General features: G+C 70.7%; 46 protein-coding genes, 2 pseudogenes and 2 riboswitches (1 of these 50 running past the window's edge). Of the genes and pseudogenes, 24 read left to right on the plus strand and 24 right to left on the minus strand.

From position 1 onward, the window contains the following. From ACIGXM_RS34340 to ACIGXM_RS34380, 9 genes are all read right to left on the minus strand, one after another. Positions 1 to 891 (minus strand): IS256 family transposase (locus tag ACIGXM_RS34340; protein WP_396567962.1); only part of this gene is annotated, 891 nt, incomplete at its 3' end. A 260-nt stretch (positions 892 to 1,151) separates the two neighbouring features. Continuing rightward, positions 1,152 to 1,901, minus strand: a complete 750-nt coding sequence (locus tag ACIGXM_RS34345; protein WP_396567964.1) for a hypothetical protein — start codon at positions 1,899 to 1,901, stop codon at positions 1,152 to 1,154. 82 nt (positions 1,902 to 1,983) lie between these two features. Beyond that, positions 1,984 to 3,186 carry a YcaO-like family protein gene (locus ACIGXM_RS34350; protein ID WP_396567966.1) on the minus strand — a complete coding sequence of 401 codons (1,203 nt, stop codon included), beginning with the start codon at positions 3,184 to 3,186 and terminating at the stop codon, positions 1,984 to 1,986. Between the two features lie 75 nt (positions 3,187 to 3,261). Beyond that, positions 3,262 to 4,509, minus strand: a complete 1,248-nt coding sequence (locus ACIGXM_RS34355) for an MFS transporter (RefSeq protein ID WP_396567968.1) — start codon at positions 4,507 to 4,509, stop codon at positions 3,262 to 3,264. Between the two features lie 2 nt (positions 4,510 to 4,511). Next, entirely contained in the window at positions 4,512 to 5,336 is an 825-nt protein-coding gene (locus tag ACIGXM_RS34360; protein ID WP_396567970.1) for a hypothetical protein, read from the minus strand. Then, entirely contained in the window at positions 5,321 to 5,992 is a 672-nt protein-coding gene (locus tag ACIGXM_RS34365; protein WP_396567972.1) for a TfuA-like protein, read from the minus strand. The genes ACIGXM_RS34360 and ACIGXM_RS34365 overlap by 16 nt, the downstream gene beginning before the upstream one ends. Further along, positions 5,989 to 7,203 (minus strand): YcaO-like family protein, encoded by a 1,215-nt coding sequence (locus ACIGXM_RS34370; protein WP_396567974.1) that lies wholly within the window; start codon positions 7,201 to 7,203, stop codon positions 5,989 to 5,991. The genes ACIGXM_RS34365 and ACIGXM_RS34370 overlap by 4 nt, the downstream gene beginning before the upstream one ends. A gap of 112 nt (positions 7,204 to 7,315) precedes the next feature. Beyond that, on the minus strand, positions 7,316 to 7,471 hold the full coding sequence (locus ACIGXM_RS34375; protein WP_396567976.1) for a hypothetical protein: 156 nt from the start codon (positions 7,469 to 7,471) through the stop codon (positions 7,316 to 7,318). Positions 7,472 to 9,203: 1,732 nt separating this feature from the next. Further along, positions 9,204 to 10,610 (minus strand): MDR family MFS transporter, encoded by a 1,407-nt coding sequence (locus ACIGXM_RS34380; RefSeq protein ID WP_396567978.1) that lies wholly within the window; start codon positions 10,608 to 10,610, stop codon positions 9,204 to 9,206. Positions 10,611 to 10,781: 171 nt separating this feature from the next. On the opposite strand from ACIGXM_RS34380, the gene ACIGXM_RS34385 reads away from it, so the two are divergent. Further along, complete coding sequence (locus tag ACIGXM_RS34385) at positions 10,782 to 11,390, plus strand: TetR/AcrR family transcriptional regulator (RefSeq protein WP_396567980.1); 609 nt, start codon at positions 10,782 to 10,784, stop codon at positions 11,388 to 11,390. 261 nt (positions 11,391 to 11,651) lie between these two features. Here ACIGXM_RS34385 and ACIGXM_RS34390 read toward each other — a convergent pair whose 3' ends face one another. The 3 genes from ACIGXM_RS34390 to ACIGXM_RS34400 form a co-directional block, all read right to left on the minus strand. Then, complete coding sequence (locus ACIGXM_RS34390) at positions 11,652 to 12,026, minus strand: hypothetical protein (RefSeq protein WP_396567982.1); 375 nt, start codon at positions 12,024 to 12,026, stop codon at positions 11,652 to 11,654. 222 nt (positions 12,027 to 12,248) lie between these two features. After that, positions 12,249 to 13,283, minus strand: a complete 1,035-nt coding sequence (locus ACIGXM_RS34395; RefSeq protein WP_396567984.1) for an NAD-dependent epimerase/dehydratase family protein — start codon at positions 13,281 to 13,283, stop codon at positions 12,249 to 12,251. 213 nt (positions 13,284 to 13,496) lie between these two features. After that, entirely contained in the window at positions 13,497 to 14,531 is a 1,035-nt protein-coding gene (locus ACIGXM_RS34400; RefSeq protein ID WP_396567986.1) for an MDR family NADP-dependent oxidoreductase, read from the minus strand. A gap of 132 nt (positions 14,532 to 14,663) precedes the next feature. Between ACIGXM_RS34400 and ACIGXM_RS34405 the strand changes: the two genes are divergently transcribed. Beyond that, positions 14,664 to 15,638: an Lrp/AsnC family transcriptional regulator gene (locus ACIGXM_RS34405; protein WP_396567988.1), complete on the plus strand. Its 975-nt coding sequence runs from the start codon at positions 14,664 to 14,666 to the stop codon at positions 15,636 to 15,638. A 136-nt stretch (positions 15,639 to 15,774) separates the two neighbouring features. Here ACIGXM_RS34405 and ACIGXM_RS34410 read toward each other — a convergent pair whose 3' ends face one another. Beyond that, entirely contained in the window at positions 15,775 to 19,704 is a 3,930-nt protein-coding gene (locus tag ACIGXM_RS34410; RefSeq protein WP_396567990.1) for a Pls/PosA family non-ribosomal peptide synthetase, read from the minus strand. A gap of 1,149 nt (positions 19,705 to 20,853) precedes the next feature. Next, positions 20,854 to 21,645: a G1 family glutamic endopeptidase gene (locus ACIGXM_RS34415; RefSeq protein ID WP_396567992.1), complete on the minus strand. Its 792-nt coding sequence runs from the start codon at positions 21,643 to 21,645 to the stop codon at positions 20,854 to 20,856. A 486-nt stretch (positions 21,646 to 22,131) separates the two neighbouring features. Next, a riboswitch (cobalamin riboswitch) is annotated at positions 22,132 to 22,266 on the plus strand. Between the two features lie 84 nt (positions 22,267 to 22,350). Between ACIGXM_RS34415 and ACIGXM_RS34420 the strand changes: the two genes are divergently transcribed. From ACIGXM_RS34420 to cobF, 6 genes are all read left to right on the plus strand, one after another. Next, positions 22,351 to 23,499, plus strand: a complete 1,149-nt coding sequence (locus ACIGXM_RS34420) for a FecCD family ABC transporter permease (protein WP_396567994.1) — start codon at positions 22,351 to 22,353, stop codon at positions 23,497 to 23,499. After that, positions 23,496 to 24,326: an ABC transporter ATP-binding protein gene (locus tag ACIGXM_RS34425; protein WP_396567996.1), complete on the plus strand. Its 831-nt coding sequence runs from the start codon at positions 23,496 to 23,498 to the stop codon at positions 24,324 to 24,326. Before ACIGXM_RS34420 ends, ACIGXM_RS34425 begins: the two co-directional genes overlap by 4 nt. Positions 24,327 to 24,424: 98 nt before the next feature. Then, positions 24,425 to 25,441 (plus strand): ABC transporter substrate-binding protein, encoded by a 1,017-nt coding sequence (locus ACIGXM_RS34430; RefSeq protein WP_396567998.1) that lies wholly within the window; start codon positions 24,425 to 24,427, stop codon positions 25,439 to 25,441. After that, positions 25,438 to 25,878, plus strand: a complete 441-nt coding sequence (locus ACIGXM_RS34435; protein WP_396568000.1) for a (2Fe-2S) ferredoxin domain-containing protein — start codon at positions 25,438 to 25,440, stop codon at positions 25,876 to 25,878. The genes ACIGXM_RS34430 and ACIGXM_RS34435 overlap by 4 nt, the downstream gene beginning before the upstream one ends. A 235-nt stretch (positions 25,879 to 26,113) precedes the next feature. Further along, positions 26,114 to 26,251, plus strand: a riboswitch (cobalamin riboswitch). Between the two features lie 85 nt (positions 26,252 to 26,336). Further along, positions 26,337 to 27,461 (plus strand): HoxN/HupN/NixA family nickel/cobalt transporter, encoded by a 1,125-nt coding sequence (locus ACIGXM_RS34440; protein ID WP_396568002.1) that lies wholly within the window; start codon positions 26,337 to 26,339, stop codon positions 27,459 to 27,461. Positions 27,462 to 27,588: 127 nt separating this feature from the next. After that, complete coding sequence (gene cobF, locus ACIGXM_RS34445; RefSeq protein ID WP_396568003.1) at positions 27,589 to 28,353, plus strand: precorrin-6A synthase (deacetylating); 765 nt, start codon at positions 27,589 to 27,591, stop codon at positions 28,351 to 28,353. 488 nt (positions 28,354 to 28,841) lie between these two features. Here cobF and ACIGXM_RS34450 read toward each other — a convergent pair whose 3' ends face one another. Continuing rightward, positions 28,842 to 29,198, minus strand: coding sequence for a hypothetical protein (locus tag ACIGXM_RS34450; RefSeq protein WP_396568005.1), 357 nt, complete (start codon positions 29,196 to 29,198; stop codon positions 28,842 to 28,844). 361 nt (positions 29,199 to 29,559) lie between these two features. Here ACIGXM_RS34450 and ACIGXM_RS34455 point away from each other — a divergent pair, with 361 nt between their 5' ends. Both ACIGXM_RS34455 and ACIGXM_RS34460 read left to right on the plus strand, forming a co-directional pair. Then, the gene (locus ACIGXM_RS34455) at positions 29,560 to 30,132 is read left to right on the plus strand and encodes an exonuclease domain-containing protein (protein ID WP_396568007.1); all 573 of its coding nucleotides are present in this window, start codon (positions 29,560 to 29,562) and stop codon (positions 30,130 to 30,132) included. 1,010 nt (positions 30,133 to 31,142) lie between these two features. Further along, the gene (locus tag ACIGXM_RS34460) at positions 31,143 to 32,384 is read left to right on the plus strand and encodes a beta-propeller fold lactonase family protein (protein WP_396568009.1); all 1,242 of its coding nucleotides are present in this window, start codon (positions 31,143 to 31,145) and stop codon (positions 32,382 to 32,384) included. Between the two features lie 368 nt (positions 32,385 to 32,752). Here the strand turns inward: ACIGXM_RS34460 and ACIGXM_RS34465 are convergent. The 9 genes and pseudogenes from ACIGXM_RS34465 to ACIGXM_RS34505 form a co-directional block, all read right to left on the minus strand. Next, a pseudogene (locus ACIGXM_RS34465) lies at positions 32,753 to 33,506 on the minus strand (SDR family oxidoreductase). A 236-nt stretch (positions 33,507 to 33,742) separates the two neighbouring features. Next, on the minus strand, positions 33,743 to 34,135 hold the full coding sequence (locus ACIGXM_RS34470; protein WP_396568011.1) for a hypothetical protein: 393 nt from the start codon (positions 34,133 to 34,135) through the stop codon (positions 33,743 to 33,745). Positions 34,136 to 34,328: 193 nt separating this feature from the next. Then, positions 34,329 to 34,895 (minus strand): PASTA domain-containing protein, encoded by a 567-nt coding sequence (locus ACIGXM_RS34475; RefSeq protein ID WP_396568013.1) that lies wholly within the window; start codon positions 34,893 to 34,895, stop codon positions 34,329 to 34,331. Further along, the gene (locus tag ACIGXM_RS34480) at positions 34,895 to 35,473 is read right to left on the minus strand and encodes a SigE family RNA polymerase sigma factor (RefSeq protein WP_396568015.1); all 579 of its coding nucleotides are present in this window, start codon (positions 35,471 to 35,473) and stop codon (positions 34,895 to 34,897) included. Before ACIGXM_RS34480 ends, ACIGXM_RS34475 begins: the two co-directional genes overlap by 1 nt. A gap of 466 nt (positions 35,474 to 35,939) precedes the next feature. Then, a complete protein-coding gene (locus ACIGXM_RS34485; protein ID WP_396568017.1) occupies positions 35,940 to 36,293 on the minus strand; it encodes a VOC family protein in 354 nt (117 codons plus the stop codon). 208 nt (positions 36,294 to 36,501) lie between these two features. Further along, the gene (locus tag ACIGXM_RS34490) at positions 36,502 to 38,241 is read right to left on the minus strand and encodes a D-alanyl-D-alanine carboxypeptidase (RefSeq protein ID WP_396568019.1); all 1,740 of its coding nucleotides are present in this window, start codon (positions 38,239 to 38,241) and stop codon (positions 36,502 to 36,504) included. A 335-nt stretch (positions 38,242 to 38,576) separates the two neighbouring features. Continuing rightward, positions 38,577 to 39,356 carry a hypothetical protein gene (locus ACIGXM_RS34495; RefSeq protein WP_396568021.1) on the minus strand — a complete coding sequence of 260 codons (780 nt, stop codon included), beginning with the start codon at positions 39,354 to 39,356 and terminating at the stop codon, positions 38,577 to 38,579. 61 nt (positions 39,357 to 39,417) lie between these two features. Further along, complete coding sequence (locus ACIGXM_RS34500) at positions 39,418 to 39,906, minus strand: SigE family RNA polymerase sigma factor (protein WP_396568023.1); 489 nt, start codon at positions 39,904 to 39,906, stop codon at positions 39,418 to 39,420. Between the two features lie 286 nt (positions 39,907 to 40,192). After that, a complete protein-coding gene (locus ACIGXM_RS34505) occupies positions 40,193 to 40,960 on the minus strand; it encodes a helix-turn-helix domain-containing protein (RefSeq protein WP_396568025.1) in 768 nt (255 codons plus the stop codon). 258 nt (positions 40,961 to 41,218) lie between these two features. Here ACIGXM_RS34505 and ACIGXM_RS34510 point away from each other — a divergent pair. The 14 genes and pseudogenes from ACIGXM_RS34510 to ACIGXM_RS34575 all read left to right on the plus strand — a co-directional run. Continuing rightward, a pseudogene (locus tag ACIGXM_RS34510) lies at positions 41,219 to 41,477 on the plus strand (hypothetical protein); the annotation flags it as partial. Positions 41,478 to 41,809: 332 nt separating this feature from the next. After that, positions 41,810 to 42,850, plus strand: a complete 1,041-nt coding sequence (locus ACIGXM_RS34515; RefSeq protein WP_396568027.1) for a response regulator transcription factor — start codon at positions 41,810 to 41,812, stop codon at positions 42,848 to 42,850. Positions 42,851 to 43,126: 276 nt separating this feature from the next. Beyond that, complete coding sequence (locus ACIGXM_RS34520; protein ID WP_396568029.1) at positions 43,127 to 43,654, plus strand: hypothetical protein; 528 nt, start codon at positions 43,127 to 43,129, stop codon at positions 43,652 to 43,654. Between the two features lie 298 nt (positions 43,655 to 43,952). Continuing rightward, positions 43,953 to 44,186 (plus strand): hypothetical protein, encoded by a 234-nt coding sequence (locus ACIGXM_RS34525; RefSeq protein WP_396568031.1) that lies wholly within the window; start codon positions 43,953 to 43,955, stop codon positions 44,184 to 44,186. A 93-nt stretch (positions 44,187 to 44,279) separates the two neighbouring features. Further along, entirely contained in the window at positions 44,280 to 44,564 is a 285-nt protein-coding gene (locus ACIGXM_RS34530) for a helix-turn-helix transcriptional regulator (protein WP_396568033.1), read from the plus strand. A gap of 297 nt (positions 44,565 to 44,861) precedes the next feature. Continuing rightward, positions 44,862 to 45,890 carry a 2,3-diaminopropionate biosynthesis protein SbnB gene (sbnB, locus tag ACIGXM_RS34535; RefSeq protein WP_396568035.1) on the plus strand — a complete coding sequence of 343 codons (1,029 nt, stop codon included), beginning with the start codon at positions 44,862 to 44,864 and terminating at the stop codon, positions 45,888 to 45,890. A 43-nt stretch (positions 45,891 to 45,933) separates the two neighbouring features. Next, on the plus strand, positions 45,934 to 46,935 hold the full coding sequence (gene sbnA, locus ACIGXM_RS34540; protein ID WP_396568037.1) for a 2,3-diaminopropionate biosynthesis protein SbnA: 1,002 nt from the start codon (positions 45,934 to 45,936) through the stop codon (positions 46,933 to 46,935). 81 nt (positions 46,936 to 47,016) lie between these two features. Beyond that, positions 47,017 to 48,840 carry a non-ribosomal peptide synthetase gene (locus ACIGXM_RS34545; RefSeq protein WP_396568039.1) on the plus strand — a complete coding sequence of 608 codons (1,824 nt, stop codon included), beginning with the start codon at positions 47,017 to 47,019 and terminating at the stop codon, positions 48,838 to 48,840. A 111-nt stretch (positions 48,841 to 48,951) separates the two neighbouring features. Beyond that, positions 48,952 to 52,839 (plus strand): condensation domain-containing protein, encoded by a 3,888-nt coding sequence (locus ACIGXM_RS34550; protein WP_396568041.1) that lies wholly within the window; start codon positions 48,952 to 48,954, stop codon positions 52,837 to 52,839. A gap of 109 nt (positions 52,840 to 52,948) precedes the next feature. Then, positions 52,949 to 53,923 (plus strand): ornithine carbamoyltransferase, encoded by a 975-nt coding sequence (locus tag ACIGXM_RS34555; RefSeq protein ID WP_396568043.1) that lies wholly within the window; start codon positions 52,949 to 52,951, stop codon positions 53,921 to 53,923. Positions 53,924 to 54,023: 100 nt separating this feature from the next. Then, positions 54,024 to 54,473, plus strand: a complete 450-nt coding sequence (panD, locus tag ACIGXM_RS34560) for an aspartate 1-decarboxylase (RefSeq protein WP_396568045.1) — start codon at positions 54,024 to 54,026, stop codon at positions 54,471 to 54,473. 166 nt (positions 54,474 to 54,639) lie between these two features. Continuing rightward, positions 54,640 to 55,887, plus strand: a complete 1,248-nt coding sequence (locus tag ACIGXM_RS34565) for an ATP-grasp domain-containing protein (RefSeq protein ID WP_396568047.1) — start codon at positions 54,640 to 54,642, stop codon at positions 55,885 to 55,887. Continuing rightward, positions 55,887 to 57,098 (plus strand): MFS transporter, encoded by a 1,212-nt coding sequence (locus ACIGXM_RS34570; protein ID WP_396568049.1) that lies wholly within the window; start codon positions 55,887 to 55,889, stop codon positions 57,096 to 57,098. Before ACIGXM_RS34565 ends, ACIGXM_RS34570 begins: the two co-directional genes overlap by 1 nt. Positions 57,099 to 57,269: 171 nt before the next feature. Then, positions 57,270 to 57,671: the start of an alpha/beta fold hydrolase gene (locus ACIGXM_RS34575; RefSeq protein WP_396568051.1), read on the plus strand. Its footprint extends 588 nt past the window's final position; 402 of the gene's 990 nt are visible here — the first part of the coding sequence; its start codon is at positions 57,270 to 57,272; the stop codon falls past the right edge of the window.

The raw sequence follows: 57,671 nt of genomic DNA on the forward strand, positions 1-57,671 counted from the left end.
CGGCAGTCGAGTTGGGACAGCATCTCTTCCGTGATCGCCATACCAGATCAACGATCCATTGCCCTCGAAGCAACAGGTTGATTCCTTACGGCTTCTGCGAACCCAGCACCTCTGATGACGGGCGGCGGGAAAGACCTCGGCCAGGGCCCTCCACAGGCCCATCGCGCCGTCACCGACCACCAGCTCCGGGTCGCGCATGCCCCGGCGGCGGCAGTCGCGCAGCAGGTCGGCCCACGACTCGGTGGACTCGCGCAGCCCCTCCGCGATGGCGATCAGCTCCTTGGCGCCGTCCAGCCGCACCCCGAGCAGGACCAGCACGCAGGAGTGCGCCTGGCCGAGTCGGACCTTGGGGTGGACGCCGTCGGCCCACACGTAGACGAAGTCCCGGTCCGCGAGGTCGCGCTGCTGGAAGGCGGCGTGGTCGTCCTGCCATTGTTTCGTCAGCCGGGTCACCGTCGCCGGCGACAGACCGGCCGTCGAGCCGAGGAACTGCTCCAGCGCGGGCACGAAGTCACCCGAGGAGAGTCCGTGCAGGTAGAGCAGCGGCAGGACCTCGGAGACCTTCGGTGACTTGCGGCACCACGGCGCCAGGATCTTCGAGGAGAACCGCTTACGCTCTCCGGTCTCCTCGTCCACCCGACGGTCGTTCACCCGAGGCGCGGTGACCTCGACCGGACCGGCCGCCGTGGTGACGATCCGGGACTGGTGGCGGCCGTTACGGACGACCGGGCGGCGCCCGCGCTCATCGCACTCGGCGGCCAGCTCGGCTATGTACTGGTTGACTTCGGCCTCCAGTGCGGCGGCGAGCATCCTGCGGGCGCCTTCGCGGACGATCTCGTCGATCAGGGAGCCCTCTCGCGTGGAGCCGTCCTCGTTGACTACGGTGAGCACGGGCGTCCCTTCCCAACCGACGCAGCAACATCGGCCTACTCGATGACCATCAAAGGATCAGGGAAGGTACGCCCTTCGCGTCCCTCCCGGAACCGATCCACAGGTCTTGAGTATTGCTCCCCATAACTGTGATTGCAGTACTAAGCGGCCTGACGGATATACGCCGCGCCGGAACGGTATGCTCAGCACTTCCCAGTGGTGGCATTCTGCAGCCCGGCATACCAATGTCAACATGACCGTGTTGCGATCCGGTGGCCACGCTACCGTTCAAGCGATGCACTGAAAGCACTGAGGAACTCTGTCACCGCAATACCCAAAGGCGACAGGAAAGGATTCCCGGTCGCGACACCGAGGCACCCGCCGAGGTAGTCAACCAGGTCTTCTCTGCGCGCCTCAGAGACGCCATCGTCAAATTTCATGAGGTCGTACATTCGAATGGCCGAAGCTGCAAAGTGGGCCGCCAGAATAACGCCGCGAAGGGATTTCCCCGAAGTTCCAGACGGGAGGACGAGGTCGCGTGGCGCGCCTTCCAACTGAAGATCCTGGATCTCGCCGAGCAGGTTCAGCCAGACGTGCGCGTGCTCATGGACCAGCGACTCCTCAAGGCGCCATCCTACGGCGAACGCACTGCGGCCCAAGTAGATGGTCTGCGGAAGCAGCGTGCTTGTCTGGCTCCTGATTCCCGGAACAGTTATTCCACGCAGGCGGATGGGAATCCCGAACAGGTCCTGCCAGTTAGCGATGCGGCCGGTCATCGCAACAATGCTGGACCCTACAAGCTCAGCCTCCCGGGCCGAGAGCGGGATCCAATCGTGCTCGGTGATGGCATGCCTTGCATGCCTTGCAAATATCCGGTTGGCATTCTCTGGCACAAGATAGTCGGCCAAGTTTGGGAATGCTTCCGGATCAGCCCGGCGGCGGACTTCGCACGTCAAGGCCAGGAGCATTGGCGGACGGAATTTATCGGAAACGAAGGGAAGGCCGCCAAGAGATTCTAGCAGGTCTGCCATTCCATGGTTTGACATAATTTTCTACTGCCTCCCGAAGAAGCTGATTCCATGGCGTGATAGACAGGCCGCGCCAGCATCCGATCTACCCAACTGCCGAGGCCATGTGCGAGGACAGCCGAGGGCCAATGCGCTTCAAGGTGGGCGTGAAATGTTCCAGCTTCGGGACAATCACACGCACCACTACCAGCGGGGACCCCGGAGGCGTCAGAATGACTCTGAGTATCTGGCTTACACCACGAGAGGCCAAGATGTCGACGAGTGTCGCCAAAGCACTATCGATACCCCGGGGGGTCTCGAATCCCGCCATCAAGCTGGAGAAAGGAACAGTCCTTTCCCGGCTGAGGATGAAGCTCTTCAGCCGTGCCACTGCCTGTTCCTCCGAGCCAGTACGCAGGCGGGAGAAGTAGTCATGTCGGTCAGTGAGGTCGTCACGCCCTCCGTGTATATGGGAGAGCCGAGACTGGGCCGCCTCGGCCAAGGCACGAACAGCGGCAATATCGCGGACGAGATGGACGCCGGCACCATGGGCTATAGCCACCGGGGAGTCTTCGCTAGGTTCCATGATAAATCCCGCGAAAAATGGCAGCCCGAACTCGTTGGGCGAGTACCGCAGGCATTCTGTCAGGCCGAAATTCGCTACTCGCGATCGGATCATATCGATCTCCGGTGGCATAACATCCATGTCCACCAAAACGGAATCGTCGCGTACGTAATTGAATGAGCGTATGTCTCGCTCGATGACTTCGCACAGCCCGTGAAGGACCGCCTCGTCAACCGAGTTCCCCGAGCAAAGCCCGTTCGTACTGGTCCCAAAGATCTGCTGGCCAGGATTTTCTCGATAAGGAGAGAAAACAAGCTCTGCCGGCACGAGGATCGCCTTACCGGTTTTTATATCCTCGGCTTCGACGCATGCCAGGGGACCGTCCGGATCCAGCGGAACGCCGACGGTGGGACAGAGGTCGACGAAGCGGAAGGAGGCGCTAGGCTGATCAGATACGTGTCTGGGAGAGTAGAGCTCCACGTCGATCTGCCGGTGGCGATACTCCGCGAAAGCGAATTCAATGGCCTCCATGTAGGCTCCCACGCGGGCCTCCATGGGGCGTGCTCCCTTGCCGGCGTTGACGCACAGCGACTGTGCGTCGGGGCGAATGCTGGCGAACACCGGAATCCCGAGACCGTCGAGCCACGTCGTATCGGTCACCCGAGTGATACCAAGGCTGGCTGCTAGCGGTCGCGCAAGGCTCAGTGTCTCGTCCAGGGAGCGCGTTCGGAGGCTCGAAGTCATGCGGTGCACGGAATCTACTGTCCTTCGTCAAGATTCGTGGCCCCGGCGACCGTCACGCGTTCGCGGGGCGGAGAACTAGTTCGCGGTCGCAGCTGGTGCTTCCGCTGTGAGGCGAGTCCCAGACTCCTGCTCTGAGCGATCAAGAACAAGTGGGGCCACGCAGAGGAAGAACGTGCCGATGGCGAGTGCGGCGCGTAGGCCGAAGGTCTCTGCCGCGATTCCACCGAGCAGTGGCGCCAGGACCTTTCCCGCACCAGTCAAACTCAGTACGGCAGTGTGAACTCGAGCTCGCATATTGGCTGGACAGATCTGCTGGCGCAGTGTTTGCTGTGTGGTGTTGTATATGGAGGCCGAGAACAGCAGGATAAACCAGCCGATGCATGCTGCGGCAAGGCCGACAAGCCCTCGTTGTGCGAACACCACGATCGCCATTCCCCAACCGCGGGACAGACCGAACCACCAGAGCCGTTGTCCGGTTCCCATATAGCGGCTGAGCCAGCCTATGCATGAAACCCCAACAAGTCCTCCTACACAGGCCAGGCCGTTGATCAGCCCCCATTGCTCGGCGGTAGCTCCGAGCTCCCGGATTAGGAATATTACCTCCAGCGGAGTTAGGAACATCAGAGACCACGACGTGAAAGCGTTGGATAGAGTCAGCCGACGTAGCTGTCGGTGCTTCAGCAAGAAGCTGATCCCAGCACTGATCTCGTTGCGGAAGTTACGCGCCTTGCGGCGTTCGGTTTCTGGCTCCGGAGTTTTCAGTAGGCAAACAGTTACGACGCTGGCCAAAAAGGATCCGACATCCAGCAGGATGGCACGCGCAGCGCCCAGCGCAGCCACCAGGACCCCGCCGAACATCGGCCCGCCGATATTCGCGATCCACGAGGTACTACCAAGTTGGCTGTTTGCTCGGAGTAGTTGATCAGACGATATCAGCGCCGGCAGATGAGCTTGCGAGGAGACGTTAAACAGCATGGTAAAAAGGCCGCAGAGGACAGCCACCACGTACAGCTGAACGAGAGTGAGCTGGCCGAGAGCCTGGGCCAGCGGGAGAGAGCCCAAAAGAACCATCCTCGCGAGGTCGGAGGCTACCATCACCGGGCGCTTCTTCATCGCGTCCAGCGCGGCGCCTGCCGGGATGGCGAGCAGTGCGCTGGCGACCGAGCTGCATGACGTGAGTAGGCCGGCTTGCAGCGGTGAGGCATGCAGGTAGATCACGCCGACCAATGGCAGAGCGAACTGAGTGACGGCGGATCCGGCGTCACTGATCGCCTTGCCGCTCCACAGGAGGGTAAAGTCTCGCGACACTGGCTCTTTCTTCATTGCTAGACGAACCCCTGTGGATCTTTAGTTTCGAGCGAGTGAGGTACTTTTTTGGAAAATTCTCCCAGCCGATCGCGGACGGCCTCACCCAAGGCAGTCAGATTTCGGCTGTCAGTAATCGTATTGAGGCAGCCAGCCAGGTAGCTGACCAGATAATTGAGCCGTTCACTGACCGGCTTACCTGCAAATTTCTGCTCGCTGTAGTAGACGACTGCGGAAGCCGCAAAGTGTGCGGCGTAAAGAACTCCCCGCGGGGTCTTACCTGTCGTCCCGGATGGCAGGGTCAGTTTTCCCTCTGGGCTGCCATGTTGCAGGTCGGACAGTTCGGCAAGAAAATTCAGCCACGTATGAGCCTGTTCATGGATCAGGGTCTCACGGAGGATACCGCCTGTGGCGAAGGCGGCTTCTCCGAGGAATATCGTCTGAGGAATAAGCAGATTACTGCTGCTCCTGAACTGCCCCTCGGAAACGAGACGGTAACGCACTGGGATTCCAAACAGCGCCCGCCATGCTGGAACCGTGTCGACGATGTCGTCCACGGCGCACCTGATTCGACTCAAGGCGTCGTCTGAGAGGTCGCTGGAGGCTACTATCGGGACCTCGACGCGACTCTGTCTGCGAAATATCTCAGCGGCATTCTCGGGATCCAGATAGTCCGCCAGCGCCGGGAATGCTTCCGGTTCTGCGCGCCGGCGCACTTCGGCGGCGAGCGTGAGCAGCAGGGGGGTTTGAACCGATGTATCGATGAACGGGATTCCGCCCACGATCGCCAATAGGCCAGGTTGCTCTGCACCTGCGGTTACACGATCTTCTATGCGTTCAGCCATGGCCGCTCTTCCATAAACCTCAGGAGATCGCTTGTCTTAACTCGGAACTGGTCGATCCGAGCCAGTGCAGCACGCGCTTCCTCGTCCGTGACTGACGTCAGGTCCACAAGGGCCATCCGCAAGCTATGGAGTGTCCGCTCAGCGTACCAACGCTTCTTTAGCCGCTCGGTGACGGCGGACAGCTCGGGGACGGTCAGTTGCCCTTGGGCGACGAGATCGTCGAGGAGAGCACGCATGTGCACCAGAGGTTCGGAAAACGGCTGGAACGGTGCTTCGCCCGAATGAATCAGGGTGACCTCGTCGTCATCGAAGTCTGGGTCAGTAGCATACCTTTCGAAAACTGTTCCGAATCCTCGCATGCCGAGGTGACTCATTTCGGCCGCTCGAATGGCCCCCATGGAAGAGAGTCCCCAGACTTGCCAGCCGCCGTCCAAGGCATCCCGGATTTCCACATGCCCGACTGACGGGTAACTGTGAAAAGTCCCGTCGACGATGACCATGATTCCAGGAGCAGGAGACGTGGAAACGACCTGGGCGACCCCGCCACGGGGAACCGGTGGTCGCAGTGAGACCTGATCACCGAATACCTGTTCCTGATCCAGGCCGTATCCGGTCGGCCCCAGGAAAACGATTGGCTTCAGAGCAGAGTTGATCACTGTACTTCCTCGAGCTGGGCTACGAAGCTGTTGAGTCGTGTTCCAATCCTCTTCAGTGACGGCTGGAAGTTTTCAAGTCCCGGCACGATCACTTTCACCACTTTCAGCGGCGACCGAGGAGGCGAAAGAACAACTCGAAGCACTTGGTGCAGACCGACACTGGCGAGGGCCTGAATCGTTCCTTCGAGTGCACTGTCGATGCTGTCGCAGGTATACTGCGCGTCAGCGATCCGGGAGTAGCGAACCGCATTTTCTGGGTTTCCCACCTGAGCCCGAATGCGTTGCGTTACTTCCGCTTCGACGTGACTTCCCCGCTTCTCAAAGTATTCGAATCGCTCAATGAGGTCGTCGCGTCCGCCGTGGATATAGGAAAGCCTTGATTGTGCAGCCTCCGCAATACCTCGGACAGCGGCGATATCGCGGATAGGATGCAGTCCAGCTCCGAGTGAGACGGCGATGGGGGCATCGTCGTGGGATTCCAGTATGAATCCCTCCAGATACGGGATGTCAAACGCATTGGGAGTCCAGCGGAGGGCGACCTGCAGGCGCGCGGTCTGGACTTTGCCAACAAGCTCTTGAATTTCCTCGGGAACCTCATCGAGAATAACGAGCCGCGACTGGTCTTTGAAATAGTTAAATGACCGAACATCTCGCTCGATAAGTTCGCACAGACCGTGCAGCGTCGCTTCAGCGATCGAGTTGCCCGAACTGAGACCGTTGGTGCTTGTGCCGAAAATTCGCTGAGCAGGATTCTCGGGAAATGGAGAAAAGGCCAGCTCCGCAGGCACCAACACCATTTGGCCAGTGGCCATATCTTCGGACTCCACACATGCCAGCGGACCGTTCGGTTCCACTTCTCGCCCCATGATCGGGCAAAGGTCCAGGAATCGGAACCGCGCAGCCTTCTGTTCAACAACCTCGGCCGGAGTCGCCATGACGAGGTCGATCGATCTGTTGCGGAACTCAGCCAAGGCGAATTCGATAGCCTCCATGAACGCCCCAACTTGCGCCTCCTTGGGGCGCACTCCCTTCCCGGCATTTACGCACAGGGATCGCCGGTTGGCGTCGGGGCGTATGCTGGAGTAAACAGGAATGCCGATACAGTCGAGCCAAGTAGTGTCAGTGACTCGGACTATGCCCAAAATCGCAGCCATTTCCCTGGCTTTTTCGAGAGTCTCGTCGAGAGAGACTGTCCTCAGACTCGAAGTCATTCGAAACATCGACAATGGCGTCTTTCTTCGCGCTACTATGGCGAGTTTGCAAGTATCTGCCGCGTGGCCTTTGGCCACGCGGCAGATGCGGACTACGAGTTCAGCTCACCAATCAAACCAGCGGACCGGTCTCGGTGGGGTGGTTCTCGTTGTCCGCCTCAGACAGGGCGTGGTAGCCGGCACGCATGATGCCCTCGTCCTCAAGCAGGTGCGCGAACTTGGCGACTGCGTCGGGGTCGAGCGTGAACTGAGCCCCCTGCTCTCCCATGTGAAGTCACTCCCTCCGTTAGCCGACAGCCGAGTTGCTATCGGCTTCATCACGCTACCCCCAGAATCACCCCGAGAAACAGCAATCAATTTATTCGCCATTGGGCAATAAGTATCCAAATAGGGCGATTGGCCTGCTTTGGGTGGCGTGTGGTGCTTGTCTATATCGGTTTGACTAGTACTGCAACCACAGTTATGGGGTGTGACCTCTGCGTTTGTGGTGACGGGTCCGTAGCGGACGTAGTACCCGATGCCGCGCTGCTCCAGCCAGACCCGCAGGTGCTTGACCTGCCCGTAGGCCTCGTCCGCGGTTACCCACGCGAACGGCACCCCGGCGTCGATCACACGCCGCAGCATCCACCGGAAGCGCTCGTTCTCGTCGCGAACGGCACCTCATCGGGCACGCCGGCCGCCCGGCAGGCCCGCGATCATCCGTCCAGGACGCCGGCAGGCACAGCTCCCGGTCGATCAAGACGCGGCCCGTCCCGGTCCGCCTCGCCCAGCAGGCGCTGCATCCCGATCGGCATGCCCCTCGCCCACGCGCTCCGCGAGCATCCACCCGTTCGTCCGCTCCAGCGGCACGATCAACCCTGCCATGTCAGGACACGCGCACGCGGCTCCGACCTGGAAAAACGCGCAGCGAACCGCACGTGCAGCCCGGACAGCATCTCCTGCCAGGCCTCGATCTGCCCCACCCCGAGATCCACAGACACGGCAACACACAACCACAGTCACCGGCAAAACTCACAACCACCCCACCAGTAACCGTGATTGCAGTACTAGCCGGCGACGGCGCCTGCCGTGACGGGACTTCGGTTCCGGGTGGTGACCTCGTCGTCCGTGGCGGCGGGTGCGGCCGCATCCGCCCGCAGGAGTGGCAGGCCGCGGGTTCCTCTCTGGCGGGACCGTTGAACGCTCCGGCTCGCCCCACCGGCCGAGGCCAGCGGCTCCACGGGCTGGCCCGCCGCCAGCCCGGCGGTCGAACGGAATCGGTTCAATGCCGCGTCGGTGACGCGGTGACCGTCAGCCGAGTGGGGGGCTCGTCCGTGGCGCCGGCGGGATGTCGAGCACGGTCGCGCAATCCGAGTCGCCGTTGAGCTCGTGGAGGAGGACCTGTCCGGGGGGACAGCTGGTCGGCTGCGGCCGGCTGGCACTGAACGTGGGCCGGGGCGCCGGGATCTGGGCGGCCTGCTGTGGCGTGGAGGGCTTCGGTGCCGCCGGCGCGGTGTACCGGCTCGGCGAGGGGGTGGACGGGTGGGACGTCGTCTCCGCCGAGGAGGCACGCGCGTGGGATGTCGTCGTCTCCGGCACGGGGCTCGGGGACGCGGAGGGCACGAGCGAGGGGCTGGCGGCAGGGCTGGCTGTGGGGCTGGACGAGGGGCTCGAACTGGGCAGGGAACTCGGGCTGGGACTGGGAGAAGCACTCGGGCTGGCCGATCGCGGCCCTGGCACGGCAGCGGCCGTGGTGTGCGTGCCGAACAGGGCCAACCCGCCGGCACCGGCCAGCGCAAGGCTGACCACGCCGGCCGCCGCGCCGAAGGCGACCTTCCGTCTGGTTGTCGCGTTCACGGGGTACTGCTCGTCGTCGCCGCCCTGCACCGATGGGCTCCCTCGCTCGATCTGCCATCTGACGGCGCGGATCCTAGCGGGTGCGGTGGTCGAGCCGCCGAGGCGGTTCCGGTCGGGCCGCCAGGACTCCCTTCCCTCCTGGCGGCCCGTCGGGATGGCGGGCGCTACGCCCGGACGGTGGTTCTGGCCTCGGTCGCCGCCTCACGCGGAGCGGGCTGCGGCCGGCGGGTGGGGAGGAGGAGGGAGACGGGCACGGCGGCGGCGGTGAACGCGAAGGCCCACCAGAAGGCGTCGCCGAAGGCCCCGGCGAGCGCGCCGGGCGTGTGTGCTCCGGCGGCGGTGCGCTGGAGGATCACGGCCAGGACGGCGGTGCCCATGGAGCCGCCGACCTGCTGGGTGACGCGGGTGATGATGCTGGCGTGGGGGATCTCCTCGCGGCCCAGGCCCACGTAGGCGGCACCGGTGAGCGGGATCATGGCGGCGCCCATGCCGGCGCCACGGAACAGCAGCGCGGCCAGCAGGACGACCTTGTCGGTGTCGGCGGTGACGAACGCGAGCGGCAGCGTGGCCGCGGTCACGATGGCGAATCCGGTGAACGCCACCCAGCGGGGACCGTAGCGGTCGGTGTACCTGCCGGCCAGCGTCCGGGACGCGAGGGTGCCGACGCCCTGGGGGATCATCAGGAGGCCGGCGCCGAGCGCGTCCTCGCCGCGGACCTGCTGGAAGTAGAGCGGCAGCAGCAGCATCGCGCCGTACAGCACCGCGCCGCTGAGGAAGCCCAGGACCGAGGCGGACGCCAGCGGGCGGTGGCGGAACAGGCGCAGGTTGACCACGGCCGCCCCGGCGCGGGGCAGTGCCCAGGCGACGAACGCGCCGGTCAGCACGAGGCCGGCGAGCAGGGGGACGAGGACCCTGGCGTCGGCGAAGCCGGCCCGGCCCTCGACCTGGGAGAGGCCGTAGATGACGGCGGCGACGCCGGGTGAGAGGAGCAGCATGCCGACCACGTCGAGGCGGGCGCGGTCGCCGGATACGGGCCGGTCGTCGGGCAGGTTGCGGTGGGCGAGCCAGCCGCCGACGGCGCAGAAGGGAACGTTGACCAGGAAGAGCCAGCGCCAGTCGCCGAAGTTGAGGATGATCCCGCCCAGCACCGGGCCGAGGATCGGGCCGAGCGCGGTGGGCAGGGTGATCGTCGCCATGACCTTGCCGAGGTTGCGGCCCTTGGCGGCCTGCATGATGAGGGTCACCATCAGCGGCATCATCACGCCGCCACCGATGCCCTGGACCGCCCGGAAGACGATCAGGCTGGTCGCGTCCCAGGAGACCGCGCAGAGCACCGAGCCGAGGAGGAACATGCCCAGGGCGGCGATCCACAGCCGCTTGCCGCCGATGACGGACTGCGCCCAGCCGGCGATCGGGATCGTCACGAACATCGCCAGCAGGTAGCCGGTGCTCACCCACTGGATCGTCGAGATCGTGGTGTGGAGGTCCCGGGCCAGGTCGTTGAGGGCGACGCTGACGATCGTGGTGTCGAACACGACCGCCATGGCGCCCACGATGATGGTGAAGGCCATGCGCCACACGGCAGGATCGACGCGGTCGGGATCCGCCGGTGCGGGCGGAGCGCCGGCCGTGGGAGAGGTACTCACGAACAGCCACCTAAGATGCGAGAGCGTTTCTTAACGGGCTGAGAGTAGACTCCGGGCATTAGGATGCGCAACTGTATCTAAAGTGAGGAGCGGGCGATGGCGGAGCGGCGCCGGGGCGCGGTGCTGGAGGAGGCCCTGCTGGACGCGGCCTGGGCGGAGCTGACGGAGCACGGTTACGCGAACTTCACGCTGGACGCCGTGGTCCAACGCGCGGGCACCAGCCGGCCGGTGCTCTACCGGCGCTGGCCCGATCGGCAGGAGCTCGTCCGGGCCGCCCTCGCCCACGTGCTGAACCGCGAACACCTCGACGCCCCGGACACCGGGAGCCTGCGCGGCGACCTCCTGGGCCTCATGCGCGAGATCAACGCCACCCGCGTCCAGCTCGTCACCGTCATGAGCGTCCACCTGGCCGGCTACTACCAGGAGACCGGCACCAGCCCCGCCGACCTGCGCGAACTCCTCACCGCCGGGCGACGGAAGAGCGCAGTCGACGCCCTGTACGAGCGGGCCCTGGCACGGGGCGAGATCGATCCGGAACGCCTCACCGACCGTGTCCGGGCCATCCCCCTCGACCTGCTGCGCCACGAGTTCCTCATGACCCTGGCACCGGTCCCCGACCCCGTCCTGGAGGAGATCGTCGACACGATCTTCCTCCCTCTCGTCCTCCCCCGTCACGGATGCCCGCCCGAGGCACCGAGGCCGTGACCCGCTCTCGGCCGGTCGGCGACACCGCGAGCGGGATGCCCTGAGCGTCGACGAGGACGTGGTGCCGCCGGTCAGCGCCCGGCGGCAGCGGCAACCGATCAACATGGTGGTCCACAGCGACACCCGCGGCGCCATCTGGAACACGGGCACCTGGCAGGCCGCCAACCAGTAGGCGCACAGCTCCTCGCGAGATCGACCGGATCGTGAACAGCACGGGGCGGCAGCTCCAGGCGCTGCCGCCCCGTCAGCTGCTCGACCTGGTCAGGTGTAGGCGCAGATCACGTAGACGCTGATGCCCACGCTGTCGTGACCGGGCTGGTGGCCGATGCCGACCCAGCCGTTGCCATCGTCGGTCGGGAAGTTGCCGTTCAGCACCGAGTCGTTGCCGCGGGCCTCGGCGCCGCCACCGATGGCCTTCTTGCCACCCGGGCAGTAGACGGTGCGGCGCTGGAAGTTGCCCACGTTGGCGTTGGGCAGCGTGACGATCTGGTAGCCGTCGACGGCCCGGGTGGCGGCCGGCCGGCTCTGCTGCGCGTCGCCGGTGTCCTCGGCGGCGGCCTGCATCGTCCACCCCACGCCGGCGGCCAGCGTCATCGCCATCGCACAGGCGCCCAGCACGAGCTTGTTGCGCGTCATCTGCGTCGTCTCCTCGGAGAGTGTGGCGAGCCTCGTGATCGAGCTCTCGCTTCGCCCCGAGCATCGGCAGCCGGCAGTGGACGAGTTGAGCTAAACCCCACTTTCGATGGAATACGAAGCATTGGCGCCGTAGACAGGCTTCGCCCTGCCGGCGGACGGACTTCGCTCCGTCGGCGGCCGAGCTCCCGGGTCCCCACTCACCGTCGTTACAGCTCACCGTCGTTACAGCTCACCGGCCAGGATCCGGCGCTCCTTCTCCGGGGCGATACCGATCACGTCGCCCTGCAGGCCCTGCCTGTAGGGCCGATCGAGCGGGCCGCGTTCCCGCAGCCAGGCCCAGGTGTCGCGCACCGTCTCGGCGATCGGACGGCAGCGCAGGCCGGCCCGCGCTGCCGCGCCGGCATCCGCCCGCCAGATGCCGGCCGGCTGCCCATCCTTGAACTCCGGGTACCAGAGCGGAAGTTCACTCCAAGGCTCGACCTTGGCGGCGAGCACCCGCTGGTCGTCCAGCCAGACCAGCTCGGCATCCGACCCGGTCGCCGCCACGCATGCCGACAGCAGCTCACCGTAGCTGCTCGACCCCGACAGTGAGGTGGTGACGAACCGGCCGCCCACGCCCCGTTCCCCCAGATCCAGCCCGAAGACCGCGAAGTCCCGGGCGTCGATCAGCTGGATCGGCAGGTCCGGGCGGCCGGGAGCCAGCGTCCGGCCGCCGCGCGCCATCCGCTCCAGCCACCAGGGCAACCGCCCGATGTTCTCGTGCGGGCCGATCAGCAGACCGCAGTTGAGGATGGTCGAACGCTCGGTCCCGAACTCCGCGAGCACCGCCCGCTCGCAGCCCGCCTTGAGCGCGGTGCTGAACGGCAGGTCGGGCGGCGAGTCGGCGGAGCACGGGTGCAGCGACGAGTTCTCGTCGACCGGCCGGTCGGGCCAGTCAACGAAGGCGTGGATCGAGGAGACGAAGACGTACCGGCCGGCGTGCTCACGCAACGCGCGGGCCGAGGCGGCGACGGTGTGCGGCTGCTGCCCGCTGGTGTCGATCACCACGTCCCAGCCGCGACCAGGACCGGGCGCCCGCTCGACCAGCGCGGCCAGGTCCGCCGCGCTCTCACGGTCACCGTGCACCGTGTCGGCGCCTGGCAGGTCGGGGCCGGAACGGCCGCGGTTGAAGACGGTCACCTCGTGGCCCCGCACCAGGGCCTCGGTGACGAAGGCGCGGCCGAGGAAGACCGACCCGCCGAGGATGAGGATTCGCATGCGCCGATCGTGCCCCGCGAACCGGCCCGCGGACCGAGCGTTCGCCCGCGGCAGATCCGCTGACGGCGGATCCGCTGTGCGCGAGCGGCCGGCGAGCCGTCGGGCGGCTGGAAGAGCGGCCCGAGGTTCCCCTCGGCCGTCACCTCGATCGACCTCACCGGCGGACGGATCGTCGCGTCCGTCCCGGTCCACGCGGTCGGCCACCGGCGTCCCCTACAGCTCGACGACGACGGTTCCCAGGTGGTGTCCTTCGATGACCTCGCGCAACGCGTTCGGTGCGTGGTCGATGCCGGGGACGCGCACATGGGGGAAGGTGATGTCGCCGGTGCGCAGCCAGTCGCCGAACCGCTGGTCCCACTCCGCGCGCGCCTCGGGGTTGTCATCGGCGCTGTAGCCGCGCAGGGTGATCTTCTTCCTCAGGAGCTGGAAGGAGTCCAGCTCCACCGGAGCCGTCCGGCCGGTACCGCGTTCCGCCAGCTGCCCCGACAGGGCTCCGACCAGGACGAACCGCGCCCCCTCACGGGCGGCCGTCACCGCCGCGCGCAGTTGGTCACCGCCGACGTTGTCCAGGAGGACGTCGATGCCCCCGGGTGCGGCCTCGGTCAGCTGCGCGGCCATCGGTTCGTCGGTGCCGCGCACCACGGCCGCGTCGTAGCCGAGTTCCCGGACCAGCCGTTCGGCCTTGGTCCGCGAACCGGTGCTGCCGATCACCCGGCCGGCGCCCAGCAGGCGGGCGATCTGCCCGGCCATCGAGCCGATGGCGCTGCCACCCGCCGAGACGAACACGGTGTCGCCGGGCCGGATGCGCACCCCTCGGGTCAGCGCCGCGTAGGCCGTCCAGCCGTGTCCCAGGTGCGCGACCGGGTCCGGCAACGTCGCCTCCGGACGCGTGCAGGCCGCCGCGGCCACCACCGCGTACTCGCGCCATCCCAGGAAGTGGGAGACCAGGTCGCCGGGTCGCAGCCCGCTGCCGACCGGTGCCGAGACGACCTCGCCGACCGCCTCCCCGGCCAGCGTGTCGCCCGGGCGCAGCGCGGGAAACGGCACACCCGCCACGGCCTCGGCGCCCTGGCTGATCATCATGCGCAGCGAGGCCGAGACACGGAAGTAGCGGTTGCGGACCAGCACCTGGTCGACGCCCGGGGCCGGCACCGGGGTCTCGACGACCTCGAAGTGCTCGGGCCCGGGCAGGCCGTCGGGGCGGGCGGCGAGCCGGACTTCGCGGCAGGTCGGCGGAAGGTCGGACATGGCTTGCTCCTCACGTCGGGCGGAACATCACGGGGCGCGGAAGGCCCCGCGCCCACGATCGAGCACGCCGCCCGGGTGTTCCAGGCAGAGCCAGATCCGCGCCGCTTTTCGACACGAGTAGGGTGTGGATGCGTGGATTCACTCGACCGCCAGCTCGTCCATGCCCTGCACGTGGACGGCCGAGCGCCGTTCAGCCGGATCGCCGAGGTGCTCGGCGTCTCCGACCAGACGATCGCCCGCCGCTACCGCCGGCTGCACCAGGCCGGCGCGCTGGGCGTGCTCGGCCGTCTCGACGCCCGCCGCCTCGGACACGTGGAATGGGTGGTCCGCCTGCAGTGCGCGCCGGGCTCCTCCGGCGCCGTCGCCGAGGCCCTCGCCAAGCGCGACGACACGTACTGGGTCCGCCTGGCCTCGGGCGGGGCCGAGGTCGTCTGCACCGTCCAAGCCGACAGCGAGCGGAACCGCGACGCGCTCTTCCTGAAGAAGCTCCCGGCCACTCGCCCGGTGACCGCGATCAGCGCGCACTGCATCATGCACACGTTCCGGGGCGGCCCGACCGGTTGGCGAGGAGCCGCCTCGGCCCTCGCCGAACAGCAGGCCGCCCGACTCGCGCTGCCGCCCGTCGCCCCCGGCGGGTGCCCGGAGCCGATCGCGCTGGACGAGGGCGACCGCGCGCTGCTGGGCGAGCTGGCACGCGACGGCCGCGCCACCCATGCGGCGCTGGCAGCGGCCACCGGCTGGCACGAGGCGACCGTCCGGCGCAGGATCGCGGCCCTGCGCGCGAGCGGGACACTGTACTTCGACATCGACGTCGACGACCGGCTCCTCGGCTACGCCAGCCCAGCGCTGCTATGGATCTCCGTCGAACCCTCTCGACTGGCCGCCGTCGGAGAGGCGCTCGCCCAGCACCCCGAGATCCCCTTCGCCACCGCCACCACCGGCCCCACCAACCTGCTCGCCTCGGTCCTCTGCCCGGACGTCTACGCCCTCTACGACTACATCACGAACCGGGTGGGTCCCCTTCCCGGCATCCGCGCCATCGAGAGCGCACCGATCATCCGGACCGTCAAACGCGCCGGCTCGATCAACAAGCCCCGCCTCACCTGACCTTGCCCTGGTGTGCGACCCGAGCGACGTCAGGTGGGACGGAGTCAGGATCGCGCCGGCGGGGGCGTCGGCCCGCCGCCGGCCCGGCCGGTTGGCATCTCCGGCCGGGCCGGGCATCGTCCCGGGAGTCGCGCCCTCAGCGCGAGCGCGACATCGCCGGTGCGTCGGTCCCGTGCTGCCAGCGCGTCACGGGGTTGCCCAGCCAGCGGGTCCCGCTCGGGATCGACTCCCCGCGCATCACCAGCGAGGAGGGGCCGACGACCGCGCCCTCGCCCAGGGTGGTGCCCAGCAGCACGATGGAGTGCGGTCCCACGGTCGCGCCGCGGCCCAGCTCGATGGCGTCCATCCGCATGAGCCGGTCGTGGAACAGGTGGGTCTGCACCACCACTCCACGATTGACCGAGGCGCCCTCGCCCAGCCGGACCAGGTCGGTCTCCGGCAGCCAGTGGGTCTCGCACCACACGCCCCGGCCGATCCTGGCGCCCAGGCTGCGCAGCCAGAGGTTGAGGAAGGGCGTTCCGACCAGCGACTGTCCCAGCCAGGGCATGGCCAGTTCCTCGACGAAGGTGTCGAAGAGCTCGTTGCGCCACACGAAGGAACTCCACAGCGGCTGTTGCCCCTGCCGGAAGCGCCGCAGGAGCAGCCACTTGGCCGCCGTCGTCAGCAGGCAGGCCACCAGTCCGCAGGCGAGCAGCAGGGCGCCGGCCGTCAGCGCGCAGGTGCCGAGCCCGTCCTGGTCGAGCACCGCCTGGAGTCCGGCCACGGCCAGGTCGCCGATCAGCACCGACAGGAGGACCGGCAGGACTCGGCAGAGCTCCACGGCCGCGCGCGCCCGGACCAGCCGGCGTGGTGGGTCGTAGGTGCGGGCCAGATCGCCGCTCTCCGCGACGCGCTGGACGGGGACGCCCGGACGGCCCAGCCAGGACGACCCGGGGGCCTCCTGCGGCGGGGCATCGGAGAGCACACCCACCAGCGAGTCGTCGGCCAGGCTCCGGCCGGGGCCGACGATGCCCGAGTTGCCGACGAAGGACCGCTTCCCGACGGCTGAGGTACCCAGCCGCAGCCAGCCGCCGCGCACCTCGAAGGGCGCCAGGAGCGTGTCGTCGGCGAGGAAGGCGTGGTCGTCGACCCGGATCAGCCCGGGGAGGGCCAGCACGGTGGACGCCTCCACCCGCCGCCCGATCTTCGCGCCGAGCAGGCGCAACCACACCGGGGTGAACAGGCTGGCGTAGAGCGGGAACAGGGCGGCCCGAGCGGTGCCCATCAGCCGGTGGACCACCCAGACGCACCAGGCCACCCGGCCGTGCGCCGGATGCAGTCCCGGCCTGACGGCCCGGGAGAGCAGTCGCACGAGACCGGCGAGCAGCAGCGCGTAGCCGGCCAGGGTGACCAGTGCCAGCGGCGCCGAGAGGGCCAGGACCTGCTCGATGGCGGCGGTGTAGGAGTGGTCGTGGTCCAGCAGCGCGAGCAGCGCGAGCAACCCGGGGACCGCGGCCAGGAGCGGGATCCCCTGCAGCAGTGGCAGGGAGAGCGCGAAGGCCAGGTCCCACCGGCGGGAGCGCCGGTGGCTCGGGGCGGGCCAGACGTCGGACTGGGGCGCGTCGTCCGGTCGGGCGGGAGTGCCGTGCCAGCGCTCGTGGGCGGGGACGCGGCCCATCACACAACTTCCGGGGGCTATCTCGGCGCCGACGCCGATCTCCGTCCCGGGCATCAGCATGCTGCGGGTGCCGACCCGGGCCCCGCGGCCGATCCGGATGCTGCCCAGGTGCAGCACGTCGCCGTCCAGCCACCAACCGGCGGCGTCCACCTCGGGCTCCAGCGAGCAGCCGTCGCCGAACACGGCCATGCCGGTGACCGGCGGCATGGTGTGCAGCTCCACGTCCTCGCCGACCCGGCAGCCCAGCAGGCGGGCGTAGCGGCGCGCCAACGGGGTGCCGATCACCGAGGCGATGTTGAAGGACGCGACGAGCTGCTCCGCGGTCCACAGCCGCAGGTGCGCGAAGCCGCCGCGTGGGTAGGAGCCCGGGCGCAACCCGGCCGTGAGCAGGCGCGCGCCCAGCGCACCGATGACGGCACGGCTGAGGGCGCTGGAGAGCACCAGCCACCCTCCGGCGATCAGCCACCAGGAGGTGTGCGGTGTCCAGGGCAGTGGCCCGAGCAGGTCGTCCACGGCCGCGAGGCCGAGCACCCAGCGCAGGCCGGTGACGAGGTAGAGGACGGCGAGGACGAGGGCCTGGTAGACGCCGACGCGTCGCGGGGTCGGGCGGACGTCGCGGTGCTCCTCGGTGTGGTCCGTGCCGAGGTCCAGGTGCGCGGCGAGGTCCAGCAGCCGCGGATGGTGGTAGAGGTCGGCGACGGAGACCTCGGGGTGACGTTCGCGCAGCGCCGAGACGAGGCGGGCGGCGGTGAGGCTGCTGCCGCCGAGGGCGAAGAAGTCACTGTCCGGGCCGACCGGGACGCCCAGCAGGTCCTGCCACTGGCCGGCGAGCCAGCCGGCGGTGCCACCCAGGTTCGCCGCTCCGCCCGCGGGCGCGTCGAGGCCGGGCAGCGGCCAGGGCAGCGCCTTGCGGTCGACCTTGCCCGAGGTGCGGGTGGGCAGGTCGGGGACGACCGCGAGGACCGGCACCAGGGCCGGGGGCAGGCGCTCCAGCAGCAGGGTCCGTGCGGCGGCCTGGTCGAACGGACTGTCCGCACGGTCCAGCACCAGGTAGCCCACGAGCACCTGGCCGCCCGCCACGGTGTCCTTCACCGCCGCGGCCGCTCCACGGACGCCGGGCAGGGCCTGGAGGGCGGCATCCACCTCGCCGAGTTCGATCCGCCGTCCGCCGAGCTTGATCTGCTCGTCGGCACGGCCGACGAAGACCAGGCCCTCGGGATCCGCCCGGACCAGGTCGCCGCTGCGGTACACCCGGCGGCCGGGCAGGGCGGGGTGCGGCTGGAACTTCTCGGCGTCCTTGACCGGGTCGAGGTAGCGGGCCACGCCCACGCCGCCGATCAGCAGTTCGCCGGTCTCGCCCCAGGCGACCGGTTTGCCCTCGTCGGTGACGACGGCCAGCTCCCAACCGTCCAGCGGCGTGCCGATGCGTACGGGCTGCCCGGCGCGCATGAGCGAGGCGCAGGCGACCACCGTGGTCTCGGTGGGGCCGTAGGTGTTCCAGAACTCGCGCCCGGGGACGTCCAGGCGCTCGACGAGTTCGGCGGGGCAGGCCTCGCCGCCGACGATCAGCAGCCGGACCCGTTCCAGGGCCTCGACCGGCCACAGCGCGACCAGCGTGGGGACGGTGGAGACGACGGTGATGCCGCGCTCCACCAGCCAGGGCCCCAGGTCGGTGCCGGCCTTGACCAGCGAGCGGGGCGCGGGCACCAGGCAGGCGCCGTGCCGCCAGGCCAGCCACATCTCCTCGCAGGAGGCGTCGAAGGCCACCGAAAGCCCGGCCAGCACCCGGTCTCCGGGCCTGAGCGGGGCGTCCGGCAGGAACAGCCGGGCCTCGGCGTCGACGAAGGCCGCCGCCGAGCGGTGGCTGACCGCGACGCCCTTGGGGCGTCCGGTGGTCCCGGAGGTGAAGATGATCCAGGCGTCGTCCGCGCCGGTGGGGGGCCCGGGCCGGCCGCCGGCCGAGCCGGGTCCGCCGACGATGGAGCACCCCTCGCCGATGACGGCGCAGACCCCGGCGTCCTCCCAGATCATCGAGGCGCGCTCGTCCGGGTCGTCGACGTCGACCGGCACGTACGCGGCACCGGCACACAGGATGCCGAGGATCGCGACATAGAGGTCCGCCGTTCCGGAGGGCACCCGGACTCCCACCCGGTCGCCCGGACCGATCCCGTGGCCGGCCAGCCTCGCGGCCACCCCGCCGGCCGCGGCGCGCAGGCTCCGGTAGTCCAGGACCGTCCCGCCGGCCTCCAGCGCGGGAGCCTGCGGGCAGTGCCGGGTGGTGGCGTCCAGGATGTCGAGCAGGGTTCGGGCCGGGGCGGCCTCTTCCACCGGCCAGATCGCGCCGGCCGACCAGCCGGGCGGATCATGCCAGACCGGCGGTGTGTTCGTGGGGTCGTGCTGAATTGCCATGTACAAGTTCCATTTGATTGTCCGGTACCTGCGACGCTCAGGCGGTACCTGCGTACCACCGAGGCTGACGGGCATCATTCGGAAGCTAGCAAGAACAGATGAGTCGAGCCTGGGAATGCGACTCCGCCGCTCACCAGAAATTTGCCGTCCGACCGCTGACCAGGACTCACGCCCGCCCGGGAGCAGGGGTCGGTGTGCGGGGAGAGCAACAGCCCGGCGCGCCGTCCGACTTCGCCGAGAATTACCGCCGGACGGGGAGGGCGTGCGCGGTGGGGCCGCGGAGCGCGCCGGCGGCGCGGGCAGCCGTCATCCGGCCCGGCCGCACCATGGTCCGGCTGAACCGACCTCGCAACAAGGAGCCCTGACGGTTGCTCAGACGAGAGCCGGCGCTTCTGGGAACGCCGCTCCCGGGCCTTGCGGGAGTCGCCATGCCCGCCCCGCCGCGCCGCGCCGCACGGCCCGGACCGTACGAGGTGAGCGGCCGCATTCGAGCAAGAACCGACACAGCTCCCCCACGAAAATACCGCCTCCGCTGCACTTCGGACTCCCTCGGCGTTTCTGCGAATCGACCTGTGGCCGCCGCGACGATAGGAGCCTTTCTTGTGGAAAGCTTGTGAGTCCGGCCAGTTTCACCTGAATGAATGTGCGACGGCTTCGAGGAGTACGCGACAGGAGCTGGCCCAGGCCGGTTCAAAGCCCCTGTGAAGCACTGATGTCGGTCAGGACGGCCGGAGCAGACCGGGTGACGACGTGAAGAGCCGATGGGAGATTCCGCGAGGGGCGGCGGCGATGCCGGTGTGCCCGGCCGCACGGAGGAGGCCGGCCCGCACGGGTCCGTCGAGGACCGTCCTCGCGACGGTCACCCCATCGGGTGACGGGCCGGTCGAGCCGTCCGGTTTCGGCTCGCTCTCCACGGCCAGCACGAGCCGTGGGCCGTCGAAGGGCGGCGGGACAGGCGGGGACCGGAGCGAGGGGGGGGGGGGGGGGGCGGGGGGGGGGGGGGGGGGGGGGGGGGGGGGGGGGGCGGGGGGGGGGGGGGGCCCCGCCGCCGGGGGGGGGGGGGGGGCCCCCCCCCCCGCTCGCCGGAGTACGGCTGGTGACCCCGGCCGCGCGTGCGCGGCCGTGACGGCCGGGTGTCACCGCCGGGTGTTACAGGCTGTTCCAGGTGACGGAGAACGATCCACCGGACACCCCGGAGATGGTCGCCTCGGGCGTGCCCGAGTCGGAGACCATGTTGATGCCGACCGGGTTGCTGGAGGCCAGCGAGGAGCCGTTGACCGTCGAGTTGCTGAAGTTGACGGTACCGAAGTCGTCGAGCGGCAGGACGCTGCCGTCCCAGGGCGCCTCGGCGATCACCTCGGCGGAGGACCGCGCCAGGCCGCTCTCCTTCTTGGTGGTGGTCTTGGTCCAGCCCTCAGTGCGGTCACTGAGGGTCAGCTTGTACGAGTTGGACGCGTAGCTGACCGTCTCGGTGATCACGTCACCGGGCTGGACGACGTTGTCGTAGGTGACCGGGTCCGCCGGGTACATCTCGTACCAGGCGGAGTACTCGGCCTGGCCGCCGGAGCAGTCGGCCTCGGTGCCGGTCTGCTCGACCGACTGCGAGCTGTAGCCGTCCAGGCCCACCCAGAAGCTGGAGTAGCCGTCACCCTGGGAGCAGTCGACGGCGGGCTGCACGAAGGTCGTCGACACGTTGGTGTAGGTCGAGCCGGTGGCCGCGTAGCCGGACCAGTTGTCGCTGGTGGTCGTGGTGTGCGACGGGCCGCCGTGGCTGACGAAGAACGGCGTGGAGCCACCGGCCTGGCCGGAGAGGTGGTGCATCGGGGCCTGCACGAGCGGCGCGGCGGCCGCCGCCGGCGTGGCGGAGAGCGCGGCCATGGGGGCGAAGCCGAGCGCGGCCGCGATCGCGACGGCGGATATGGAGCGGCGGGACGGGGACATCAGCGTCTCCTCTGGGCCTATCGTTGTGGGGGTGTGGGGGCATGATCGAGCGACAATTCCGGTCTGGCTGACCGGAGTTGATGCGCGAAGTCATGGCCGATCGGTAGCTACCTGATCGGGAAGGTAGGGTCACCGACGCGCTTCGACAAGAGGTTCGACACGTACACGGCAACGAAAGCCGAGTGACGCATCCCACACCGAACGGAGGGTTAGCCCGGCGTCGGCCGCATCACGGCGAACCGCACCGAGCCACACCTCGACAGATGAAATGACGGACGACCACATTCCGCCCCCGGGGGGGCGGACCCCCTGAGCACGCTCGGCGCGGACGAGCCCGCTCGGCAGGTGTGAAGCCCGGCTCAGGACCACGGGCCCTCGTCGCCCTCACGACAGCACCGCGCCGGGACCGGTGCGACGGTGACGACGGTCACGCAGGAATCGACGCCTGGCCGGCTGTGCAGGATTGATGGTGACGGTTCGCTGTACCTACACTGACACCGTCACGGCCTCGGGTCGTGACGGTGTAGTCGCAGCGAAGCCGGTGTGATTCCGGCGCTGTCCCGCAACGGTGGTCCCCCTCGGGGGCAAGCCCGGTCGCCTGCCGCTACGTCGACGGAACGGCCCTCGGAGGAAGGGCGGTTCGGGGAGTCCCGCAGTCCTGCCGTCCCCCCGCATCCTCCCGCACACGTAGAAGGAGGATGTTCGGTGCACCCGGACGATCACATACCGCCGGCCCGGGTTCCGCTGGGCGTCGCGCCGGCGGATGACGCGCCTGACGCCGCGACGGGCCACCCACCCGCGCTGCCGGCTGCCTCGACCGGCCGGGGTCGCCGTCTCCCGCTCCCTCGTGTGCTGGCCGCGTGCACGGTCCTGCTGGTCACGGTGGTGACCCTGGCGGTGGGCGTCGGATCGGTGTCGTTGAGCCCGGAAGCGGTGTGGCAGGTGGTCGTTGACCATCTGTCGGGGCGGCCGGCCGCCTCCGTCGCCGACACCATCGTCTGGCAGATCCGGCTGCCCCGGGTACTGCTGGCCGCGGTGGTCGGCGCGGCGCTGACGACCGCGGGCACGGTGGTGCAGGTCCAGGTGCGCAACGCCCTGGCCGACCCCTTCCTGCTCGGTGTCTCCTCGGGGGCCAGCGTCGGGGCGACCACGGTGCTGCTGTTCGGTGCGTTCGCCTCGCTCGGCGCGTGGGCGATCTCGTTCGGAAGCGTGCTCGGCTCATTGGCGGCCATGCTGGCGGTGCTGCTCCTGGCGCGGCAGGGGCGGCAGTTGGCCCCCACCCAGCTGATCCTCTGCGGCGTGGTGCTCTCGGCCCTGTTCGAGTCGGTGACCAGCTTCCTGATCTTCCGCGGGAACCCGCAGGCCACCCAGTCCGTACTGTTCTGGCTGATGGGCTCCTTCGGCCTGGCCACCTGGTCACAGCTCTCCGTCCCGACCCTTGCCCTGGCCACCGCGATGATCTTCCTACTGGCCCGGTCCCGCTCCCTCAACGCCCTCGCCATGGGCGCCGAGGCGGCTTCCTCACTCGGCGTCGACGTACGGCGGCTGCGGCGGAACCTGTTCCTGGTCACCTCGTTGATGGCGGGGGTGTCGGTGGCGGTCAGCGGGGTGATCGGGTTCGTGGGGCTGGTGGTCCCGCACATCGTCCGGCTCCTGGTGGGATCCGACCATCGGCGCTCGCTCCCCGTGGGAGTGCTGTTCGGAGCCTCGTTCACGGTCCTGGGCGACCTGCTGGCCCGCACCGTCGTCGCTCCCCAGGAGATGCCCATCGGCGTCATCACCGCCTTCATCGGCGCACCGGTGCTGATCGTGCTGATCCGGCGCCGCCCCTACCTGTACGGAGCCGACCAGTGAGCCTGGAACTGGTCGGACTGTGTGTGGACGTCGCGGGCCGGCGCGTCGTCACCGACGTGGACCTCACCGTTCCCGACGGGCACCTGGTCGGCCTGCTCGGCCCCAACGGCAGCGGGAAGTCGACCCTGCTCAAGACGCTCTACCGGGTCAACCGACCCGCGGCGGGAAGGGCACTGCTCGACGGCACGGACCTGCTGGCGCTGCCGCCCAGGCAGGCCGCCCGGCGCGTCGCCGTGATCGCCCAGGAGTCCAGCGTCGAATTCGACTTCACCGTCCTGGAGATGGTGATGATCGGCCGCACTCCCCACAAGCGCGCCTTCGACCGCGACGACCGGGCCGACCTGACAGCGGTGGAACACGCCATCGAGCGGGTCGGCTGCGCGCACCTGGCCGGCCGCAGCTTCAACACCCTGTCCGGCGGCGAGAAGCAGCGGGTCCTGATCGCCCGTGCCATCGCCCAGAACGCGGACCACCTGATCCTGGACGAGCCGACCAACCATCTCGACATCCGCTACCAGGTGGAGGTCCTGGAGCTGGTCGCCGGACTCGGCGTCACGGTCCTGGCCGCGCTGCACGACCTGAGCCTGGCCGCGCTGTTCTGCGACAGTGTCCACCTCCTGGCCCGGGGACGGATCATCGCCGGCGGCCCGCCCGCGCAGGTGATCACCACGGACCTGGTGCGGCTCGCCTACGGCGCGGACGTCCTGATCGTCGATCACCCCGAGACCGGGACCCCACACCTCATCCCGCGCCGCTCCCGCCGGCCGCACCCCATCCCCCCGGCCATCGAGCCCCCGCTCAACTCCAAGCCCGGGCAAGCCCCCTGACCGAAAGGCACACCATGGCCCAGCCCCGTGCTCCCCGCCCCCGTCGCTCCCCCGTCCGAACGCGCCTCCCGCGAGCGGCCGCTCTCGCCGCGTCGGCCGTGGTGCTCAGCGGTGTCCTCACCGGCTGCGGCGGCCCCGCCACCACGGGGGACGCCGCCCGGTCCACAACTCCCGCCGCCCCGGGTGACGGTGGCTACCCCGTCACGGTGACCAACTGCGGCACCCGGATCACCTTCACCAAGGCACCCACCCGTGCCGTGTCCAACGACATCAACACCACCGAGGACATGCTCGCCCTGGGCCTGGAGTCGCACATGGTCGGCGACTTCGGCGTCAACGGCGACGGCCCGGACGGCAAGCCCGTTCCGCAGCAGTACCAGACGGCCTTCCGCACGGTCCCCAGCATCTCCCCGTCCTACTTCACCCTCGAACCGCTGGTCGGCCTCCACCCGGACTTCCTGTTCGCCGGCTGGAACTACGGCCTGCACACCGGGACCGACCTCACCCCCGACGGCCTGGCCAAATTCGGCATCAAGACCCTCGCCCTCACCGAGTCCTGCGCCCACGTCCAGAGCGGAACCGGCTCCGTGAGCATCGACGACACCTACCGCGACCTCACCAACCTCGGCCAGATCTTCGGCACGCAGACCAGAGCCCGGCAGCTGGTCGACTCCATGAAGGCCGAGGTGACCGCGGCGCAGGCCAAGACGACCGGACTGGCCCCGGTCCGGGTCTTCGACTACGACAGCGGCCAGTCCGCACCGTTCACCGCGGGCGGGCTCGCCATGCCCGACGCCCTGATCCGACTGGGCGGCGGCACCAACGTCTTCGCCGGCCTCGAGCAGAGCTGGACCTCGGTCTCCTGGGAACAGGTCGCGGCCGCCGACCCGCAGTGCATCGTCATCAACGACTACGGCACCCCCACCGCCGAGCAGAAGCAGCAGTTCCTGGAGAGCAGCCCGATCACCCGGAACCTGACCGCGGTCAGGAACCACTGCTTCCTGACCCTGAGCTACGACCAGGTCACCCCCGGGCCCCGCAACGCGGAGGCCGTCACCGCCATCGCCCGCTGGCTCCACCCGGACGCCTTCGGCCTGCCCACCGACGGCGCATGAGCACCGGCGCCCCGGACCCCCGCACCCCGCCGACCGTGGACATCGTGCTGTGCCGGGGGTGCTGCTGTGGAAACGCCGCCAAGCGCCCCGACGTCGACCACGAAGCCCAGTTGGCCGCACTCTCCGCGACAGCCGACAGCCTCGCCCACGTCAGACTGCGCACCACGGACTGCCTGGGACCGTGCGAGCAGGCCAACGTCGTCGTGGTCCGCAGCCACGCGCGGCAACCCGACGGCCGGCGGAGCCGGCCCCTGTGGCTCGGCGGGCTGACCTCCGCGGACGACACCGCCGCCCTGTGCGAGTGGCTCCGACAGCCCGCCGCCGAGGCGGACCCGGCCACGCCACAAGCGCTCCCCCCAGGGCTCCAGGCGCTACGGATCCCGGCCCGCGGTCCCGACATCGCGGCTCGCGGCTCGTCGCGTGGGGGCGGCGAGTGACGTCGGACAGTGCGTCGGCGGAGGGCCGGAGTGTGCGCGCCGGCCCTCGTGCCTGGCCCCCATCAGGCCGCCGAAGTCACCCGCCCGGAAGCAGTGCTGACACCTCGCCACCGCGGTGCCCGTGACGATCGGTGTCTCCTCCGGCACCGGCGGGGTCCCATCCGGTGCCGGCCCCGCTCGTAGAGTTTGTCCGGCTCTTGACCTGCGCGAGCTTGAAGATGAACGAACCGCCTCACTAGGCTGGCCAGGTTGCAGCCGCCTGCTGTGACAGCGCGCCAGCAGCGAAGTCCGGTGTGAACCCGGCACTGTCCCGCAACGGTGATGCCCCTCACGGGGACGAGCCCGGTCGCCTGCCGTCGCGCCACGGATTCCCGCCTCGACGGAAGGACGGACCGCCCGGCCCCCGTGGGCCGACTCGGGTGCCGCCCTGCCCGGCGAGCATCCCGAGGAGGATGCCCATGAACACCCCGGCAACCCGGTTCAGATCGATCCGCGACGCGCTCCACCCCTCCGAGTGGGGACGCCTGGGCATGATGGCCCTGGTCATCCTCGCCCTCAACGGCTTCGGCTGGGGAATCTTCGTCCTCACCGTGCTGCCCCACCACTTCCACTACGACGGCCTCGGCGTCGGCATCGGCGTCGCCTTCACCGCCTGGACCCTGGGCGCGCGCCACGCCTTCGACGCCGACCACATCTCCGCCATCGACAACGTCACCCGCAAACTGATGGCCGACAAGAAGCGTCCGCTCGGCACCGGCTTCTTCTTCGCCATCGGCCACTCCACCATCATCTGTGTGGTCGGCATCGGCATCACCATCGCGGCCAAGGCCGTCTTCGGCGCGATGGTCGACCCCAACTCGACCTACGAGACCGTCGGCGGCGTGATCGGCACGGTCACCTCCGCCAGCTTCCTCTACCTCATCGCGCTGCTCAACCTCATCGTGCTGGCCGGCATCGCCAAGGTCTTCCGCTCGATGCGCCAGGGCACCTTCGACGAGGAGGAGCTCGAACGGCAGCTCCAGGCCCGCGGGTTGATGTGGCGCTTCTTCGGCCGCTTCATGCGCTCGATCAACCACACCTGGCAGATGTTCTTCGTCGGCCTGATCTTCGGCATCGGCTTCGACACCGCCACCGAGGTCGTGCTGCTCGCCGCCACCGCCTACGCCGCCACCGCCGGCCTGCCCTTCTACGCCGTCCTCGCGCTGCCCCTGCTCTTCGCCGGCGGCATGACGCTCTTCGACACCCTGGACGGCTGCTTCATGAACTTCGCCTACGGCTGGGCCTTCGCCAACCCGGTCCGCAAGGTGTACTACAACCTCGTCATCACCGGCCTGTCCATCGCCGCCGCCTTCCTGATCGGCACCATCGAGCTGCTCGGCGTCCTCACCTCCGAGCTCCACCTCAGCGGCCCGTTCTGGGACTTCATGGCGAACTTCGACATCAACAAGGCCGGCTTCGCCATCGCCGGACTCTTCGCCCTGACCTGGGTCGTCGCCCTGCTCTACTGGCGCTTCGGCAAGGTCGAGGCCCGCTGGACCACCCCGGCCGCCGCCTCGGCCGTGGAGGCCGAGGAACCGGCGTAACAGCACGTCCGTACGGGCCCGGCACGGGGTTCCACCGGCACACCGGCACACCGGCTCGCCGGCCCGCCCGGCCACGGACCACGGGCCGGCCGAGCTCCGGCGGGTGGGACCAGGCAGAATCCAGGTCATGCAGCACATCCTCATCATCGGCATCGGTGCGGGCGACCCCGACCACCTGACCCTGCAGGCGGTCAAGGCCATCGCCCGCACCGACGTCTTCTTCGTCCTCGACAAGAACGAGCAGCGCCAGGACCTCATCCGGCTGCGCCGGCAACTGCTCGACGAACACGCCCGGCCCGGCCACCAGGTGGTCGAGACCCCGGACGCCGAACGGGACCGCGGCGCGCCGGCCTACGCGGCCGCGGTGGACGACTGGCGCCACCGCCGCGCCGACCTGGTCGACCGGCTGATCGCCGAACACCTGGGTCCCGACCAGACGGGCGCGTTCCTGGTGTGGGGCGACCCGAGCCTGTACGACAGCGTGATCGCGGTGGTGGAGGAGGTCCTGGCCCGCAGGGACGCCCCGGACCTCTTCGAGTACGAGGTGATCCCGGGGATCAGCAGCATCTCGGTCCTGGCCGCCCGGCACCGCACCACCCTCACCCGGGTCGGCCGCCCGTTCCAGGTCACCACCGGCCGACGGCTCGCCGAGGGCTTCCCGGAGGGCGTGGACGACGTGGTGGTCATGCTGGACGGGCAGGCCGCCTTCGCCGAGATCGACCCCGCCGGACTCGACATCCACTACGGCGCCTATCTCGGCACGCCCGACGAGGTGTTGCTCTCCGGTCCGCTCGCCGAGACCGCGCCGCGCGTCCTCAAGGCGCGCAAGGCGGCCCGCGACCGCAAGGGCTGGCTGATGGACACCTACCTGCTGCGCCGCTCGGAGCGCTGACGCACCTCGGCCCGCCGTCCGGACCGGGCGGCGGGCCCCACCCGGCCTCGAACTTCACCACTTCGGCCGGGTCCCCGGAACCATCTGACGGACCGGCTTGAGTTGGGGGCGCGCCTGGCCCGGTGGTGCCCGTCGGTGACCGCCCACCTGACACCTCCGCACGTCCACGGAGATCACTCACGGAACTGCGGCCGGCGCCGGAGCCAAGCGGTCGGCGCGGATTCGAGGAGCACCACCAAGCCTTCCAGCTGTCGCGGAGACGGCTACAACTGGGGCGGCTACGCCGCCACGGGCATGATCTTCCGGCTCCGTACCGGGTCCCATCCCGGGCGGTCGACCACCCCGGATCTCGGTCCGGGGTGGTCGAGGGCGTGGACCGCGACGTGGAACGTGGACGGGGACGATGCCCGCGGCGCGGGCGGGGTACCGGGCTCGGGACTTCTCCACGCGTGGGGTGGCCGACTGCGCGCAGCCGGCTCCCGGCCTTCCTAGCGGAGGTGGGCGGTAGCGCTGGCGGCCGCCGGGGCGGTGCACTGAATCTCGACTTCGGAGTTCCAACGCACGGGCTCCCCCGCCGCGACGGTCGGCCAGAGCCACCGGCCGATCGTGGTGCACTCACTCGACGGGTAGCCTGCGGCGTTCGCCCCGCCGTACACGGCGGTCGTCGCGTTGTTGAGCGCGACGGCCTGGGAGTAGAAGGCCCAACCGGTGGCGTAGAAGTCCTGTGTGGACCCGGGAGCGGCCTGCTGGGGAGTGACCGCCTGCGCGGACGCCGGGGTGAGTCCGACCAGGAGGAGCGCGCCGGCCGCGAGCGTGGTACCAAGGACACGGTTGATCATCAGCATGGGTGGATCCCTTCCAGATGACGGTCTGTGCGGCAGGTACATTGGCAGCCGGGGTGCCGGTTTGTCGTCAGCGGCTACCCGCCGAGCGGCTCTTTGGCGTGATCCAACTCCACTTTGGCGCACGCCCGTTGTAGCCGGCGTCGACGGGACCGCGTCGGCCGGCAGGCCCGCCGGCACGGCTGTCGAAGCGGGCGGGAGGGCTTTTGGGCACCACCTGCGGCGCGGGCCACCGTGTCCGGCTCCGAGTGGCGAACCTCGCCTCGTCCGGGAACCCGACCCGCCCGACCGCACCGCCGTCGCCCCGCACCCTCGCGGGCAAAATCAGGTGCCCGGGCCGCCGCTCCCCCCTACGCTTCCCGCTGTGGACAGCACCGGGGCCGAGCGCCTCCTGAACGTCGTGGACGTCGAAGCCACCTGCTGGGCAGGCGACCAACCGCCGGGCGCGGTCAGCGAGATCATCGAGATCGGGCTGACCGTCGTCGACCTGGCCGCCGGGGAGCGCCTCGCCCGCCATCGGATCCTGGTGCGGCCCGCCCAGTCCACGGTCAGCGAGTTCTGCACGGAGCTGACCGGCCTCACCCAGCACGAGGTGGACGGAGGGGTCAGCTTCGCCGAGGCGTGCCGGCTGCTGGCAGCCGACCACCACGCCGGATCCCACCCGTGGGCCAGTTGGGGCGAGTACGACCGCCACCAGTTCACCCGGCAGTGCCAGGCCACCCGGACGCCCTATCCCTTCGGCCGACACCACACCAACGCCAAGGCGGCCTTCACCGAGGCGTACGGCCTGCGCAAACGCCCCGGCATGGCGCAGGCCCTGAAGATCGCCGGGCGCCGACTCGAAGGCCGTCACCACCGCGGCGAGGACGACGCCTGGAACATCGCCGCCCTCGTTCTCCACCTGTCCGAGCGGGGCGCCTGGCCGGATCCGTCCTGACCACGCCAGGGATCCCTCCGTACGCGAAGGCCGGACAGCGGATCGCGGCGGGGAAGCATCAAGACGGACTTCCAGGACTGGTACCCGGACCACCGCATACTCCTTGGCCAGCCGCGTGTCAACTGCGCGCTGCAGCCAGGCACTTGTCGTACGGGTCCATGATGTCGCCCTTGCCGTCGTCCTCGACCCACGTCATCGGTGCGGCGTCCAGGCACGCGAATACCGTCGCGATCACCCGCGCAGGCGCTCGAGTCCGTGCCGCTCACCGCAGCGTCCATCCGCGCCTTGGCCAGCGGTAGCTGGTCGTCCTGGAACCACAGCCGCTTTCCGAGTCAACCGGCGAACCGGCCGCACGGCACCCCTCCGGCCAGTGACCGGCTCTTCCCCGGGCGCCGAGCCGGGTAGCCGATGGACCCCGCGAGCCTCGGCAGGTGGCTCACCGTCGCGGGCATTCCCACTCTCCACGGCCGGACCGCGACCCCGCAACAGCTCGTCCTTCAAACCCCGCCCCCGGTTGTCGCCGGGATGCTCGACTACCACTCCGTCCACACCGAGGCCGTTGCCGCTCAAGCGGGAGGAACCTGGAAGAAGTCCGCCCCCGGTGACCACACACCGTGACCCCATGAGCCGTCAGGCCCAGGAACACCGGTGACTCGATCAGAGACTCCTACCAGTGTGGAGCGACCCCACCCACGGGCCGGATCACGCGGATGGAAAGTGTCGAACCATCATATTCCTTGCAAATGTGTCTACTCTGACGGCGCGGTGGGCTGTGGCCCACCGAGGTCCTGTCAGCGCGGTGGCGAAACCGCCCCGACCGGTAAGGGCGAAGACGCGCCGGTGATGAGACACGAAAACACGCGGCCCGGGCACGGCCCACGGCCGTGGGTCCGGGCGGTGGCCGTGGTGGGGCCGGCTCTGTCGGCCGCGTGCGCCGTCGTCGTGCGGGCCGTTCCGGCCCCGGGGCCTGCGTCGCCACCCTTCCGGTTCTTCGAGCGAGAGGTACGGCGATGCTGAATCTTGGGAAACGACGCCTGCCCGGCCCGGCACGACACGATACGGGCCCGGGCCGGGCCCTGCGATGGGAGACGTGGGTACGCGCCCTGACGGCGGGGCTGATTGTGCTGGGGGCCGTGGCGCTGCCGGTGACGGCGGCCGTCCCGGCCCACGCTGCGACGTCGGGGACCTTCGTCTACGTCGCCAACTTCACCACGAACAACGTGTCGGTGATCAACGCGGCGACCAACACCGTCACCGCCACCATCCCCGTCGGCACCAACCCCTTCTGGGTGGCGGTCACCCCGGACGGCACCACCGCCTACGTCACCAACAACGGCTCGAACAACGTGTCGGTGATCGACACGACCACCGACACCGTCACCGCCACCGTCACCGTCGGCACCAACCCGGCCGGGGCGGCGGTCAGTCCGGACGGCAGCACCGTCTACGTCACCAACTCCAACTCGGGGAACGTGTCGGTGATCAGCACGGCGACCAACACCGTCACCGCCACCGTCACCGCCGGCACCGGGCCGTTCGGCGTGGCATTCACCCCGGACGGCACCACCGCCTACGTCAACAACCTCGTTGACAACACGGTGTCGGTGATCAACACGGCCACCGACACCGCCACCACGACCATCCCCGTCGGCACCCAGCCGATCGCGGTGGCGGTCAGCCCCGACGGCACCACCGTCTACGTCGCCAACCAGAGCTCCAACAACGTGTCGGTGATCAGCACGGCCACCAACACCGTCACCACGACCATCCCCGTCGGCACCACCCCGCAGACGTTGGCGGTCAGCCCCGACGGCACCACCGTCTACGTCACCAACCGCAACTCGAACAGCGTGTCGGTGATCAGCACGGCCACCAACACCGTCACCACCACCATCCCCGTCGGCAACCACCCCTACGGGGTGGCGTTCAGCCCGGGCGGCACCCGCGCCTACGTCGCCAACGAGCTCGACGGCACGGTATCGGTGATCAACACCGCCACCGACACCGTCACCACCACCATCACCGTCGGCCCCCGCCCCTTCGGGATGGCCACAGCCAGGGTCCCGGTCGTGGCCACGGCCGGCTGCCCCACCGGCAGCATGATCACCGGTGGTGGATACCAGCAGAGCGGCGGCGCCGTCCCACCCACCGAGGTCACCAGCCGACCCGTCGGCAACACCTGGCAAATCCTCGCCGACAACCAGAGCACCAACACCACCAACGTCACCCCCTACGCCGTCTGCACGCCCTGACACGCGTGCCCCCACAGCCGGCCGCCGTGGCGGCTGCGGGGACACGGCCGGTGGGGCCGTAGCGCCATCAGATCGGTCCCACCGGCGGACCCCGCGACGCTCGGCAGGCGACTTGCCGCGGCGGGGCGTCCCCGCTCTGCGCGGACGCCCCGCCGCCCGGTGGCGACTCGTCCTGCAGGCGCCCCGTCCGTGGTCGCCGCGAAGCTCGGCCACCACACCGTCCACGCCGAAGCCCTCGCCGCTGGGCGGGGCGGGAGCATCCGTGACGCCGCTCATGGGTCCCGGCCTGGCGCGCGAGTTCGCCCGGCCGGTCGAGTCGCCGTCGACGCGCGGGGCGCGCACCGCACACCGGTGTGCCCCGCGCGGGTTCAGGAAGCGTGCCCGCCATCCACCGCGAACTCCGCGCCCGTCACGTACGCCGTATCCCCGCCTGCCAGGTACGCCACCACGGAAGCCACCTCCTCGGCCGTCCCGAAGCGACCCAGAGCGGTCAACGCCACCTGGCCGGACGCGGCGGGGCCGTCCGCGGGATTCATGTCGGTGTCGATCGGGCGGGCCCGGGTGGACGATGTTCGCCGTGATCCCGCGCGGGCCCAGCTCCCGGGCGAGGGCGCGCGTCAGACCGACCAGAGCCGACTTGCTCATCGTGTACAGGGTGGCGCCGGGGCCGGGCACGCGCTGGGTCACGCAACTGCCGACGGTGATGATCCGGGCGCCACGCCCCATGCGTGCGGCGGCCGCCTGGGCCGTCACGAACACCCCGCGCACGTTCACGGCGAGGACTCGGTCGACGTCGGCCAGGGACAGGCTCTCCAGGGGCGCGATCAGCCCGACGGCCGCATTGTTCACCAGGACGTCCAGGCCCCCGAGCGCCTCCGCCGCACGGCGCACCGCGTCCGCCGCCTCCTGCGCGTCCGCGGAGTCCGCGCGCAGGGCCACGGCCCGGCGCCCCAGCGCCGTAGCGGCCCGTACGACGTCCTGCGCCGCCTCCTCGCCGCGCACGTAGGTGACGGCCACGTCCGCACCTTCCCGGGCCAGTCGCAGTGCCGTCGCCGCACCGATGCCGCGGCTGCCGCCGGTGATCAGAGCCGTCCTGCCGTTCAGGGTCGCTTGTGAAGTCATGGGCCCATCCCACCGGTCGGGCGCGAGAAGTACCGGCGGTGAACGGACATCGAGCTCGGCTCCGCGGAGTCCCTCCGCCCGGGGATCCTGTGAACGTGCCGGGCCGCTACAACCCCTGGGCTCTCCCGGCCAGCGGGATGCTTCGGCCCCTGCGCGATCCCCCGCACCCGCGCGGAGCGCCTGGCACGGACGTCGGGGCCGGCCTGGGCGACGATCAGGACGCGAGGCCGCCCGGGTCAGCTGAAGATCACGACGTACGTCACCGCGCACACGGCCACGTACAGCGCGCCCCCGGCGGGCAGTGCGAGCCACGGCGAGCGCCCACGCCGCCGACGCCGGACCGCGCCCAGCGCCGCCACCAGCACCCCCGCCGCCAGCCCCGCCCACGGCAGGACGAGGAGCGAGGCCCACACGGCGGGCGTGCACACCGGCGACGCGGCGCCCGCGCTACCGGTGCCACAGCTGTCCGTCGCGAACAGCATCCCGAACGAGAAGAGCGCGTCGACAGCAGCGCCGAGCAGCCCGAACAGCACCACGGCCAGGACGTAGCCGACGGGCGGACGGGCCGGTCGAGCCACCGGCGAGGGTATCGGCCCGGACGCCGGTGGCCAGCCGTCAAAAACCTGCACCGCGTTGCTCCTCCCCCGCCAGTGTGACCGGGCGCCCCCGGGTCCGTGGTCAGCCCGCACGGCAGCCTACGCCGCGCGGCGCGGGTGTCCAGCCATGACCACCGCGCTCGGCGGCCCTCCCTGAAGGGGCCCGCCACACAGGGGTCCAGCCAAGGTACGTACGAACTCGCCGGGGTGGGTGTCGGCGTTGAGGTCAGTAGTGGGCGACGAAGATGCTGACGGATTCGCCCGGGGCGACGCGGGTGCCCGCGATGGGACTGGTGCAGACGACCGCCCCCGTGGGGGCGGGTCCGTCCAGGCCCTCGTCCAGGTGGACGAGGGCGACCCTCAGACCGGCGGCGGTCAGGGCGGCAGTGGCGTGCGGCTGATCCAAGCCCGTGACGTTGGGCACGGCGACGCTGTTCTGGGGCGCGACGTAGTCCGTGGGCCAGCCCGCCGCGCAAGGGGGATCGAGGCGGGTGGGTGAACTCGCCCTGGCCCGCTGGGCGGCCGGGGGCGTCGAGGCGGCAACAGCGGTGGCGTGGCCCCTTTCGGGGGAGGTGGTGAAGGCCACGACCAGGACCGCGGTCGCGGCGATGACCGCGCCGGAGGACGCGAGCGCGAGCATGCCCCGCCGGCGGCGCGCGCGCCGCACCATGCCCTCAGGGTCGAAGGTGGGAGCGGTCGTGGAGTGCGCGAAGTCGTCCATCGCCTGGATCAGTGCCTTTCCGAAGTCGCTGTTCGAGTTGGGGCCCTGGGAACCGGTGCTCTGATGGGACATCAGGTCGTCACACGCCTTTGCAGTGGAAGGGGATCGTGGCGGCGCTCGCCCCGGCTGTCCGGCGGCGGAGTGGAGAACTCGTGCGCGGCGCGTAGTTTCGCCAGCGCCCGGGCCAGTTGCGAGCGCACGGTGCTGGGCGAGACGCCTTGTACCTCGGCGATCTGCTGGTCGTCCATGTCGTGCAGGTAGTACAGGACCACTGCGGTGCGCATTCCCATCGGCAGCGCGTGCAGGGCGTGGACGAGCTCGTCGCGCAGGTCGACCAGCAGGTAGGGGTCCTCGCCGACGGGGCGGTCCACGAGCTCAGTGCATTCACCGGCCCTGCGCCGGCTGCGCCAGCTGTCGTTGGCGAGGTTCACCACGATCCGGCGCACGTAGGCTTCCGGCGAGTCGGTGGCGCAGATCCGCCGCCAGTGCCGGTAGGCCTTCTCCAGCCCTTCTTGCACCAGGTCCTCGGCACGCTCTCGACTGCCGGTCAGAAGGTAGGCGGTGCGGAACAGGGCCGCCGACCGCTGCCGCACGAACTCGCCGAAGTCGACCCGATCGCCGCCGTCCCCGTCCCCCCGACGCGCGATCACCGGCGGGTTACCGATGCGTGCATATACTCCTCCTCACGAGTTTCCTGCCTGCATGACGGCCACTCGCTGCCGCCTGCTGCACGACCGGCCCACATGTGACGCGGATCACGAATTTGGGGCCGAAGCCGACCGCGCTCCGGCTGCCGGCCCGGGTCGTCTCTGGCGAAGCCTGCCGGGGACGTACACGTGGATCCGGGAAGTCGGCTCTTCTGGAGACGGTGGTGAAGCCGGCCGACCATGCGGTTGAAGAGGTTGCGCTGGGCGGCGACGGCCACCCCGCCGGTCGCAACGCCCGGACTCGCACCGCGCCTCCCAGCGCGCGGCGAGCTCCGCGGGACCTCACCCAGGTGTTCCTTCGACGGACCACGGAAAGCGCCATGGGGCATGGCCGCGCGGGCCTGACCAAGGCTCACACCTCGACGACACCGTGGTCCACCCGCACGTCACCGCCTGCGTGAGGATACGGTCAGGCGGGCTGCCAGAGCTCGATCCGGTTCCCCTCGGGATCGGTGACCCAGCCGAATCGACCGACACCCTCCATGTCCTGGGTCTCCTCGGACACGTCCGCTCCCTTGGCGCGGAGCTGCGCGAGCATCGCGTCCAGGTCGCGGACCCGGAAGTTGAGCATGGTCTGCTGGGAGCGGGATCCGAAGTAGTCGGTCCCGGACTCGAAGGTCGCGAACACCGTCGGCCCGGCTGCCTGGCGCCACAAGCCGTGCTCATCGGCGTCCAGCCCCAGGCAGTCGCGGTACCAGGCGTTCAGGGCCTCCGGGTCGGCGGCCCGCACGAAGTACCCACCGATTCCAAGCACACGCTCCATGCCGCCATCCTGCCAGGACGGCGATCGGACGGGCTGGCACCACACCATCGCCTGCTCCACCCGTCTTCAATCGTGGGGCAGCCCGTATGGACACCCGTGGAGGCCGCGCGGAGCCGTCGGTTCGGGCGCCGGTTCCCGAGCGACCCGGGCCGGCGACCGACCGTCCGTCACGGCCGCCCGTCCGCCGGCCCGGTGGCGGGAGACGCCCCTACCCGAACCGGAGCAGCTTGTCGCTGACGCCCGGTGCGGCCATGTCGTTCTCCAGGGCGACCGGGATGCGCGGGCTGCCGGGCGCGGATCCGAGACCGAGCGTCCCCACCGTGGTGCCCGCCTTCGCGCTGTGCGGGACGCCCGTGGCGCCCGCGGAGAGCACCAGCGGCGCCGTCGTCCCGGGCCAGCCGACCACGGTCAGGTCCGCGGCCGCGACCACCGGGGACCTTCCTCCGAGCCCGTCCTCGACGTAACCCATGACCTCGCCCTTCCTGATGACGGTGGCCGAGGTCAGGGCCTTCTGCACCTGCGTCATCAGCTGCTGGCTGACCGCCAGCGCCTTGTTGAGGCTGTTGTCGAGCGTGGTGCCGCTCTGCTGACCCATCACGACGCCCAGGATCAGCTGCTCCCTGCCGCCGACGGTCTGCCGGGCAGCCCACATGAGATTGCCGCCCGCCGCCGAGCTCGACCCCGTCTTGATCCCGATGACGCCCGGGTTGACCAGGTCGTTGTTGTTGTTGAAGATCCGGTCCGGGATGCCGTCGATCGTCGTGTTGGGCATCGCGACCACCGAACGGAACGTGGCGTCCTCCATCGCGGCCCTCGCGAGCTTCAGCTGGTCCGGTGCGGTGCTGACGGTGCCGGCGTCCAGGCCGCTGGGGTCGGTGTACGTCGTGGCGTTCATGCCCAGTTGCCGGGCGGCGGCGTTCATCTTCGCCACGAACCCGTCATCGGTCCCGGCGTCCCACCGGCCGAGCAGTCGTGCGATGTTGTTGCCCGAGGGGATCAGGAGCAGTTCCAGCATCTGACGCTCGGTGAACCGCTGGCCCTCGGTGACCGGGGCCGTCGACTCGTCCGGGGCGTGGGACTCCTGCTCCGCCTGCGCGTCGACGCCGATATCCGGGCCGCTCCCGTCCCCCGTGAGCGGGTGATCGTGGAGCACCACGTAGGCGGTCATCACCTTGGCCATGCTGGCCGTCGGCACCGGCCTCTGCTCACCATGGGTTCCCAGACTGCCCAGCCCCTCGACCTCCACGGCCGCCTCGCCCTCGCTCGGCCACGCGAGGGCCGGCGGGGCGCCGGCGAACGTGTACGACGACGCGCCGGTCAGGGCCAGCACGGGGGTGGGCAAGGGGCGCAGCACCTGCACGGCGCAGCAGGCCACCGTCAGCAGCGCGAGCAGCGGAGTCCAGATCCTCACCCGGCGCAGGACGGTGCGCCGGAGCGTCGGCGGCGGTGCGGGCGTGTTCGTCAGCGCGGCGAGAGCCCTCATCGGCTGGTCCGGCGGAGCCGGCTGTTCCCTGGTCCGCTCCCGCTCGGCGGGCTCCAGGGCTCGCACGGCGGTGCCGGGCGTCGCCGCACCGGGCGCGTCGGACCTGGCCGGCCGGCCGGTGGCGGAGGCCTCCGCGGACAGCTCGGCCTCCACCGGGCTCCCGGCCCGGGCCGGGGCCTGCGCGTCGTTGCCCTCGGCCTTCACCGCGGGTTCGGCGGGCGGGGCACCATCGGCGGCGTCGGACTCACCAGCGTCGGACCCACCGGCGGCCGCGTCCGGCGCCTCGGCGGTTTCGGACCCGTCGAGTACGGGTTCCGGGCCGACCTCGGCGGCCCCGGCCGCCGCCGGTCCGGCCTCACCCTCCGCTGGTCCGGGGGCGCCGTCCGGCGTGGGATCGAGCCGTGACGGCTCGGCGTCCGCGACGGTGGCCGCAGTCCCGGCCCCCGGCACCGCTACGCGGCACACCGCACCCCGCGGATCGGCCGTCCTCCCGGTGGCCTCCCCCAACGACTCCCGCCCCACCCCGTCCGGGGTTTCGCCCGCCACTCGTACCTCCCGTTTCCACGTGACGGGCGCGCCGAACGGCACCCCGTCATCTCATCCTCGGATCGGCGGCCGAGGCCGCCCCAGTTCCTTGCTGTCGCACCCCTCCGCGGGCACCCCGCCGCGACTGGGACCCGCGGCCGCGCGTGCCGCACCTGCCGGTGGTGGAGGTGTGCGGACCCCTTCGGGGTCCATGCCGACGCGCGGGCGGCACGTGATCGGACGCGCGTGCCGACCGGACCGGTTCCGCGGCCCGGTCACCGGCCCGCGGCCACCTGCTGCCAGAGCGGATCCAGGGCGAGGTCGGACAGCTGCGTCCCGCTGAGCAGCGGCCCGTTGGGGTAGGGGGTCGCCCTGCCGGAGTCCGGGCCCGGGATGTTGCCCGCGCTGACCATCACCGTGGTTCCGTCGGGCCGGTTCAGCGTGGCGCTCCACAACTGTTGCCCGCTGGCCGCCCGGGGTGGCAGTTGGACCGTCAGCTCGCCACCGTCGGGCTGCGCGGTGGCGACGCAGCCCGGGATGGCGGGCTTGCCGCAGTAGTCCGAACTCGCCGTCGGGATCGCTCGCGGTGCCGCGTGGCTGATGGTGATCTCGACGCTGCCGGTGCCGTTGCCGTCCGTGGCGGTGTAGGCGGCCACCGGGCCCGAGGTCTGGTCCAGCGTGAACGGGCTGCTGAGCCGCAGGTCGGCGGGCAGCTTCGACTTGAACAGAGCCAGCAACCGGTCAGCGCTGACCGGCGCCGAAGGGGTGGCACCGGCCGTGCCCGGCGGGCTGGCCAGGACCGATGTGACGGGCTTCGGGTGCGGGGCCGCGTCGACCTCGGCGGCGGCCGGTGCGGCCCCCGAGCGCAGCTGAAGGGTCAGCGCGCCCACGCACGCCAGCGCGGCCACGGTCCCGGCGGCGCCGACCATCGCACGCCGTTGCCTGCGGCGCCGGCCGCGCCGGACGGCACTGGCCACCAGTAGGTCCAGTGGGGCGGGGGGTACGGCCTCGGCGGCCTCCCGCAGGGCATGACTGAAGTCGTCCTCGAAGGACATAGCAGAAGCCTGCTTTCGAATCCGGTGGGAAGAGACGAGAAGTGACGGGGCGGCGGCGCGCTCAGCGCGGTTCGGCCGCCACGCGCTCGGTGAGACTGTCGCCGAGCAGGGCGCGCATCCGGTTCAGCGCCCGGTGACTGCGCGAACGGACGGCGGTGGCGCTCAGGCGCAGCGCGGTCGCGGTCTCCTCGACGCTGCGGTCCTCCCAGAACCGCAGCACCAGGACCGCGCGGTCCTGCGGGGAGACCTCCTGCAGCGCGCGCAGCAGGGTCACGCGCAGCGCGGGGTCGGTGTCGGTGACGGCTATCTCGGGGAACTCGAAGGTCACCCGCTCGCCGCTGCTGCGCCGGCGGCGCAGCGACAGGAAGGTGTTGACCAGCACGGCCTGCGCGTAGCCGGCCGGGTTCTCCAGCCGGGAGATCCGCCGCCAACGGACGAACATCCGGCTCAGCGCCTCCTGCACCAGGTCCTCGGCGAGGTGTCGGTCACCGCCGGTGAGCAGGTACGCCGTCCTGTGCAGCTGCCCGCCACAGGCCGTGGCGAACTCCATGAAGTCGAGCGGCTCTGGCGGCGCCTGAGCGGTCGTCGGTGAGTGGTCCATGCCTGGCTAACGCCGTGAGTCGGCGACGACGTTGCAGGGGCCGGCGAATCCCGCCACCGATGAGCCCGCCCATGGCGTCGAGGTGGTCGGCTCGCACAGCGCTGGATCAACGATCACGCACTCGGCCCGGCGGCGGCCACGCCCTCGCCCGGCGGTGGCGCACCGGCCCCGGCGCCGACCGCCGTCCAGGCCGCGCACGACCCGGTCGAGCAAGCCCACCTTCGCGAGGTCGGGCTCACCGAGCGGTCTGTTCGCGATGTGCACGCGGCGTGGCGGTGCTGTCGGGAGTCGTCTCGGTCCTGGAGTAGAGGACTTCGCGCCCCTGCTCCGCGGCGCGGATGAGCCCTTCGCTGACGAAGTCGAGGAAGCGGGCGGCGTTCTCGAGGCGGGTGGCGGCCGGAGTGCCGCGGCCGAGGATGCCGATGCCCTGCCGTGCGGTCTCGATGAACTGGTCGTTGGCCCGGGCGCTGCGGAGCATCGCCTGGTACCAGAGGTCGTCGTCGACGACGTAGCGCTCGCGGCGGCGTTCGTCGCGCTCACGGCGGACGAGGTCCAGGCTCTCGAGGAACGTGATCGCTTTGGAGATGGATGCCGGGCTGACCCGGAGGCGCTCGGCGAGTTCGGAGGCGGTGAGGCTGCCGGTGTCGGTGGTGTAGAGGCAGCCCAGCACCCGAGCCATCATCTTGGGCAGGCCCGAGGTCATGAAGACGGTGGTGAGGGTCTCCTGGTACTCGCCCACGGCCTCGGCGTCGCGTCCGTGGGCCTGCGGCAGCACCTGCGCCCCCTGGGCGGTGGCCTGCGTGCGCCGGTGGGTGCGCTGTTGGGCGGCACGGTGGGCCAGGTCGGCGCGGTAGCCGGTGGGGCCGCCGTTCCGCATCACCTCACGCGTGACCGTGGAGGTCGGACGGTCCAGACGGCGGGCGATCTCGGCGTAGGCCAGGCCGTCGGCCAGCCCCACCGCGATCTGCTGACGCTCCTGCTGGGTGAGCCTGCCTCCCGGCATCACGACCCCTTTCCTGCCCCACGGGTACCCCATGGCGCTACTCGGCTCGACGCCGCCACCCTAGCATTCATCTCCAACTTGTTGCAATGATCAACCGTGCCATCGTTGCGTTAAACGAGAGGGCATTGCAACGATTGCTCCGCATCCACCTGCATGGATTCCCATCATGCGCAAGAATCTCGCTATTTCGTTATGGAAAGCAACGTAGCGTTTCCATTATTCGGAAACAGCGATCCGCAAGCACGAGGGAGAAGCACGATGCAGAAGTTCGACACCCCCGCCCCGATCTCCGCCGTCCTGGACATCCCCGCCGGACGCGTCCAGTTCATCGCCGCGGACCGGGCAACTGCCCGCCGGCTCCCGCGTCGAGGCCAGGGCGGCCAGCGCCGAACTCCGGACCGTCGGCCGCCTCGGCGACGTCGCGTTCGAAGGCGCGTGCCGCCGGATCAAGCTGGACGAGGCCGCGAGCGTCCGTCCCACCGCGGTCGACGGCGGCGTCGAGGTCGGCCGGCTGGGCCTGGTCGTCGCCGTCCTCAGCGCCGGCCCTGATCCTCCGTCATCCCGGCCCACGGCCGCACGGACGACCGAGACGCTGGTGCTCGGTACGACGTCCGCACTGGTGACCGTCGCGCCCTTGACCGAGCTCGGGCTCGCCGTCCTCCGCCGCCGCGCCCGTTGCCCCGAGCCGCCCGGCCGGCGGCGCACCGCCACGGCATTACGAGACTGTGACCGACGCGGCGACGCCTCCACGAGTGCCAACTTGCCGCATGACCAGGGCAGATGATGTTCTCGGCAGGGGAGCCGCACGGGGTGCCGTGCGGCCCGCGCGCGACCAGGTAAGGACAGAACATGCCACTGGCCAACGACGGTGTGCCGCTCGGCCACCGCATCGAGCCGAACAGTGAAGAGATGGCCGTCTACAGATGGGCGGCACAGCACGAGCAGATCGATCTCCAGCACGGTGCACGGGAGTTGGGACTGACGCCCGAGGCGGTCGCCACGGCCCTGCACTCGCTCACCAGGATGGGACTGCTCCGGACGGATGCGGATGATCCCGACCGGCTGCGCACGGTCGATCCCGATCTGGTGGCGTCGATGAGGACCGCGTCCCTGGAGAGCTCGATCCACGAGCAGCAGGCGCGGCTGCAGCAGATCCGCGAGCGGTTCGGCAGCCTGCGGAGCCACTACCTGGAGGGTCTGCGCCGAACCTCCGAGATCGAGGTGATCCCCCGCAAGGAGGAGGTCCGGCTGGCGCTGACGCGTGCCTCGGCGGACTGCAGGGAGGAGATGCTGGCCAGCCAGCCGGGAGGCAACCGGGTCCCGGAGGTGCTCGAAGAGGCTCTCACCCGGGACCGGGCGATGTTGTCGCGCGGGGTGCGGATGCGCACGCTCTACCACCACACCGCCCGTTTCAACGGCCCCAGCCAGGCGTACGTCGCCGCGCTGTCGACGCTGGGCGCCGAATACCGCACCGCTCACGAACTGTTCGGTCGGCTCATCGTCTACGACCGGCAGGTCGCGTTCATCCCGGAGCGCTCCGCGACCTGGGGCGCCGTCGTCATCCGCGAGCCGTCGATCATCGAGTACCTGTGCTCGATCTTCGAGCAGACGTGGACCCAGGCGCAGCCGTTCTCCGAGGCGGCCGCGGACGGCCTGGAGGCGGTCGCCAAGGACATCGACCGGACCATCATGCGCCTGCTGGCGGCGGGCGTGAAGGACGAGACGATAGCCCGCCGGCTCGGCATGTCACTGAGGACCGCCAGGAAGCACATCGCCGACATCATGGCCGTGCTCGGAGCCCAGAGCCGCTTCCAGGCCGGGGTGCTCGCCGCCTCCCGTGGCCTGCTCACTCCGGACCACCTCCAGGAGACGTCCGACATCAGCACCTGACCGGCACCCCCTCGACGGAGCTCTCCGCCCGGTACCGGGATCCCGTTGCTACCGCACCGGGCGCGGGGCCCGGAAGGATGGCGCGTGGGAGGCCGGACAGCCCGACCCGTGGGGGGTCGTCATGCCGGCTCCCGCGTCGGATGAGGCACTTGTCGCGTCCGCTCCCCCCTCCGGTGCGGGAAGCGGAACGTCGGTCTGGGTTTCCCCGGGCTCACGACTGACGCGTCCGCCTCCCGCACCGGGGGAAGAGGGCGGAGAGCGGAGGGGGAGTCGGACATGGAGTCAGCCGGCCACGGCATCGAGACGTTCCTGCGGGACATCGCCCTGTGCCTGTCGGTGTCCCGGGGCACCAGCCCCGCTCTGGTGTGGCCCCGGGGCGGCGAGATGGTGCTGGGCAGGCTCGCTCCCCCCGGACCGAGGACCGCCTGCTCGCCCACCGCGGCCGACGTTCTCGCCGCCCGCTTGCAACGTGACTCGAACACCACCGAGTTGACCTCGGGGTTGGGCGCGTGGCTGGAGGCCGGGGTGGACGCCGCCTTCCGGTCGGTGCCGCCGGGCAGGAGCAGCGACTCGCTCCCGGAGGAGGCCGACCTCCTGCTGCTCCCCGTTCGCGGCGGCTGCCACGCGCACGTCGAGCCGCCACGGGATCACCTCGTCCCACCGCCCGCCGGCCGACCGCTCGGTCTCCGGCTGAGGGTCGGCTCGGCGTTCTACGTGCCGGCGGGCTTCACGACCACGTTGAGCGAAGCGCACGCGCCCTGCGTGCTGTTGGTCCTGTCGGTCCACGGGGCGCCGCGGCCCTGACGGAGACTCATCGATCCACGACTGCTGACGTCCCATCACGGTCCGGCGCATGGCGGACACTCCCCCACCCGGCGTCCCGCCTCGGGAACGTCAGCTCAACGAGCCGGATCGTCCGGGTATTTGACGGAGTATCGGGGGTTCACGGTGGTTTTGTCCCCTCCTCGCCTTGATGTGGTGCAGCTTGGTGAGTGGGACCTCGTGTGGCCCGCGGGGCCCGTGTTGGTCATGCTGTTGGTCACGAGGCAGTCCCGGATCGGGACTGCCGGAGCAGATCCACGTTCTCCGAGGAGTTCGCCACATGAACCGCCCGCGCATCGCCGCCACCGCACTCGCCCTGACCGCCGCCGCCTTCGCCGTCGCCGTCTCCGCGCTCGCGGCGCCCGCCCCCACGACGTCGCAGGCGCTGCCGGCCACCGACACCGGTTGGGGCGGCCACAGCTCCGTCGTCCAGCACGCCACGGTCGAGGCCGGTCAGGCCCCGCACCTCGTCGTCCCGGACGGCACCGGTGACAGTGGCTGGGGAGGCCGCTGATCAGCGGGTGCCCCGGCACTCGCCGTGACAGCCCTGGACGAGTCGGGAAGACACGCTGGTACCACCGGGTCCTCGCGGGAGGGACGGCACACCGTGGACAGTGAGACCATCGCCTGCGGCGATTCACTCAGCGACCGCGAACGGCAAGTCCTCGGCCTGCTCGCCGAGGGGTACACCTACCAGTCCATCGCGCGGCGCATGCAGATCAGCCCCCACACCGTGGACACCTACCTGCGCCGCATCCGCGGGAAGACGGGGGTCAGGAGCCGCGCCCATCTCCTGCGCCTGGCGATCGCCCTCGACGACAGCACCAGGCTCCTCGGCGCCGAGTGGACGACCCGACGAGTGGAGACCGACCTCGTCGGGTCGTCCAGGTAGCGGACCCCGCCGTTCTCACCGGGAACACCGCCCGCTCGACCGGCTGCGCCTGGAGGGACCCGTCCCCGGGCGAGGAGCGGAGCTCCTCCAGGAACTGGACCACGCGCATGCGTTCCCCGACGTGGTGGCGGGTCACCACGTCCACGCCCGTGCCCGGCGCGACAGCGCGCCGGTACGGGCGGCCGACCCCTCGCCTCCGCCGTACGCGGCGCGAGCAGACGGTGCGCGGACCCTTTCCGGCGCTTCGCTCATTCGTAGTCCCGTCCAAGCAGAACCACCCCAATCGGAGAGTTTTCCATGCCCGTTGCGGTCCCTTCGTTCGGCGTGATTTCCGGCGCCCAGGTGCGGGAAGTCCTGGCCGGACAGGAGAAGAAGATCGCCGAGTTGGTCGAGTCCACCTACCGGTTGCACGGCTCCGGTGACACGGTCAATCCGCCCTCGTACTTCCTGCGGTTCCCCGACCGCCCGACATCCCGGATCATCGCCCTGCCGGCCTCCCTCGGCGGGGAGTCCGCCGTGGACGGGCTGAAGTGGATCTCCAGCTTTCCGGAGAACGTGAAGGAGGGGATCCCGCGGGCCTCGGCGGTGCTCATCCTCAACGACCACGAGACCGGATATCCCATGGCCTGCCTGGAGAGTTCGGTCATCAGCGCGGTCCGGACCGCGGCTTCGGCGGCACTCGCCGCGGACTGGCTGAGCCGTGACCGGGGCCGCCCCACCCGGGTGGGCTTCGTGGGCAGCGGCCTGATCGCCCGCTACGTCCACACCCACCTGGTCGGCACCGACTGGTCGTTCGAGGAAGTCGGGGTGCACGACCTCTCCGCCGAGCACGCCGAGGGTTTCCGCGGCTACCTCGAGGGATCCGCCGGTGGCGCCCGGATCACCGTCCACCGCAGTGCGGAGGAACTGATCCGATCCTCGGACCTGGTGGTGTTCGCGACCGTCGCCGCGGTGCCGCACGTCACGGAGACGGACTGGTTCGCGCACAATCCCCTGGTGCTGCACGTGTCCCTGCGTGATCTGGCCCCGGAGATCGTGCTGGGCTCCACGAACATCCTGGACGACGTCGAGCACTGCCTGAAGGCGGACACCTCGCCGCACCTCGCCGAACAGCGGGTGGGCCACCGCGAGTTCGTGACGGGAACGCTGTACGACGTGATGTGCGGCACCGTGGAGATCCCCACCGACCGCCCGGTCATCTTCTCCCCGTTCGGCCTCGGTGTGCTGGACCTCGCGGTCGGCAAGCACGTCCACGACGAGGTCCGGCGCGCCGGCCGGCTGACCGTCATCGACGACTTCCACTCGGAGCTGCGCCGCTACGGATAGCCACCGTTCGAACCCGCCCTGCCGTTTCGAATGGAGGTTTTCCGTGCCGATCGTCTCTCGCCCCGAGGACTTCAACGTCGATGATCTCTACGTGGATCTGGGCGCCGTCCTCGCGGTTCCGCTGTACCTGAAGTGCGAGGGCTTCAACTTCGCCGGGTCCATCAAACTGAAGGCCGCGACCGCGATCGTGGACGCGGCCGAGCGCGACGGCCTGCTGTCGCCCGACTCCATCCTCGTGGAGTCCTCCTCGGGCAATCTCGGCGTGGCACTCAGCATGATCGCGGCCAGCCGCGGCTACCGGTTCCTGTGCGTGACCGACACCCGGTGCAACCTGACGACCCGGCAGTTGATGGAGGCGTTCGGCGGCCAGGTGCACACCGTCGTGGAACCCAGCGCCGACGGCGGTTTCCTCGGTGCGCGGCTGGCCCACGTGCGGGAGTTGTGCGCCGCCGACAGCCGCTACGTCTGGCTGAACCAGTACGCCAACCCCAGCAACTGGATGGCGCACTACCGGCAGACCGCACCGGCCGTCGCAGAGCGGTTCCCGGACCTGGACGTGCTCTTCGTGGGAGCCGGAACCACCGGCACGCTGATGGGCTGCGCCCGCTACTTCCGCGAGACGCGGCCGGAGGTCACCGTCGTCGCCGTTGACTCGGTCGGCTCGGTCTCCTTCGGCGGACCGCCGGGACCGCGGTTGATCCCGGGGCTGGGCGCGGGAGTTCGGCCGCTGATGCTGGACGAGTCCTTCGTGGACGACGTCGTGCTCGTTCCCGAGCTGGACACCCTGCGCACCTGCCACCGGCTGGCCGGCCACGGCTACCTGTTCGGCGGTTCCACCGGGACCGTGGTCAGCGGTGCGACGCGCTGGCTCGCCGAGCACCGGCCGGGCGCCGGGACCACCGCGGTCGCCGTCTCCCCGGACCTCGGCGAGCGCTACCTCGATTCGGTGTACCAGCCCGGTTGGGTGCGGGAGAGCTACGGCCCGGCCGCGCTGGAGGAGCCGGCGCGGGCCGAGCGCCTCGCCGTGTCCGGCGTGCCCGGCTGACCGCCGGACGTCCCACCGCACGCGCCGGCCCCGTGCCGTACGGGTTCCACGTCCCACCTACCAGAAAGCCGAGAATCCGGGATGTCTGATGCGATCTCGACGCCGCCGTGGCCGCGGCGCGGGCTCCACGAGCTGGTCGCCGAACAGGCGAACCGCACCCCCGACCGGGTGGCGGTGCGCTGCGGTGCCCGGTCGCTGAGCTACCGGGAACTGGTCGAGGCCGGCGACCGGGCGGCGGCCCGGCTCGCGGAGCGGGGGGTCGGCCCGGGGCAGGTGGTCGCCGTGATGGTCGACCGGTCCGTGGAACTGCCGGTCGCCCTGCTGGCCGTGCTCGGTTCGGGAGCCGCGTTCGTCCCCGTCGACCCGGCCTACCCACGCGAGCGGCAGGAGCACATGCTGCACGACTCGGGTGCCGCGACCACGCTCACCGTGGCCCGACTCGCCGATCGGGCCGGCACCGCCGACGTGCTGACGCTGGACCAGCCGGAACCGCCGGCCCGGAGCGCGGTCGCCGGCCCGCCCCGGGACGGTCGGCCGACGCCCGCCGCGACGACCGACAGCCTCGCCTACATCATGTACACCTCGGGCTCCACCGGGCGCCCCAAGGGTGTGGCCGTGGACCACCGCTGCCTGGTCAAGGGCGTCCTCGCGATGGGCGCGGTGGTGCGGCCCGAGCCGGGGGACGTCTGGCTCTCGGTGACCTCCGCCTCCTTCGATCCCGTCCTCGTCGAGTTGTTCCTGCCGCTGGTCCACGGCTCCACCGTGGAGATCGCCACCGAGCAGCAGGTGCTCGACGGCGAGGCGCTGCGCGACCTGCTGGCCGGCAGCGGCGCGACGGTCCTCCAGGCCACCCCGCTGACCTGGCGGCTGCTCCTCGACGCCGGGTGGACCGGTGGCCTCCGGGTGGCGTTGTGCGGCGGAGAGACGCTCGCGCCCTCGCTGGCAGCGGAGTTGGTCGCGCGGTGCGGCTCGGTGTGGAACATCTACGGCCCCACCGAAACCACCGTCTGGTCCACCGCTCACCACGTCACCCCGGCCGACCGGCACGCCGTCCCGGTCGGCCGCCCCTTGCCGGACACCACGGTCCGCGTCCTGGACGAGCGGATGCGCGCGGTCGCGGTGGGCGAGCGCGGTGAGGTGTGGATCGGGGGCGGCGGTGTGACGCGCGGCTACCACGGCAGGCCCGAGCTCACCGACGGGTCCTTCGTCGCCGACCCCTTCGGGTCGGCCGGGGACCGGCTGTACCGCACCGGCGACCTCGGGCGGCTGCGCGCCGACGGCGCGCTCGAACTGCTGGGACGGGCCGACCACCAGGTGAAGATCCGGGGCCACCGGGTGGAACTCGGCGAGATCGAGAACTGGTTGCAGGAACACCCTTCCGTGGCGGGCGCCGTGGTGCTGCCCCGGCTGGACGGTGCGGAGCAGGGTCTCGTGGGGTACGTGCGCCCGGACCGGGACCACCCCTTCGACGAGTCGCGGCTGCGTGCCCACGCGGCGGTCCGGCTGCCGCGCCACATGGTGCCCGGCGTCTTCGTCCGGGTCGACGTCTGGCCGCGCACGCCCAGCGGCAAGATCGACCGACGCGCGCTGCCCGCCCCGGGGACAGCCGGGTCCGGCGACGTGCACGGTACCTCCGGGGTGGTCGACTGGGAGGACGCGACCATGGGGGCGCTGGCCGACGTCTGGCAGCACGTGCTGGGCGTGCCGCCGTCCGGCCCGGAGGCGAACTTCTTCGCGCTGGGCGGTCATTCGCTCCAGGTCATGCGGATGGTCAAGGGCATCCGGGCGCGCTTCGGGGTCAGGGTGAACGCGGCCCGGATGATGCAGTCCCCCACCCTCGCCGAACAGGCCGCACTGGTGAGAGCGGCCGTCGCGGCCGAGGCGGCACCGGCCGCGAGCCGGTAGCGGCCCCTCGTCCCGGCACCCACCACCGCCCGCACCGACGGGCACCACCCCGCGCGAAAGCACGAGCGCCCGGCACACGCTGCCGCTCGCCCCCCTGAGAGGTGATCGACCATGGAAACGGACCAGGCGCTCTCCACGCTGCCCGCGATCCAGCGCCCGATGTGGCTCGCCTGCGCGATGGCCCCGGACCTGCCGGTGTACAACGAGGCCGAGTCGTTCCGCCTGGAGGGACCGCTGGACCGCGCGGCCCTGGTCGGAGCGCTGGACGAGCTGTACCGGCGTCATCCGGCGCTGCGTTCGGCCGTGCTGGAGCGCGACGGCCTGCCGTACGGGACGACCCTGCCCACCGGCCCGTTCCCCCTGGAGGAGCTGGACCTGCGCGGCCGTCCGCAGGCGCGCCGGCTCGGCGAACGGGCCGCGCAGGACGCGGTGCGCCGCACCTTCGACCTGGGCACCGGGCCGCTGGCCCGGGCGTGCCTGATCCGCTGCGCCGACGAGGAGTGGCTGCTCGTCCTGGTCCTGCACCACCTGGTGTCCGACGGCGACAGCTTCCGGGTGCTACTCGACGAGTTGGGCGCCCTGTACGCGGGCACCGCACCGCCCGTCGCGCAGGGCGATCCGGTGCGGGCCCAGCGCTCCCTGGAGGTTCCCCCCGACGACCCGGTGGCGCTCTCCGACCTGGCGTACTGGCGCGACCAGCTGGCCGATCTGCCGGAGCGGCTGACGATCCCGACCGACCGGCCGCTGTCCGGCTATCCCGACCAGCTCGGGGAGCGGCACCAACTGCCGCTGGAAGACGGCTGGTTCGAGCGGGCCCGGGCCACCGCCGCGGCCCTGCACAGCTCGCCGTTCGCCGTGGTGGCCGCGGCGGTGTCCGCCGTGCTGGCCAAGCTCGCCCGGACCGAGGACATCGTGATCGGCAGCACGGTCAACATGCGCTCCGAGGCCGAGGCGGAGGATCTGGTCGGCTACTTCATGAAGACGGTCCCGTTGCGGTTGCGGGTCGAGCAGGCCGGCCCGGCGGCCGAGCTGGTGCGGCAGGCGCAGGCGACGGTGCTCGACGCGATGACCCACTCCTCGGTCGAGTTCGACCAGATCGTGTCGGCGCTGGGACGGCCCGGTGCCGGGCACTCGCAGCTCTTCCAGGTGGCCCTGGAACTGCATTACGATCCGGGCGAGTTGAGCCTGCCCGGCGTCGGCGTGAGCCGCCTGCCGCTGCACCCGGGGACGGCCAAGTCGGACTTCACGTTCCACCTCAACGCCGCCCCCGGGGTGCCGAGCTTCCTGGAGTACCGCACCGAGCTGTACGACCGGGAGACCGTCCGCGGCCTGGCCGACGCCGTCGTCGTGCTGCTGGCTGGTCTGTGTGCCGAACCGGACCGTGCCGTCGGTGAGTTGCCACTCGACGACGGGCGGCAGGCGGCGCTGCTGCGACCGTGGGAGACCGGACCCGCCCTGGCGGGGGGAAACGCCGTCACCCTGCCCGCGGCGGTACGCGAACGCGCCGCGCTGCACCCCGACCGGCCGGCCGTGGTGCACGGTGAGGACGTCCTGAGCTACCACCACCTGGTCCGCCGGGCGGATCTGGTCGGTGCGGCCCTCGCGACCGCCGGGGTGATGCCCGGGGACGTCGTCGGCGTGGCCATGCGCAGGTCCGCCGCCCAGATCGGCGCGCTCTTCGGCACCTGGTCGGCCGGGCGGGGGGGGGGGGGGGGGGGCGGGGGGGGGGGGGGGGGGGGGGGGGGGGGGGCGGGGGCCGGCCCCCCCGGGGCCGACGACGAGGCGACCGCTCCGGTGGCCGAGGTGGCCCCCGACGACACCGCCTACCTGGTCTTCACCTCGGGCACCAGTGGTGCGCCCAAGCCGGTCGCGGTGCGGCACCTGAGCCTGACGGCGTTCGGGCAGGCCATGGACCGGCTGGTCTACGGTGAGCTGCCCGAGCACGCGCGGGTGGCGGTCAACGCGCCGTTCTCCTTCGACGCCTCGTGGCAGGGCACCCAACTGCTGCGCTCGGGACACACGATCCACCCGGTGCCCGACGCCGTGCGGGCGGACCCCGAGGCGATGGTCCGGTTCCTGCGGGACCACGCCATCGACGCGGTCGACGGCACGCCGACCCACCTGGCCGCCCTGGTCGACGCCGGCCTGCTCGACCGGCCCGGCCGGCCGCCCCGGGTGCTGGTGGTGGGCGGCGAGGCGGTGCCGGCCGGCCTGTGGCGACGGCTCGCCTCGGCCGAGGTGCGCGCGGTGAACGTCTACGGGCCGACCGAGTTCACCGTCAACGCCACCGGCTGCCTGATCGAGGACCCGGACGCGCAGCCGGTCATCGGCCGGCCGCTCGCCGGAGTCACCGCACAGGTCCTCGACTCCCGGCTGCGTCCGGTACCGATCGGCTTCCCCGGCGAGCTGTACCTGTCCGGCCCGCAGCTCGCGCTCGGCTACGCCGGCCAGCCGGAGCGGACGGCCGAACGGTTCCTCGAGGCGCCCGACGGATCCCGCCGGTACGCCACGGGAGACCTGGTGCGCAGGCGGGGTGACGGCACGTTGGAGTTCCTCGGTCGGCGCGACGAGCAGGTCAAGCTCCGTGGCTACCGGATCGAGCCGGCGGAGATCGCCGGCGTGCTGCGGGCCGCCCCCGGCGTCTCGGACGCCGCCGTGGTCGTCATCGGACAGGACGGCCCCTCGGCGGTGCTGCACGCCGGCCTCGTACTGGCCGACCCGGTGACGACGGCCGACCGGGTCCGCGCGTTCGCGGCCACCCGGTTGCCCGGCTACATGGTGCCCGCCTCCTTCGCCGTCCTGCCGCAGCTTCCGCGCACGGCCAGCGGCAAGCTGGACGCGGCCCGCCTGGTGGCGCTGGCGCGGACGCGGTCCGAGGCGGCGCCGGCTCTCGGCCCGACGACGCCCACCCGGCGCCGGCTGGCGCTCGTCTGGTCCCGGCTGCTGGGGCGCGACGGCGTGGACGACGGCGACGACTTCTTCGCGCTCGGCGGCAACTCGCTGCTCGCCGGCCGGCTGGTGCGGCAGGTCGAGGCCGAGTTCGGCGCCCGGCTACCGCTCCAGACGGTTTTCGGCCACCGCACGCTGGCGGCGATGGCCGACGCGCTCGGCGCCGAGCCGGCGCCGGGAGCCGGGCGGGACGCCGCCGACCGCGGCCTGGTGGTGCCGCTGACCACGGCCGCGGGCAGCGGCCGGGTGCCGGCCGGGCAACTGCCGCTGGTCGTGCTGCATCCGCTCGGCGGCTCCCTGCTCGCCTACCAACCGTTGCTGCGCCTGGTCCCGCCGTCGGTGCCGGTCTGGGGAGTCCGGTCGGCCACGGTGGCGGGGGCCGGCCAGGAGCCGCCGGACGTCGCGGGCCTGGCCGTGCGGTACGCCGACGAGCTGACCGCGCTCGTGCCCGCACGGCGACTCGCGCTGTTCGGCTGGTCGCTCGGCGGCCTGATCGCGCTGGCGGTGGCCGCCGAGCTGGAGTCGCGCGGCGTCGAACTGGACTTCGTCGAGATGTGGGACTGCGGCGTGGGCACCGAGGAGCCCCTGGGCGACCGCGAGTCGGTGCGGATGGCGCTGCGCGCCGGCTACGGAGCCGACCTCGAGGAGCGGCACGGCGCGCTCCTCGCCGAGGTCCTGAGCCTGGTGCCGGACGGGGTCGCGGTGGACGAGGAGCTGCTGGAGGTGGTTCAGCACCGGGCGCGTCCGATGGGCACGCCGGCGGACTCGGCCGCGTTCCCCGGGCACTTCCGGCTGATCCGACACCAGACCGCGCTGTTCCGCGACTGGCTGCCCACCCCGGTCCGGGCACCGCTGCACGCCGTCTACGCCGAGAGCAGCCTGCTCGACGGCAGCGTCGCCCGCACCGACTGGCGGCGCTTCACCTCCGCGCCGTGGACCGATGCCACCGTGCGGGCCGACCACTACGGCATGATGCGCCCCCCGGTCGTCGCCGAGCTGGCCGCCGGGCTGCTCGCCCGCCTGGCCGACCGCCCCGGCGGCCACGGGTGATCGGCCTGGCGGCGCACACCGTACCGACCACCGTGAGCCGGTTCCCCTGGACCGCCCCGGACACCCACCCCAGCGACCGTCGGCTGCCCCGACAGTGAGTGAGGCCCCCATGCCACGAGCGACGTCACGAGTACTCCCCGACGGCACGGACCCGTCCCGACCGGCCGGCCGACGCCACCTGTTGTCCCTGGCGGACCTGTCCGACGACGACCTGTACGCGCTGGTGCGCCGGTCGAGCGACCACGCGCGCGGCGCCGTCCCGCTGACCGGCCAACTCGGCGGACGGGTGGTGGGAACGTACTTCCGCACCACCTCCACTCGGACCCGCACCGCGTTCTCCGTCGCCGCGCTGCGGCTGGGCGCCCAGCTGATCGCCTACGGCCCGAACGACCTGCAGGAGAACACCGGTGAGAGCGCGGACGACACCGGCCGGGTGCTCGGTCTGATGCTGGACGGCCTCGTCGCGCGCACCTCGGCGAGCGCCCGGGAACTCCACGCGATCGCCGCGTGGGACACCATGTCCGTGGTCAACGCGATGACCGAGGACGAACATCCCACACAGGGCGTCACCGACCTGTCGGCCATGCTCACGACCGTCGGCAGGCTGGAGGGCCTGCGCGTGCTGTACGTGGGCGAGGGCAACAACACCGCCGTCGCGCTGGCGCTGGCCCTGACCCGCTACGCGGGTGCCGAACTGCACCTGCGGACCCCACCCGGGTACGGCCTGCCCTCGGCCGCGCTGCGTCGTGGGCAGGAGTACGCCGCGGCGCACGGCGCACTGATCGAGGAGCGGCACCACATGGACGAGGTGCCGCCGCAGGTGGACGTCGTCTACACCACCCGCTGGCAGACCACCGGCACCACCAAGCACGATCCCGAGTGGCGGCGGGTGTTCCGCCCGTTCCAGGTGAACGCGGCACTCATGGACCGCTGCCCGTCGGCGGTCTTCATGCACGACCTGCCGGCGCACCGGGGCGAGGAGGTGGACGCCGACGTGCTCGACGGCGAGCGCAGCATCGCCTTCCAGCAGGCCGCTCACAAGCTCTACGGCGCGATGGCGGTGCTGGAGTGGTGCCTGACCTGATCGAGCGTCCGACCTGATCGCGCGCCCGAACCGATCGCCCGTCCGAACCGACCCTCCGTCGAACAACCACGACCGCAAGCCCGCCCCGAGGAGTAACACCATGTACCTGACCATGCTCAAGTCCAAGGTCCACCGTGCCACCGTGACCCAGGCCGATCTGCACTACGTCGGCTCGCTCACGCTCTGCGGAGACCTGATGGCCGCCGCCGGCCTGCTGCCCGGTGAGAAGGTCGACATCGTCGACATCAACAACGGAAACCGGCTGTCGACCTACCTGATCGAGGGACCGAAGGGTTCCGGCGTCGTCGGCATCAACGGCGCGGCGGCGCGGCTGATCAACGTCGGCGATCTGGTGATCATCATCGCCTACCGGATGTGCCCCGAGGCCGAGGCCGGCCAGGCGACGCCACAGGTGGTGTTCGTCGACGAGCACAACCGGATCACCTCGCTGGGCACCGACCCCGCCGCGACCGGCGAGCTGCCCGGAGCGCTCCGCGGTGACGTGGTGCGTCCCGTCGCGCGGCTGGACGAGGCGACCGTGCGGGTGTAGGGCGGTGGGTCCGGCCGACGTCACGGCACGGCGGACGCGCCCCCGGTCCAGGGGGCGCGGTTCCCCGCGGATCCCGTCCGCTCCCCGTGAGCCCAGGACGCCCGCCCCTGAGGACCGTTCGGCCCCGGCGGGTTCCTCCACCTTCGAGACCAGCTGAGGATGTTCCATGCCCGCGAGCGCTCCCACCGCCGTCATCGTGGACGGCTACTACAACGCGAGTTCACTCCCCCCGGCCTTCGCCCGCCGAGGCGTCTCCGTGGTCCACGTCCGGAGCACCCCGGAGCCGATCCCCTCCTGGCAGCCGCCGGATCCCTCCGCGTACCTGGAGAACCTCGTCCACACGGACGAGGAGTCGACGGTCCGCCGGCTGGCCGCCTACGACCCACTCTGTGTCATCGCCGGCCAGGAACCCGGAGTACCACTGGCCGACCGGCTGAGCGAGCTGATGGGACTGCCCGGCAACGGATCACGCCTCTCCGGGGCGCGCCGGAACAAGTTCACCATGATGGAGACGCTGCGCGCGGCCGGCGTGCGGTCGGTCAGCCAGTTCAAGAGCGCGGAGGTGGAGTCCGTCCTCGCCTGGGTCGAGGACCACGGCACGTTCCCGGTGGTGGTGAAGCCCCTCAGCTCCTGCAACACCGACGGCGTCGTCATCTGCTCCACCATGGACGAGGTCCGGCGCGCGGCGCGGGACGTCCTGTCCACCCGGGACGCCTTCGGCCTGCCGAACACCGAGGTGCTGGTCCAGTCCTACCTCGACGGCGACGAGTACATCGTGGACACCGTCAGCCGCGACGGCCGGCACTTCGTCAGCAGCGTCTGGAAGTACGAGAAGACGCTGGTGAACGGCAAGAACCTGTACGACAAGGACATCCTGCTGCCGCCGGGCGCCGACCCGGTCCCGGAACTCGTCGCCTACGTCGGCACGGTGCTGGACGCCCTGAACATCCGGCACGGCGCCGCGCACAGCGAGGTCAAGCTGACCTCCGCCGGACCGACGCTGGTCGAGACGGGAGCGCGCCTCAGCGGCGGTATGCACCCGGACCTGCACGACGTGTGCCTCGGGCAGAACCAGGCGGACCTGGTCGCCATGGCCTACGCCCAGCCCGAGGCGTTCCTGGCGGACCACGCCGGGCGCGTCTACACCCGGCGGCAGCCGGCCATGGGCTACACGGTCGCCACGAGCGTGGCGGGCGTCGTCCGCGCGATCGACGCGGACACCGTCCGGCGGATCAACGCCCTGCCGACGGTGCACCGGACCGTCCTGAACGTGGCGCCGGGCCAGCGCATCCGGCCGACCGTGGACCTGGGAACCTGCACCATGCGCGTCTACCTGACCGGGCCGACCCTGGAGGCCATGCTCGCGGACTACACCCGGGTCCGTGACCTCAAGGACCGGGTCTACCTGGTGTGATGCCGATGCTGCGCCGCACGCTCGACGGGGTGCGAGGGCTCGGGCCCGCACTGCGGGTCCTGTTCGTCACCACTCTGATCCTCCAGACCGGAGCGGTGGCGTTCCCCTTCCTCACCGCCTACCTGGTGGGCCGGAACCGGTACTCCGGCCCCCAGGTGGGTCTCATCGTCGCCCTCTACGGCATCGGGGCGCTCGCCGCCGACCTGTGCTCGGGCCCGCTGCTGCGGGCGCTGCCGCCCCGCACCGTCATGGCCGCGGGTCTCGCCGGCAACGCGGTGACCGTGGGGTGCCTGCCCTTCGTCCGGGGACCCGGGGCGCTCATGGCGGCGACCACGGTCTGGGGGTTCTGCTACGAGATCTTCATGCCGGCCTCCTACCTGGAGACCATCCACCAGTCCTCCGAACGGGACCGCAGGATCGCCTTCTCCTTCAACCGGCTCGCCATCAACCTCGGCATGGGGGTCGGTCCGGTGGTCGGCGCCGCGGTCTTCGTCTGGCGGCCCACCGTCCTCTTCGGGCTCAACGCCCTCGCGGTCCTCGCCGCGGCGCTCTACCTCGTCTCCCGTCCCGCCACCGGTGCGCCGCCGGCCACCGAACCCGACCCGGCCGTCCCCGGGGGCGGCACCGGCCGGCGTGACGCCAGGTTCTGGACCATCCTCGTGCTGAGTGTCCCGATCCACTGCGCGTACGCCCTACCGCTCACCTTTCTCAGCGTGTACGTCGTGCACGACCTCGGCCTCTCCAGCCTGTGGGTGGGACTGATCTTCGCGGTGAGCGCCGGGAGCATCGTGCTGTTCGAGATCCCGCTGAACACGGCGATGCGCGACACCAGTGCGTTCGGGGCCCTGGTCACGGGGTACGCCCTGGCGGCGGCCGGCTTCGTCCTGACGGGTGCGGTCCGGTCCGGCCCGGCGCTGGTGGGCGCGACACTGCTGTGGACGGCGGCCGAGATGATGGTCTTCCCGGGCCTCATCCACTACGTCTCCCAGGTGTCGCCCCCCGGGAGGGAGTCCAGGAACCTGGGCCTGTACTCGGCGGTCATGAACATCGGGCTGATCACCAGCCCACAGCTCGGCCTCCTCCTCGCCGACCACACCGGGCCCTCGAGCCCTTGGTACCTCGCCGGCTGCGGCATCGCCCTGGCACTCGTCACCATCGTCCTGCTCCCCCGGAGTTCGGCTCTCAGCCTCCGCACGCCCTGTTCCGACTGAGCGTCAGACCGCGCCGGCGGCATCGCATCCGCCCGCCCCGGGCTGATTTGCCGAAGTGGCAACAGACCTCGCGCTCCGCGCGCCGCGCGCAGCAAGATCGGCGTGAGCCGTCGAACGGCGGGGCACCGGCCCGGCCTTGGCGCACGGCAGATCGAGATCCCGGGAGGATTCATGTCACCATCGGCCACGGGCCTCACTCACCGGCTGGTCCCCTCGCCGGCCGGCCGGATCCACCTGGTGGAGCAGGGCACCGGGCCGCTGGTCCTGCTGGTGCACGGGTTCCCGGAGTCCTGGTACTCCTGGCGCCACCAACTGCCGGCGCTGGCCGCGGCCGGGTACCGCGCGGTCGCCATCGACGTCCGCGGGTACGGGCGCTCCACCAAACCCGAGGACGCGGCGGCGTACCGGATGCTCGAGCTGGTCGAGGACAACGCCGCGGTGGTGCGTGCCCTGGGTGAACGGTCCGCGGTGATCGTCGGCCACGACTGGGGCTCGACCATCGCCGCCAACTCCGCCCTGGTCAGGCCGGACGTCTTCCACGCGGTGGGACTGCTGAGCGTTCCCTACCTCCCG

Origin of the sequence: Kitasatospora sp. NPDC052896 (assembly GCF_044547075.1) — a bacterium.
Lineage (GTDB): Bacteria > Actinomycetota > Actinomycetes > Streptomycetales > Streptomycetaceae > Kitasatospora.

Bases quoted from the DNA above. Each gene is read 5' to 3' on its own strand.
- ACIGXM_RS34525 (WP_396568031.1), top strand. From the start codon at position 43,953: ATGAACCGCCCGCGCATCGCCGCCACCGCACTCGCCCTGACCGCCGCC.
- ACIGXM_RS34570 (WP_396568049.1), top strand. From the start codon at position 55,887: ATGCCGATGCTGCGCCGCACGCTCGACGGGGTGCGAGGGCTCGGGCCC.
- ACIGXM_RS34505 (WP_396568025.1), bottom strand. From the start codon at position 40,960: ATGCCGGGAGGCAGGCTCACCCAGCAGGAGCGTCAGCAGATCGCGGTG.
- ACIGXM_RS34475 (WP_396568013.1), bottom strand. From the start codon at position 34,895: ATGTCCCATCAGAGCACCGGTTCCCAGGGCCCCAACTCGAACAGCGAC.
- ACIGXM_RS34415 (WP_396567992.1), bottom strand. From the start codon at position 21,645: ATGTCCCCGTCCCGCCGCTCCATATCCGCCGTCGCGATCGCGGCCGCG.
- ACIGXM_RS34360 (WP_396567970.1), bottom strand. From the start codon at position 5,336: ATGGCTGAACGCATAGAAGATCGTGTAACCGCAGGTGCAGAGCAACCT.
- ACIGXM_RS34400 (WP_396567986.1), bottom strand. From the start codon at position 14,531: ATGTCCGACCTTCCGCCGACCTGCCGCGAAGTCCGGCTCGCCGCCCGC.
- ACIGXM_RS34355 (WP_396567968.1), bottom strand. From the start codon at position 4,509: ATGAAGAAAGAGCCAGTGTCGCGAGACTTTACCCTCCTGTGGAGCGGC.
- ACIGXM_RS34440 (WP_396568002.1), top strand. From the start codon at position 26,337: ATGAACACCCCGGCAACCCGGTTCAGATCGATCCGCGACGCGCTCCAC.
- ACIGXM_RS34565 (WP_396568047.1), top strand. From the start codon at position 54,640: ATGCCCGCGAGCGCTCCCACCGCCGTCATCGTGGACGGCTACTACAAC.
- ACIGXM_RS34380 (WP_396567978.1), bottom strand. From the start codon at position 10,610: ATGGCCTTCACCATCATCGTGGGCGCCATGGCGGTCGTGTTCGACACC.
- cobF (WP_396568003.1), top strand. From the start codon at position 27,589: ATGCAGCACATCCTCATCATCGGCATCGGTGCGGGCGACCCCGACCAC.
- ACIGXM_RS34370 (WP_396567974.1), bottom strand. From the start codon at position 7,203: ATGACTTCGAGTCTGAGGACAGTCTCTCTCGACGAGACTCTCGAAAAA.
- ACIGXM_RS34460 (WP_396568009.1), top strand. From the start codon at position 31,143: ATGCTGAATCTTGGGAAACGACGCCTGCCCGGCCCGGCACGACACGAT.
- ACIGXM_RS34450 (WP_396568005.1), bottom strand. From the start codon at position 29,198: ATGCTGATGATCAACCGTGTCCTTGGTACCACGCTCGCGGCCGGCGCG.
- ACIGXM_RS34345 (WP_396567964.1), bottom strand. From the start codon at position 1,901: ATGGCAGACCTGCTAGAATCTCTTGGCGGCCTTCCCTTCGTTTCCGAT.
- ACIGXM_RS34545 (WP_396568039.1), top strand. From the start codon at position 47,017: ATGTCTGATGCGATCTCGACGCCGCCGTGGCCGCGGCGCGGGCTCCAC.
- ACIGXM_RS34375 (WP_396567976.1), bottom strand. From the start codon at position 7,471: ATGGGAGAGCAGGGGGCTCAGTTCACGCTCGACCCCGACGCAGTCGCC.
- ACIGXM_RS34390 (WP_396567982.1), bottom strand. From the start codon at position 12,026: ATGACGCGCAACAAGCTCGTGCTGGGCGCCTGTGCGATGGCGATGACG.
- ACIGXM_RS34385 (WP_396567980.1), top strand. From the start codon at position 10,782: ATGGCGGAGCGGCGCCGGGGCGCGGTGCTGGAGGAGGCCCTGCTGGAC.
- ACIGXM_RS34515 (WP_396568027.1), top strand. From the start codon at position 41,810: ATGCCACTGGCCAACGACGGTGTGCCGCTCGGCCACCGCATCGAGCCG.
- ACIGXM_RS34555 (WP_396568043.1), top strand. From the start codon at position 52,949: ATGCCACGAGCGACGTCACGAGTACTCCCCGACGGCACGGACCCGTCC.
- ACIGXM_RS34520 (WP_396568029.1), top strand. From the start codon at position 43,127: ATGGAGTCAGCCGGCCACGGCATCGAGACGTTCCTGCGGGACATCGCC.
- ACIGXM_RS34485 (WP_396568017.1), bottom strand. From the start codon at position 36,293: ATGGAGCGTGTGCTTGGAATCGGTGGGTACTTCGTGCGGGCCGCCGAC.
- ACIGXM_RS34435 (WP_396568000.1), top strand. From the start codon at position 25,438: ATGAGCACCGGCGCCCCGGACCCCCGCACCCCGCCGACCGTGGACATC.
- sbnB (WP_396568035.1), top strand. From the start codon at position 44,862: ATGCCCGTTGCGGTCCCTTCGTTCGGCGTGATTTCCGGCGCCCAGGTG.
- ACIGXM_RS34395 (WP_396567984.1), bottom strand. From the start codon at position 13,283: ATGCGAATCCTCATCCTCGGCGGGTCGGTCTTCCTCGGCCGCGCCTTC.
- panD (WP_396568045.1), top strand. From the start codon at position 54,024: ATGTACCTGACCATGCTCAAGTCCAAGGTCCACCGTGCCACCGTGACC.
- ACIGXM_RS34350 (WP_396567966.1), bottom strand. From the start codon at position 3,186: ATGACTTCGAGCCTCCGAACGCGCTCCCTGGACGAGACACTGAGCCTT.
- ACIGXM_RS34500 (WP_396568023.1), bottom strand. From the start codon at position 39,906: ATGGAGTTCGCCACGGCCTGTGGCGGGCAGCTGCACAGGACGGCGTAC.
- ACIGXM_RS34495 (WP_396568021.1), bottom strand. From the start codon at position 39,356: ATGTCCTTCGAGGACGACTTCAGTCATGCCCTGCGGGAGGCCGCCGAG.
- ACIGXM_RS34410 (WP_396567990.1), bottom strand. From the start codon at position 19,704: ATGGCAATTCAGCACGACCCCACGAACACACCGCCGGTCTGGCATGAT.
- ACIGXM_RS34550 (WP_396568041.1), top strand. From the start codon at position 48,952: ATGGAAACGGACCAGGCGCTCTCCACGCTGCCCGCGATCCAGCGCCCG.